The sequence below is a fragment of the Deinococcus roseus genome (genome assembly GCF_014646895.1).
Lineage (GTDB): Bacteria > Deinococcota > Deinococci > Deinococcales > Deinococcaceae > Deinococcus_C > Deinococcus_C roseus.
The window spans coordinates 57,114-109,839 of the sequence record NZ_BMOD01000017.1; the positions used below are offsets into that span (position 1 = coordinate 57,114).

Here is a 52,726-nt window from a genome sequence, read left to right on the forward strand (position 1 = left end):
CTGATACACCTGAGCTGCAGGTTGAACCACGGAAAACCGCTGAGGGCTTCCCTCCTCCACTGCAAAAGTCTTGCTGAGGCAGTTCCTGTCGTTGGCATATCCGGGGGTCCCCAGATTCCAGTTGCTCTGGGTGGTTGCCGTGGCCGCATTCACCACCGGCTCACCGTTGGCATTCATCGTTGCAGAAGCCACTTTCTGGTTGTACACATTCCACCCCAGCACAAAATCCTGACGGGTGTCCAGCCAGTTGTTCCAGGTCGTCAGATCTTCAAGGGCAATGGTGCTTGGACGGTTATAAGCAATGCCCTGTTGCATCAAAAAGCGATGGTCATTGGTCACGCTGTTGTTAAAACCACGCAGATTGAACTTGAAGTTTGGCAACGGGTTGGTGCTGGTCTGGTAAGTCTTCTGCCCATAGGGCTCATACACGATGTAACTCGGGGTGGTCACCTTCAGGGTGGCTTCCTGGTACGGCATGTCCACCTCCACCCAGTCGGTTTTGGTCTGCCCTGTGGCAGGATCCGTATAATCCGCCTCAATGATCTCCTTGCGGGTCTTCACCAAAGGGTCCAGGTAAAACTCCAGTTTCAGGCTCTGGCCTCCAGAAAAGCGCACCTGATTGCCATTGATGCTCGGATAATAAGTCTGTATGCCTGAATTGACGATATCAATTCCATTGTTGTCTTTGATGGCATTGCCATTTCCATCCAGCAACTTGAAGTTGTTGGCAATGCTCACCACCGGCAATGCGTATTGTTGGGCACTGCCAGCATAAATAGGCCCGTAACTTGCCCTGCTGTTCAGGGGCACCTGAGGGATGGGGTGCCTGGTGGAGGCCTCAATGCCAGAAACATTGAATCCAGGGTTGTAAACATACTGATAGATGATCGGACTGGGATAAACAAGGCCACCTGAGGAGTCGTATACGTAAGGACTGATGCTCATGTTGCCAGGGAGGGGCAGATCCGTGGTGAATGTGGAGTAGTTCAGTGGTGTGCTGTTGTCATTGAGATACACCCACTGTCTCCAGAGGGATCCTCCCAGGCCATAAGGGTGATTTCCTCCCAGAGCCACATTGTTGCACAGCGGAATGGCTCCCTGGCGGAGAATTTCAGTGGAGTGGGAGCTGCTTTCAGAAACAGGCGACGGTTTGGGGACAGCCAGCATCCCACAGCCAGTGAGCCCGAGTGCTCCAAAGAGCAGCAGGCTGCGTTTCAGGTTTTGCATAAATTGACCTCTTGTAAATAGGAATAGGGCTTACGGACGATACATTCGATATGTTTCAAACTTCATGGGGTGGTTTGGATTGTGTGATTCACCTCAAAATCCAGTATAGCAAAATTTCAGAACCCCCTCAGTGCAGGTTCTGGGGAATTTCTTCTTGCAGGAGTTGCAGGAACGTCCGGGCCATGTGCGGATCAAAGTGGCTGCCCGAGGTGCGTTCAATCTCCTCCACGGCTTCCTGATGGGTCCAGGCCCGTTTGTAAGGGCGCACATCGGTGAGGGCGTCGTACACGTCCACGAGGGCAAAGGCGCGTGCAGCCAGGGGGATGTCTTTGCCTGCCAGACCTCTGGGGTAGCCGCTGCCATCCCAGCGCTCATGGTGGTGCAAAACCACCTGCAGGGTGGAGGCAGGCAAACTGGGGATGTGGCACAAAAGTTCATGCCCGATGGTGGTGTGGCGTTTCATGGTGTCCCACTCCTGGGCGTCCAGCTTGCCAGGTTTGAGCAGGATGTGGTCTGGAATGGAAATTTTTCCGGTGTCGTGCAGGTAGGCCCCCCACCTGAGCGCGTCCATGTCGGCTTTCTGGAAGCCCAGACGTTGCCCCAGTCGCTCTGAGAGTTGCACCACCCGGTCTGTGTGGCCTTTGGTTTCGTAGTCGCGGAATTCCAGCATCAGGCCCATGGCCCTTAAGGTTTCCTCGCGGGATTCTTTCAGTTCGGAGAGGTGCACGCCCCTGTGCATGGCCTGCGTAACCTGCTCTGAGACCCCATGCAGGAGTTTCTGGATGTCTGCATTGACCACCACAAAATGCGGTGCGCCAAAAATCAGCACCCCCTGCACAGTGTCCCTGAACAGCACGGGAAGCAGGGCCAGAGAACCCCAGCCGTCCAGTCCCTGCAAGGGCACATCGGTGAACCAGGGATGATGCCGGTCTGCTGACTGTCCAAGCTGGTCCCGGCTGTGCAGATCGGCCAGCACCAGGGCCTGGGGCAGTTTCGAGAGGGCCTGCGGTCCGGCCCACAGGGGTTTGCTGACGCGGTCCAGCGGGATGTAAAACCCCTGCTGGTACTCGCTGAGGTCCAGGCACAAATTCAGCGCCTGTTCCACCAGTTGTTCCGGGGCCTGTTGCAGGGCGAAAGCTGCAGTCAGATCAATGAGCTGCTGGAATTTTTTCAGTTGCACCTGCATTTGTTGCTCGGCTTCTTTGCGGGTGGTGATGTCACGGGTCGTGATCAGCACCCCATCCACATCTTCATCTTCCAGACACAGGGTGCCCGAAGATTCCAGCCACACCCAGTGCCCCTCCTTGTGGCGAAAACGGTAGGTGGCAAAAATGGGCTGTCCGGGGTTGCAAAGGGCCTGCTGAAAACATTCTTTGAGGGGAACCTGGTCTTCCTGGTGGATGTCCATGAAACCGCTGAGGCCCATGCGTTCCTCGGGACGGTAACCCAGAATGCGTTTCATGGAGGCACTGGTGTATTGCACAATGCCATCCAGATCCAGCACCGAAACGATGTCGTGGCTGTGCTCGGTGAACTTGCGGTAACGGCGTTCCTGCCCGGCCAGCTTGTGGTGAAATCCTGCACGGTGCAAGGCATTTGCACAGCGGGCAGCCATGTCCCTCAGGAAGTGTTTTTCCAGATCGCTGAACGGAACATCGGTGTCAAAGCTCAGGGTGAGGGCACCCAGAGGCTGGCCTTCTTGAGGCATCACCAGCACGCATTTTCTGCCTGATCTGGAGGTTTTGATGTGCTGGATGTGGGGGTAGCGCACATGCCAGTCTTCTGCATGCAAGAACAGGTCGCACCCCTGCCGGATGGCTTCTCCCGCAGGGGTGAGGGCGTTCAGGGGAAAAATCCGCCAGGGTTTCTCCAACTGTTCCGGGTAGCCCACCGTTCCCAGCACCTCGACCTGACCTTTGCAGTGGTCTGCCATCATGACCCCTCCTGCCACTGCACCCATGGCCTCAATGCCCTGCAGCAAAATCACCTGCACCACCTCTTGCAGGTTGCTGGCCCCGGACAGGGCAACCGTGAACTGGTGCAGCTTCTGGGCCCTCTGTTCTGCCTGGATCCTGAGGGTGATGTCCCGCAGGCTTATTAGCAGGCCCTGCACCTGGGGGTCTTCTGCAAGGTTCACCAGGGTGCCCTCAAACCAGCGCCAGGATCCGCCTGTGGAAGACAGGCGCAACGGGGGAAGGGCAATGGGAACGCCCTTCAACTGGTTGAGCAGTCCAAAAGACCGCATCACCTGCAGGTCTTCCGGGTGCAGCCAGTGGTGCATTTGCAGCCCTTTTTCAGGGGCAAAACCAAAAGTCTGCTGGAAACTGGGGTTGTGATACAGCACATGGCCGGTCTGGTTCAGCACAACCACCACATCGGTCATGTGGTCCAGCAAGGTCCGGTGCACAGATAGGTGATTTGTTTGAGGTGCAGAATCAGACATGAGAAACCTCGGGGAAGGCGCAGGAGAGGGGTGCACCTTATGGTGTTCACCTTACCCTGAGGGTTCTCACGGTTTTCCTTGAGGGTTTTGTTAAAAAGTGGCTACATTCTGGGTGCAAACGTTTCTTGATGGAGATGTGTTTTCACAATTGATCCCAGGGCATGAAAACCCTTCAGGGCTGAGAACAACAGAACCCAGGACCTGCCTTGAAAACCAATGGCAAGACAAAAGGGCGAGCCTGCAGCCCGCCCCCCATGTCCAGTTTTGCCCCTGTTCTGTTTCAGATGCCTGTCTTTTGGGCGAGGCATGCCTCGCCCCTACAAAGGCAAGATCCCCTCACTTCAGCCCAGAAGTCGCCATCACCCCTTCAGAAACTTTGCGCTGGAACAGCAAATAGGCCACAACCGTGGGAAGTGCGGCCAGCACAGCGGTGGCCATGGTTTTGGAGTAGGCCACCCCGTAAGCGGCCTGCACCTGGGTGATGCCCACCGGAATGGTCATCTTGGCGGCAGAGTTGGTGACAATGAAAGGCCAGAAGAAGTTGTTCCAGGCCCCAATGAAGGTGATGATCACCAGTGCCCAGGTGATGCCCAGGTTGAGGGGCAAATAAATCTGGAACAGGATCCTGAATTCGCTGGCTCCATCCAGCCTTGCAGCTTCGGAGAGTTCTTTTGGCACCTGATCGAAGAACTGCTTGTAGATCACCACGGCAATGGGGGCAGCGAGTTGCGGCAGGATCACTCCGGCGTAGGTGTTGACCAGTCCCATCTTGTTGACCAGCATGAACAGCGGAATCAGGCTGGCCTGGAAGGGAATCATGAAGCCTGCCAGCACCAGCCAGTACAGCCAGGTCTTGCCCGGAAACTCAATCTGGGACAGTGCATACGCGAACATCAGGGCCAGCAGCACCACCAGGGCGGTGATGATCACGGAGGTCAGCAGGCTGTTGCCGTACCAGCTGAGGATCGGGCTGTTTTGCAGGATGTAGGTGTAGGCCTCCAGAGACCACTCTTTGGGAAAAAAGGTGGGTGGGAAGGCAATGGTTTCGGTGTCGGGTTTGAAGGAGGTGACCACCACCCAGTACAGCGGGAACACCCACACAATGGCAAACACCAATGTGAAAAGCGTGCCAGAGAAGCCCAGAATGGAGAATTGCTGGCGTTTCATTTTTTGCCTCCCAGCAGTTTGTTTTGCACCCATGAAGCCAGCAGGATGATCACCATGAACACCACCGCAATGGTGGAGGCATAACCGCCGTGGGTTTGCTGGAAACCCTCTTTGTAAAGTTGCATCAGGACCACCGTGGTGGATTCGAAAGGCCCCCCTCCGGTCAGCAGGTACACCTGATCGAAGATCTTGAACTGGGCAATCAGTTGCAACAAGAGGGCCAGCGAGGTCACGGGCCACACGGTGGGCCAGGTGACCGCCCAGAAAGCCTGCCAGGTGTTGGCTCCGTCCAGGCTTGCCGCTTCGTAGAGCTCTTTGGGCACATTCTGGATGGCAGCCAGAATCAACAGCATGTTGAAGCCTGCACTCCACCAGATGGTCACCAGGGCCACAAAAGGCATCGCCCAGGTGGGGTCTTCAAACCAGGAGGTGTTGGTTTTGAACAGGTAATTGAACACCCCGAAGCTGGGGTCCAGAATCCACACCCACACTGCGGTGACCACACTGACGGGCAGCACGTTGGGCAAAAAGAAAATCGAAAGCACCCAGCTTTTGAGGTGCCTGAGCCTCGCCACCATCAAGGCGAACATGAAACCCACCAGGGTGTTGGGAATCACGGTCAGCAGCATGAAATACAGGGTGTGCTTGACCGAATCCCAGAATCTGGGGTCTGAAAGCAGGGTGATGTAGTTCTTCAGGCCCACGTAGGGTCCCACCCCGGTGAGGTCTGCACTGGTGAAACTCAGTTGAATGGCCGACAGGGTCGGGTAAATCAGGAACAGCAGGTACACCGCTGCAAACGGCAAGACCAGCAGGTATGCAGTCCACCAGCTGGATCGGTTGGTTTTGCGTGGGGTTCTGGTGGGGGTGCTTGAGGTGCTTTGCAGGTTCATCAGGACATCTCCTTTCTGAAAAAATGCTCCCGGGATGGGAGAGAGAGACATCCCGGGAGCGAGGAGATCATTTGCTGAGGTCGGTGAGCTGCTGCTTGAACTTGTCGATGGCGGCCTCTGAGGTGAGCTGGCCGTTGAGAGCGGGGGTCAGGGAGTTGCCCAGCGCATCAAAGAAGGGACCTGCTGCACCGAAGATGGGGAGGGCAGGATCGGGCATCACGTCTTTGGCAGCTCTGGCGCTGTACTGGGCCACAGGCTGCAGGGACTTGTAGGCAGCGCTGTTCTGGGTGGGCAGGTATGCGGGGATGTGACCGCCGCCTGCCCAGTCCAGGCTGTTGTTGGCCACGAAGTCGATGAACTTGAGGGTGGCGTTCAGCTTGTCTTTGGTCATGGGCTTTTTGGCGTTGGCGGGAATGGCCAGCATGTGGGAATCCGCCCAGGTCTGCTGGTTCTGGCCCAGTTTGGGGAAGGGCACGATGCCATAATCAAAAGAAAGTTTGCCGCTCTTCTTGAGGTCCACAAAGGTGGGCACTTCCCAGTTGCCGTTGATCATGAAGCCCGCACGGCCTGCAGAGAACAGGGCAACCATGGCCGGGTAAGTGGCGTTTTTGCCGATCAGACCACCCTTGGTCCAGTCCACCATGGTGTTGAGGGCAGCCACACCTTTGGTGTCCATGTCTTTCAGGCTGAGCTTGCCGCCACTGACCAGTTTTCCGCCGGACTGCAGGAACAGGGTGTACCAGATGCGCCACACCGAGGAGGGATCCTGGCTGGAAGCGGTGGAAGCGGGAAGCATTCCGGTTTTGTCTTTGATGGCTTGCAGCGCGGCAGTGAAGCCTTCCAGGGTGTTGAGGCCTTTGGGCTGGCCTTTGCTGTCCAGCAGACCGGCTTTGGCCAGGATGTCCTTGTTGTAGTACAGCACCAGGGTGTGGGTGTCCAGGGGCAGGCCGTACACGTCGCTCTTGCCGGTGATGCTTTTGGCGAGGGCCGCCTGGTTTTTCACCAGGTTCTGCTGGAAGTCACTCAGTTTGATGCCAGCCTCGGCCATCTCTTCGGTGGTGATGGCACGGAAATCCCCGTTTTTGATGCCGGTGGTCATGCGGGACAGGTGGTAGGTGATCACGTCGGGGGTGTCGCCAGAAACCACAGAGGTGTGGATTTTGGTGTAGAAGGGCACGCCCCAGGGCAGGGTGGTGCGCTCGACCACGATGTCGCTCTGGCTCTTGTTGAATTTGTCCACAATTTGCTTCATGCGGTCACCGTCACCGCCTCCGAAGAAATCCCAGAACACCACTTTGGTGGGGGCTGCGCTGGCGGAAGCAAGGCTGAGGGACACAAGGGCGAGGGTGCGGTACAGGGGGGTTTTCATGGTTTTTACCTCATTGAGATGGGGGGATGGGTGGGGTTGGGAAAGGCCGAGGGCTGAGGGCCGAGAGCCGAGGGCAAAAAGCCGAGGGCAAAAAGCCGAGGGCAAAAAACTTTTGCAAATGCCACAGGAGTTTTTGCTGACTGCTGATGGCTGACCGCTGACGGCTCTCAAACGCTTTTCTGTTTGGCCCGCCAGAGGTGGTTGTAACCCAGGTCGTCGGGGTTGCGGTCCATTTCGGCCTGGTGGGCGTTCCTGATGCCTCTGGTGGCCTGGGCGATTTGCAGGGGGTCGCCTTTGAAGGTGCGGTCTTCAAAAAGCAGGCCGTTTTTCTCCTGGAAGGTGTCTGTCAGCTGGGTGTAACAGAAGCCAGAGAGGGGTTTGCAGTCGTGTACGGCGCGCAGCAGGCTGGTGTAGTGGCGGGTGAAGTTTTCGCTGCTGTCGGCGCGGCTGTATCCCCAGCCGTCGGTGGTTTTGGGTGCGAAGGCAATGCCGCCAAATTCGGTGAGCATGACGGGCAGGTTGTGGTCCAGCAGGGTCTTGTCCAGCAGCAGCACCCTTCCTCCGGGCCGCTCATGTTTCAGGGTGTCCAGAACGCGCTGTGCGTTGCCGTAACGTTCCCGGATCACTTCGGGGTCGCTGGTGTAGTCGTGCACGGCCAGAATGTCCGACACGGTGATTTCCCAGCCGTCGTTGCCAATCACAGGGCGGGTGGAATCCAGGCTGCGGGTCAGGTGGTACAGGGCAGACACCAGCTGTCTGGGTTTTTCAGAGAGGGTGAGGTCCGGAACCCCCCAGGATTCGTTGATGGGCACCCAGGCCACGATGCAGGGGTGTCCCCGGTCGCGTTTCAAGGCTTCCATCCATTCCTGGGTCAGCATTTGAATGCTGTGGTCCGAAAGGGCGTAGGCACTGGGCATTTCCTCCCACACCATCAGGCCCAGGCGGTCTGCCCAGTACAGGTAGCGGGCGCTTTCGATCTTCTGGTGTTTGCGCACCCCGTTGAACCCCAGGCGTTTGGTGAGCAGGATGTCCCGCCGCAGTTCGGTTTCGGTGGCGGTCATCAGGGATTCGGGCCAGTACCCCTGGTCCAGAACCAGCCTGAGGTTGCAGGCACGGTCATTGAGCAGGAAGCGGCCTTCTTCCAGTCGCACTTCACGCAGGGCGGTGTAGCTCTGCACGGTGTCTGTGGGCTGTCCAGCTTGCAAAACGGTCAGTTCCACATCAATGAGTTGGGGGTGCTCGGGGGACCAGGTGAGGTGGTTTCGCACATCGTCCCAGGAGCCGTCTGGCAGGGTGATGCGGCGTTGCAGGTGGTTTCCGAGCAGCAGGCAGGTGTCAGAGGCAATTTGACGTCCGTTGGCGTAAAAGTCGATTCTGAGCGAGGTGTTGTCTGTGGGGCCGTCGAGTTCTGCATCCAGCAGGATGGACCAGCTTTTCAGGTCCGGGGTGAACAGCAGATCACGGATGTGGGTTTGTGGGACGGTTTCCAGCCACACGGTCTGCCAGATTCCGGTGGTTCTGGGGTACCAGATGGCGTGCAGTTCGGTCAGCCATTCCTGCTTGCCCCTGGGCTGGTCCAGGCGGGTGGGGTGGTCAATGGCCTGCACTGCAATCTCAAAGGTCTCGCTGTTGTTCTGCAGGTGCAGGGTGATGTCCACGCTGAAGGGGGTGTGCCCGCCTTTGTGTTCGGTGGCAAAAATGCCGTTCACCCAGATGCGGGCCTGGTGGTCCACAGCGGCGAAGTGCAGGATGGTGCGTTCTGTGGCGGCTTTTTCGGGAACAGTGAAAGTCTGGCGGTACCACACGGCTTTGCAGTGGTCGGTGGCATGCAAACCGCTTTTCTGGCTTTCGGGGCAGTAGGGAACCAGAATTTCACGGTCAAAGTCCACCTGCGAAGGGTGGGTGTGTTGCTGCTCTGGGTCAAACGCAAACTGCCAGCTCCCGTTGAGGGATTGCCAGTCTGGGCGCTGAAGGAGGGGTCTGGGGTAGTCAAAATCCATAAAATGACCTCTTGCGAAGGAAAAAGGGCGGATCACTGCAGGGCGAATGTTGGGGTCTGGTCAATGGGGCTCCTGTGGAAACATGGGCACGCTGGAACACAGCCAGCCTGTGCACCGATTTCTTTTGTTTCTGATTTTTTCGAACTATAACATCCCTCGCAGAATATTTCAATAGTCTCCGAAAGTTTAACAAGCTGCGAAACCGTTTTCTGCACTTTCGGAATGCCTCAGGGTCAAAGAAAACCCTTTCCAGAAAAAGCTTCATACGGTATTTGATGCCTTTCTGAAGCCATTTCAGAAAGACTTCTGTTGCATCAAAACCCTCTTTTGCCCACTCAAAAACCCTGCCGAAAACCCCTAACCCCCCAATTTTGTCCTCAAATGGCCCCTTTTTGTTTCCATAAACATTGAAACACTCTCTTGACAGCCTCTGAAAAAGTGTGCTTAACTTGACGCAGCACCACCCATCCCATTTCCCTGCACCCATGGCCTGACAGGAATCCCGTTAGAGACGGGATTCTGCAAGCATGTCATGGTCTCAGGACAGGAGACTTATGCCCCGATTGACAGCTTTGAACCAGACCGTTCTTCTTGTGAGCACCACCCTCTTGCTGGGCGCATGCAACCAGCAAGCCCCTGCAGCCAGAACTGCAGTCACAGCCGTCCAGCCGTCCAAACAGGCCGTGGGCACCATCCTGTCCAGAGGCACCTCCTACACCCAGTTGCTGCGTCTGCAGAACCAGAGCAACACCAGCTTCAATGGACGCATTCAGCTGGCTTTTGAAGACCTTGCAGGCACAGGCATTCCCATCTATGAGAGCACCAACGACGGAGCCAGCTGGACCTACATCACCAACGTGCAGGACCAGAACCACCCCGGAGATCCCAGCTGGAAGCTGGAATGGCAACCCCACATTTACGAGTTGCAAAGAACCTCTGGAAACCTCGCCAAAGGCACCCTGCTGCTGGCCGCCAATGCTGTGAAATTCAACGCCAGTGGCGACCCCATCCAGTTCCAGCTGCAGCTTTACACCTCGGTGAACCAGGGCAGAACCTGGCAGTTTCGCAGCCAGTACGCCAACGGGGCCTCCCTTCCCAACGACCCCAACAACACCGGCGTGTGGGAGCCGCACCTCGTGCTGCTCGATGATGGGCGTCTGGTGGTCTTCTATTCCAGCGAGCAGTACAAGGCGCAGGGCTACAACCAGCTGCTCACCCGCAAGATCTCCAACGATGGGGGACTCACCTGGAGTGCAGAAAGCAACGTGGTGGGCATCGGGGGTGGCGCAGAACGACCCGGAATGGTCACGGTGGCCCGCATGGGGAATGGCCAGTACGCCCTGGCTTATGAAGATGTGGGCGGGCCACAATCCGGCAAAGTTTACGTGAAGTTCTCTGCAGACGGCCTCAACTGGGGTTCAGTGACAGACCGGGGCGTGGCCGTGCAAACCGCTGGAGGCACCTACGGACAGGCCACCCCGGTGATCCGCTGGTTCCCGGTGGGCGGCCCCAAAGGCACCCTGATTGTCTCCCAGCAGTACACCGTCAACGGCTCCAGTGGGGAAAGAAAGCTGTACTACAACGAGAATTACGGTCAGGGACCCTGGTGGGAAATGACTGCCCCCGTGCAGACCGATGGGGGCAACGACCACGTGGGCTGGACCTCCGGCATGCTGCTGAAAAACGACGGGCAAACCGTGCTGCACTTCGCCTCCTCTGCCCTGAACGGCAACATCAACGACAACCAGATCCGCTTCAACACCGCCCGCATCTACCCCAAACGCTACCAGGCCGAAAACGCCCAGCTCACCAACGCCGCAAAAGCCGATGAGGTGCTGGCCTGGAACCACTCCAAAGTGGGCATGATTGACTACGCAGACAGCGCAGTGACCTTCACGGTGAACGTGGAAACTGCGGGCACCTACCCCATGACGGTGCGCTTCAACAACACCTGGGGGGCCAGTTCCCACAACGTCTCGGTGAATGGTGCGGGCAGCTTCCCGGTCAATTACAGCAACGGGACCTACAACGACTGGCGGCTGACCACCGTGAACGTGAACCTCAACGCTGGGAGCAACACCATCAAGTTCATGAAAGGGGCCAACTTCACCGAACTGGATTACATCGAAATCCCGGTGCGCCTGAACGACAACCTGACCGGAGGCGGCAAGGACCAGTTCAACTTCCAGGGCACCTGGAGTTATGGCACAGCCTGCTCTGACTGCATGGGCAACGACGACCACTACACCAACACCGCAAATGCCAGCAGCACCGTCGGTTTCAACGGTTCACAGGTGAAGCTCTACGCTGCAAAAGCCCCACATCATGGCATCGCGGGAGTTTCCATCGACAACGGACCTGAAACCATGGTGGATTTCTATGCCTCTGCCAGACAGGGCAAGCAGATCGTGTACACCAGCCCGGTGCTGGCCCAGGGCAACCACACCATCAAAGTGCGGGCCACAGGCACCAGAAACGCCTCCGCCACTGACACATTCATCACTGTGGATGCCGTGGATGTCAGCAATTAAACAGCAATTCTTCAAGGCAGTGCGGGGGGTGACCTTCGCACTGCTGCTCTCCCCTGTTGCCTTTGCAGAAACCCCTGCAAACACTCCTCTGGGCAGTCCAGACCTGGGCAGCCAGATGTACCCCAGACTGATCCGTCTGGCCCACAGTGGCGAGAAAAACGGCACCCTGCTGGCGACCTTTGATTCCTGGGCACCGGACAGCGTGGCCCCGATTTTTCAGAGCACCGACGACGGCCAGACCTGGAACGAACTCAGCCGCTTTTCCCACCGGGATGGCTGCTGCAGCACCCTCTACGAGTTGCCTTCCTCTTTCGGAGACAACCCGGAAGGCACCCTGTTCTGGGCCACCTCCTACCAGAACATCATGGAATCGGGGATCGAGCTGTGGCGCAGCCTGGACCACGGCAAAAGCTGGAATTGCTACAGCATTCCTGTGCGTGGCAACACCGGCCTGTGGGAACCCGAATTCGCCGTGAACAGTGCAGGACAGCTGCAAATGTATTATTCCAGCGAGGAACACAAGGCAGACGGCTTCAACCAGAGCCTGGTGGTGCTGACATCAAAAGATGGCAAGACCTTCTCAGACGAGAAAACCGTGGTGGGCATGCCGGACTTCGTGCAACGCCCCGGAATGCCCATTGTCAGGCAGGGCAGCAGCGGCACCTTCTATCTGGTCTACGAGATTTGCGGCACGGGTTGTGATGTGTACTTCCGCACCTCGAAAGATGGCTCTGATTGGGGGAACCCAGAAGACCCAGGCACCCGCATTGTGTCAGACGGCAAGTTCTTCAGGCATGCACCCAATTTCACCGTTTCCAACACCGAGGCTGGAGACACCCTCTACATGATCGGGCAGACCTACCACAACCCGGACGGAACGCTGGCCAGCAACAACGGTCAGGTGCTTTTGATCGGTGAAAAGGGTGGGACAGGCAACTGGACCGAGCATCCTGCCCCGGTGCAAACCCCTGATCCCAAAGGGGATCTGGAGAACCCCTACGACTTCACCAACTATTCCAGCCCCCTGCTGCTCAGCCAGGACGGCAAAGCCCTGCTGGGACTGGGCATGAAACAACAGGCCATTGGGCTCTACAAGATGTTTTTTGGCCGCACCATGCTTTGAAAATCCAAACAGAACATCCAGAGGGAGAAGCGACCCTTTCCACCCTGGATGTTCTGTGGTCCTGACCTGGATTTCCTGCCAGACCCGTTCCTTTGTCCGCTTTTCCTCTCCCCCTGCAACCTTGAACTGGGCAGATTGCCTGCTTTCACCTGACCGGTCATCTGGTTTTCTGCAATCTGCACTTCAAAAGCGAGGTGCAGACGCAGGGGGCGGATGACCTGCTGGGTCCAGCGCGGGTGTCCTTGCTGTAAGGAAACTGGGGATTCCCTGAAGGCTTTTGGGAATGCTTTGCAAAACAGGTGGGCACCTCTCCACTGGCTTACTGCTGGGCGTTCAGTGGCCCGAGGGTCACCCGGAATCCGATCAGGCTTTGAGCTGCTTACACAGGCAGCATACCAGCACTTTCAGCAAACCCTTCATCTGAGTCAGCCTGCGGAATTTCTCTGACCCGACTTGCTTTTTCCTGCAGGCACAAACTGTGGGCGATCCTCAGCAGGATTTGCCTTGCGTCTTTCCCTTCCAGCTCACCTGCCTGTTGATGCACCTGAACGAAGGTGTCTTCCAGCAAAACATCTGCCTGTTTGCGGTCTTTCACCAGATGCAAAATCAATGCCAGCACCTGACTTGCATGGGCATCGAACAGGGGTTTCAGGACTTCCAGGTTTTTTCGGTTTGTCTGGGATGCTGACATCTTTTGCTCCAGGGACTGCTTTCGAGAGTTGCTGCATTGTTTCATTCTGAACTGAAGCCAGAACCTGTAAGACTTCTGACCAGAATCAAGTTCACACAGCCCCAGAGAAGCCCAATCCCTGAAAAACCCCATGTGACACCCTCACGGGTGCACAACAACCCCTGGATTCATCGTTTTCCTCTTTGTTGGCTGGACTGCAAAAACTTTGCAAGCCAGCAGCCAATCAAAAACCATGAACTTTCTAAAGGCAACTTTCTATCGTCTGGCACCTGTGTCAAATCAGTATTGTTGATTCTGATGCTTTAGAGCACCATTCAAATGAGTTTCTGGTGAGATCCCAAACCCTGCCTTTGAACGTTACAATAAAGACAGGACTGCGATCCGTTGTTTTGACGAGACCAGAACCTCCACCCTTCCATCCCCAGACCCATACATCACAGGCCGGGGATTGCACAACAGGAGAAGCATGAGGTTGTTTCGCATCACAGAAGACGGACAGGTCACTGTCGTTCGCGCCAAAGATCCCATCCAGGCCATTTCCCATTACGCCACAACGCATGGATGGCAGGTGCCAGAAGGCACCGTGCGGGTGCTGAAACCCGGTGTGTGGCAACTTTTTGGGGGCGAAATCGAAGTGCTGGAAGTGCAGGAACAGCCCGTTTCCTGAAACCCGTCACCTGAAACCCATCACTTGAGCTGGTAGTTTTTCTCGCCTTCCGGGAAAGTGTAGCGCAGGCGCATCACCAGATCCTGCGGGTAATTCCCGCATTTGTCTCCGAACAGATTGATGCCCCCCACGTTCTTGGCGTCTGCTTTGACCCCCAGACGCACCTTGATGTGGTTGTTCTGGTCGATGCCCAGATCGCTGAATTTCACGTCTGAGATGCGTGCACCATCCACAAAACTGCCTTCTTCGGTGATCCGGTAGATTTTCAGCAGGCCGTACATGGTCTGGTCTTCAGGCCACCAGGCGGGAGTGAGGTGACCGCGTTCGCCTCCAAAATCTGCTGGACTGGTCCAGGTGCCCACTTCTATGCCGTTGATCCACAGGGTGATGTCTGAAGGCCAGTCCAGGTTGTACTGGGGGGCTTCAGAGCACATCTCTGCCGAGAACTCCAGTTCGGTGGAGGTGGCTCCATAAGGCACGTTGTTGGGGAAGTTGTATTCCACAAAGCCCTGCTTGAACCACAACAGTTGCGCGAACATGTGTTCGGGTTCGTAGAAACTTCTGGGGTTGTCCAGCATGCCGATGAACTTGCTGTCCGAGGCCAGACCGCAGGTGGGTTTCACTTCAAAGTTGTGGTAGTTGCCGATGGGCATGGACACCGTGACCACGTCAGACTGCGAAGCCTCCACAGTGACTCCTGGCAGCCGCAGGGTCACTTCATCGAATTTCTTGGCCACCAGCTTCTGGTGTCCACGGGTGCCGGGCACATATTGGACCGTCAAAAGTCCAGCTTCCTCCAGAATTTTGATGTTGGTGCTGATGGTGCTGATGGGCATTTCCATGGCCTGGGCCAGATCGGAGACATTCATGGGGTTGTGGGAAAGCAGGCTGAGCATGAGAAGTCGGGTCTTGCTGCTGAGGGCCTGCGCCACCGGAATGGTGCTGTCTCCTTCCAGCAGGATCTTGCGGGGGCCAGAAATGGGCATGAAGAACTCCTTTGCTTTGAATCTTACCATGATTGTTGAAACACTGACAGACCCCAGCGATCCATATGGGGTTTATCGCTTTCTGGAAGCAGTTTTTAGAATGTTCGGGAAATGTTGAAGGTTTTCAGGAAATCCAGTTTAAAAACAGACCAAAACAAAAGGGCCGGACACTTCCGACCCCTCGTTCAAGAAACCATCCAGCCAGAATCAGCTTTCTTCGCGCATCTCAGACAGCACCTGATCTGCAGTCTGGGCATGAAACAAACTGCCCCCATGTTTGCGCAGGATGTGCTGGGCACGGGAAACCTGAATGCTGCTGTCTGCAGTGACCATCAGGAGCAAACACCCCGAAGCCAGTTCGCTGGCAAAGTAGGTGGCAGCATCTTCGCTGCACCCGGCTTCTTGCAAAGCAGACCGCAAGCCATGCTCATGTCCCAGCAGGCGCTTGCTGAACTTGTTGGTGACCAGGTACTCCCCAAAGGTGCGCACCTCTCCGGTGGTCACCCCCAGCCAGATGCTCTGGGAGGCGGTGGTGGGTGCAGCCTCCCCCTGAAAACCCAGGGCAGGTTGCTGGTGCACCATGAAAGACAGGGCATGTTCTGTGAAGCCAGCTTGCAACAGTTCCTGAACTGCATGTTCAACAGGACTGCAATCCTGAAAAACGCCAATCACGTTGGTCATGTGGGTGGTCTTCACCATAAACAAACTCCTTTCAATCCAGCACCATCATGCGCTTGCTTTGTGCTGGAGGTTCATTTTGTGAAGGCTCGCTGTGTCTGATCAGCAGCGGCTGGGCTTCTTCCACCAGATACAGAGGAAGCACTTTCCCGAAAGCCTGCACAGTGGCCACAGGCTGAAGGTCGCAGACCCACAGGTTCAGGGCCTGCAATCCCCTGCGGGTGCTGAGGTGCAGGGGAAGTTCTGAAAGGTTGGAATAATGGGGCAACATGTCAACTCCTGTGGGTGGACCCCGGATTTCAGGTCCAGCAAGAGGTGGGATCTGGTCAAAAGGGTCAAATCAGAAAAGACAATCAGGGTGAGAAGCAAAGGTGAAATTCGGAAAGTGGCGGGCAGAACGGATCGGGTTGCAGGCCCAGCACGTCCAACACAGGTGCAAAACAAAGGTGCAAATCAAAACAACCAGAATCCTCCTTCTGTGATCAAGGATAAACAGCGCCACTGAAAAACCCCTGAGGCACGCTGAATCCACTCTGACTCTGCTGAACTGGGCCTGATCTGTGTGGTGCATCCAACAATGCCATCCAGCAACCTGCAACCCTCGGCCATGAACCTGGAGATGAAATTTGAAAGGGGGTCTCGGGTATGCTGCTAGACAGGACATCACCCAGCAAAGGAGCGTTCATGGTCACACCCTACGAACAGCACTTCAAAACCCTCATCCACAAGGTGGAACAGGGCACGGGCAACCTGCTCCGATACCGCTCCTCGCAATACGATGGCAAGGGCGGGATTGGCCAGCAACGCGTTTACAGCGATTCCTTCCTGTTTCCCAGTTTTCGGCCTGTGTTGTTTCTGGATTTTTTCTCTGAAGTGCAGGCCCTGGAAGGCCTGAAATTCTGGGTGTGCCAGCCCCTGGACCCTGAAGAAACCCCTCCTGGGATGCTGCTGAGCCCCATCAGCGATGAAGCACTGCTGTACAACCAGTTTCTTTATGTTCCCCTGCTCAGGCAGGGAAAATTCGACCCGGATGGCTGGATGGATGTGCTGTCTCGAAACATTCCCCAGGACCCCCGCCAGCTGGTCCGACTGGAAAACAACGGGCGCAAGTTGTTCTTCATGAACGAGGAAGCCATGTTCCGCCATCTGGCCATGGAAAAATACGGGACCACCCTGCTGGGCAGCCCCAATTTCACTTCGGCCCTGCAGGTTGCGGCCCGCCAGATGCGCCACGAACTGTTGCAGTAAAACCAGAGCTTCCTGCTGGCAGAGGCCTTTCTCATGCCTCTGCCACAAGCCTCAACACCATCACCCCAGCAGACCTTGCAAGTCTTCTTCAGTGATGCGCAGGCCCTCACCGAGGGTGCCTTCCAGAATTCCGGAAGCCAGGGCGGCCTTGTGCCTCTGCAGCACCAGAATTTTCTCCTCAATGGTTCCGGTGGTGACCAGTTTGTACACAAAAACCGGTTTGTCCTGCCCGATGCGGTAAGCCCGGTCGGTGGCCTGGTTTTCGGCGGCGGGGTTCCACCAGGGGTCGTAATGGATCACCGTGTCTGCTGCTGTGAGGTTCAGACCCACCCCTCCAGCTTTCAGGCTGACCAGAAAGACCTTGACCTCGCCAGACTGGAAACGCTGCACCTGGGCCTGACGGTCCGTGGTGCTTCCCGTCAGCAAGGCGTATTCGATGTTCAAGTCTTTCAGGGCCTCTCCCAGCAAATCCAGCAAAGTGGTGAACTGCGAGAAGATCAACACCGTGCGGCCCTCCTCCAGCATTTCGGGCAGGGTTTCGGTGAGCCACTGCAGCTTGACCGAGGTTTTGATTTTTTTGGCTTCCTCCATGGACAGCAAACGCGGATCACAACAGGCCTGACGGAGCTTCAGCAGGGCGTCCAGCACATGAATCTGGCTGCGGGCCAGCCCCCGGTCCTCGATTTCCTCTTTCAGGCGTTCCTGCATGGCCACCCTGAGGGTTTCGTACACATCGCGTTGCCCACCTTCCAGATCCAGCTGCACAGTGATTTCGGTTTTTTCGGGGAGTTCGGGGGCCACCTGCTGCTTGGTGCGCCTGAGCATCAGGGGTTTGACCATGCGGGCCAGACGCAACTGGCGGCTGCGGTCATTTTCCTGCTCGATGGGTTGCCTGAACATGGTGCGGAAATCCGCCTCTCTGGGAAGGAGTCCGGGCATCAGGAACTGAAAGAGCGACCAGAGTTCTCCCAGGTGGTTCTCCATGGGCGTTCCGGTCAGGCACAACCGGTGCTTGCTGGACAGTTCCTTCAAGGCCTGACTGGACTGGCTGTGGTGGTTCTTGATGTACTGGGCCTCGTCCAGAATCACCATGTGGTACTTGTGGGCAGACAGCACCTCGATGTCCCGTTTTAAGAGGGCGTAACTGGTGAACACCACATCCGCTTCCGGGATCTGGTCAAAGTGTTTGTGGCGGGAAGGACCATGCAGCAAGAGGGTCTTCAGGGAAGGGGTGAATTTTGCAGCCTCGGAAATCCAGTTGGGCATCACCGAAGTGGGGGCCACAATCAGGGCAGGTTTTTTGAGGCGCTTCCCTTCCTTCTCAATCAAGAGGTGCGTGAGGGTCTGCAACGTTTTGCCCAGTCCCATGTCATCTGCCAGGATGCCATTGCAACCCGTCTTGCGCAGCATTTGCAGCCAGCCCACCCCTTCATGCTGGTACCGCCTCAGGGTGGCATTCAGGGAAGCGGGCAATTTGGGGCGTTTGCGGGCATGCATTTTCCCCAGGTTCTGGGCGAGTTCCAGCACCGCCTGCCCGCCCTGCCAGCGGATCTGCGGGTGGTCCTGCAAATCTTCCAGCAAACCTGCTGCCATGCGGGGCAAACGGAAATCCTGCTGTCTGGGAGAGTAAAACTCCATCAGGAGTTTCAGGATGGAACGCAGGCGGTGCATTTCCACCTGCACAAAAGTGTGGTGCCCGACCGCCAGATACTCGATCTGCTCGCCATCCTGCTCCAGCAGCATCTGCAGTTCTTCCTGGTGGTTTTGCATCCAGTTGACCAGCAGTGGCAAGAGGGAGACGTTTTCCCCATCCACCTGCACCCCCAGGTCCAGGGTGAACCAGCCTTCTTCTTCCTGAATGCTGGCGTCCAGGGAAGGTTGCACCACCCGGTAAGGGAAAGAAGCGTCCAGCACCACTTCCCAGCCCTGGTCTTTCAGGTCCGGGAAGACTTTTTTCAGCAGGTGCATCCACAAATGCTCTGGCACAAACTGACCGGGAGGTCCAAAGCGGTATTCCAGGGTGTCCTGGTTTGAATTTTTCAGCAGATGGAAACCCAGAGTGGTCATGGTTTTCATCACCTGCTGCTCGGCTTCGTTGTTGCGGTGCACCACCAGCAGACCCTGCTCAGTGGAGAACCTCAGGGAAGGGAGTGGGCGCTTGCGGCCCTGCACAAAAGGACCGGGCACCCGCTGGTCCAGGTAGGTGAGGGACAGGGAAACCGTGGGCACCGGGGCCTGCAGTCCAGCGATCACCCAGTCCTGGGCAGCCACCCGCAATCTGGGCACCAGCACCCCCTGCTGCTCATCGAAAGGCACCTCAGTGGGAAGCGGCAGGTGCGACCCAGACACATTGCGCAACGCCTGACGGGCCTTGGGCACCTGCTCGGGAGACACTGCGTGCATGGTCATGAAGAAAGTCAACTGGTGCGGCAAGACTTCTGTTTCCACCTGACCCATCTTCAGGGCCATGGTGTCGATGTACCACACAGTGTTCAGCACCATGATGCGGGCAGTGGGCCGGGTGGAGAACACCGGATGCTGCTTCCCGGCCTCATCGGTTTCCCAGCGGGCCTCTCCGATTCTGGGAGCGGCCTCCTGCAGCGGATGGTGCCAGCTTTCATTCAGGTAAAGTCGTTTTTCCGAGAGCAGTTCCTGCAGCAGGTCGTCGGTGAGTTCGGTGTGCCTCAGGCGGTGCTGGGCGCGGCTGTCCGAGACCTTCTGCAGCATGTCCTTTTCCCACACGGTGGGCAGGTAAGGGATCTTGTGGGGCACGTAGACCTTGAGGTCTTTGAGTGCCCCCCGGTTCACTGTGGCCACCAGGGGCACCAGACGCGGGAAAGTGCTTTGAGGGGCAGTCTTTCCCAGTTCCAGCGCAAAAACCAGTTGCTGCCTGCTGACCGGAACCGGAAGCGGCTCGGCAGGACGCTGGGCCTGACCCTGGGTGTGCAGAATGGAAGGTTTTCTGGGGGCTGAGAGGGTCAGGGTGCCCAGTTCCAGCACCTCGGCTTCTGGCTCGGCAGGTTCTGGCACTGGGGTGGGGGCCACCATTTCCTGCACCTCACGCCACAGGGCACCCCAGCTGCCCCGCTTGAGGAACTGCTCCACAGCATCCGGGCAACGCTGGTACAGCATTTGCAGCTTGATGCGGTGGGCTTCGTGCAAAGAGCGGTGCAGCGTCCAGTCTGAGGCAATGCGTTCCAGGTGCCTTTCATCGGCAGGGGTCAGCAAAGAGGCTCTGGGCTGGGCAGGTGCAGGAGGAGGGGTCATCCAGTGCAGCAAGAGGGCCGCCATGTGTTTGCAGGTGCGCTTCTTGCGGTCCCGGCGGCAGGTGCAGCTTGCAGCAAAGGCGTTCTCCTCCACGATGATCTTGACCCTGAACACCTCCACCACATCGCGGACTTTGCCGTCCAGCATGTGCTTCTGGTCAAAATACTGGCAGGAGACCACATCTCCCTGCTGCTGAAGGGCTTCTCCGTCTTGCCAGTCAGGCAGAGCAAAATACGTCTGGAACATCTCCCGACGCAAGGGTTGCCCGCTGGCAGGATTGGGGGGCAGGGTCATCTGGGTGTCCTTTCTGTCAGGTGCAACGTGTGCAGGGACAGGTGCAGGAAGCTGAAAAGCAGATCAATGGGTTCAGTGGGGTGGGGTCTCAAAGGCAATTCCCTGCTGCTGGATTCGGATGGTGCTCTTTGAGCCTGTGCAAGGTGCACCCATCGGGTCAGAATTCATTTGATGCGTTTTACACCACTGTCTGAAAGGTGCGGCCTGTGAAATCGGGGCCAGGACCATTCTGGGCAACGCGGGCCAACTTCAGGAATTCTGTTGGCATCCAGCATGGAATTCAGACAGACTCTACGGTACAGCAAATCCAGCAGGTTTACCAGAGCCAGCTGCCCGATTTAAAGGCAAGCGCAAAGTCCAGCCATGGAGATGTTGTAAAGCGGTCAGCGGTCAGCAATCAGCAAAAGAGGAGATCCAGCTTTGTGCCATTGGGCGAGGCGTGCCGTCTTGTGCTATACGAGGGACCGCTCCGTGGTCCCTCAGCCCGCTCGCCCCTACAGGTGTCTTTGAGATGGTTTCCATTGGGCGTAGCACGCTACGCCCCTACATCTGCCTTCTGCCTTCTGCCTTCTGCCTTCTGCCTTCTGCCTTCTGCCTTCTTCTTGCCCCTTAAAGCGTGCCTCGGTGACGGCACCATCGGCACTGGGGCGCTCGGCTCTCGGCCCTCGGCGTTTTGCCCTGATGTTAAAATACCCTCAATTCAAGATTCCCCTGATTCACAAGGAGGTTTTTCATGACTGAAATTCTGCTGATCACCGGAGGAGGTCGGGGCATCGGAGCAGCCACAGCCCGTCTGGCTGTGGAGCGTGGGTATGGGGTGTGCATCAGTTACCTGAGCAACCACATTGCTGCCCAGACCCTGGTGTCTGAATTGCAAAACCTGGGGGGCACTGCGCTGGCCCTGCAAGCCGATGTGGGCGTGGAATCCGAAGTGGTGCGGCTTTTTGAGCAGCTGGACGCTGAACTGGGACCGCTGACCGCACTGGTCAACAACGCCGGGATTCTGGAACAGCAGATGCGGTTGGACCAGATGGACGCCGCCCGCCTGCACCGGGTCTTCACCACCAACGTGGTGGGGTCTTTCCTGTGTGCCCGTGAGGCCGTGAAACGCATGTCCACAGTGCATGGGGGCAAAGGAGGGGCCATCGTGAACGTGTCCTCCACCGCCTCCAGGCTGGGTGCTCCGGGGGAATACGTGGATTACGCCGCTTCCAAAGGGGCCATTGATGCTTTCACGCTGGGACTGGCAAAAGAAGTCGCCACAGAGGGCATCCGGGTGAATGGGGTGCGCCCCGGGGTGATCTACACCGAAATTCATGCCAGTGGTGGCGAACCGGGGCGGGTGGACCGGGTGAAATCCGGGGTACCGATGCTGCGCGGCGGTGAGCCGGAGGAGGTGGCAAAGGCCATTTTGTGGTTGCTCTCAGCAGAAGCGTCTTACACCACGGGAACCCTGCTGGATGTGAGCGGAGGAAGGTAAAGAGTGGTCAGCTTTCAGCGGTCAGCAAAAGCGCAAAACAGCCTCAAATTCACATCCAGCAGGTCATGGGTTCATCACCCTGTCACCACCAGCGAGGGGTGAGCTGTCGGTACTGCTGGTAAGTGGGGCCATGGAGCCTGCCGAGGTGTTCTTCTTCCAGGCGCACCTGAATTTGCATCAGGAGTTCCCCAAAGATCACGGCAATCAGCACAGGGTAGGTGGGCAGGCAGAGGAAAAAGCCCAGCAAAGCCACCCGCATGCCCAGAAAGATGGGGTTTCTGGAACGGTGGTAGATGCCTTCTGTGACCAGCTCCGTGGAAACCTGGGTGTCAATGCCGATGCGCCAGGATTTGCCCAGATGCACCTGGGCGATGAGCACCAGCATCAGGCTTGAGAGCATCAGCACAACGCCCAGAATGCTCAGGGGCAGGTTCGAGGGGAACAGGCTTGCTGCCGATGCAGAACCTGGGAAAACCAGCAAAACCAGGTTGATCAGGAAGACCAGCAGAATCACGGCTTTGAAGGCACTGCTGACAAATCCGTAGGTGGAGTCGTCTTTTTGCAGCACCAGTGGGTTTTCTCCGTACCTGCGGTGGTTGACGTACACCCGCCACACGAAGGTGCCGAGGAAGAAAAGCATCCAGAAAGTGAACAGAAAAATGTGCATGGGTGGTCCTTTCCAGCCTTTGGAGCAGGCTGTTGATTTGATGGGATGATTATATATGAATATATGTTCATATATCAAGGTGTTTTGATCTTCCAGAACAAAAACCCCACCGGGAGGAGGTGGGGCAGGACCAACGTGCCGCGTCGGCCTGAATTTTCAGGGAGAGATGCAGGTGAGGGAAGTCAAATTTTGAGCCTGTTCAGCAGCACAGCATGCATGGCGTGGGACCAAAGCAAAGGATTGGCAGAGCTGCCCCACAGGTCATTCCACTCCTGCAATTTGGCCGGGTCGGTGCTGGACACCGCAACCTGTTCGGGCAGGTGGCCTTCTCTGGTGCGCTGGTTTTCGGACCACTGGAAGAACTTCTGGGCTTTCTCTGGATCTCCAGCCTCGGCAAAATACCAGCCCAGCCAGTCGGTGAGCAGCAGCCATGCTCCGGCCCCGTAGTAGGAGTCGCCATCGTAACGGATCACACCGCCATCCCGCACCAGGGTGTTTTCAATTTCCTGCACGGTGGCCTGCATGATGGGGTCATTTTCATCCAGCACCTTGAAAGGGGTGGAAACCCACAGCAGACTGGCATCCACGCCGTCCAGATGATTGCTTTTGACCAGACGGCCATTTTTAACGTGCTCTGTCAGAATGCGGGCTTTGATCTGGGCAGGAACTTCAGGGTTCACAGCCACAGACGGAAACCGGGAAATGCTGTTCAGCCCACCATAAATGGAAGCCAGGGTGGCGGTGTGCACGTGGTCGTGAAACTCCTCCCAGCAGTCCGAGCAGCCCATCTCCCAGAAGTGCTGCAAATAAGAAACCACCATCTGTACGCTGTCTCTGTAGACCTCTGGGAGATCGGTTTCACCAGAAAGCCTCAGGTGTTCAGAGAGTGCCCACAGCCACTGGCCATAACCATCGAGTTGAAAGTTGGGCCAGCCGTCCTGCTCCCATTCCCCGTTTTCTCCAAAGCGGGTGGGCAGCATGTCGGTGTAGGGGATCTGCTCTCCGGCATTTTTGCGCTGCAGCAAGGTTTCAAAGTGCTCTTTTAGAGGGGCAAGGGTCTGGGCCACCCACAGGTGAAAGGCCCGGCTGTGGGTCCTGAGGTCTGCGAGGTCCAGGCTGTAGGCCATGAAACTGCTGTCCCGCAGCCAGCAGAAGCGGTACTGGGAGAAGCGTTCGCAGGCCAGGAATGCCCCACTCCACTTCTGGTGGTGCCTCAGGACATCTGCATCCCGCAGGTTGAGGGTCAGGTTGGCGGTGAGGTTCAGGGTCATTTATCTGTCCTCCAGCACGATCATGGTCCAGACGTTCAGTTCGGGCACGGTGAAGGTCACGGTGCTTCCAGACTGGGTGAATTTGAGTTCGATGGGGCTACCATTGTGTTGATCAGGTGAAGCCACCCACACGCTTCCTACAGGTTTGCTGCGCTGGACCTGCACCTGGATGTTGTGCTGCACCTTGAGGTCTGGCTGGGCAAATTTCCAGATGGGGGCAGGGCTCTGCATCAGGTTGATCAGGTGAAACACCTGCCCATTGCCCAGGTTGCGCCCCAGGCCCCAGATCTTGCGGGAAGGGTAATCCCCGACGCTGAAAGGATGTGAGGTGACTTTGATCTCCTCCAGGGTCTTGTTGGGTGTTCCACTGTACAGCACGTCCTGATAGCGCACGGTGAAATCGTAATAGCGTTTCAGCCAGTTTTTGAGGTCCTGAGAAGGATTCTCGTATTTGGGAAAGTACGGGTCGCCTAAGAGTCCCACATCTTCCCCGAGTTCCAGGTGGCTTCCGCCGGAAGCTGCAATCACGCTGTCCAGCAAACGGGTGGCGGCGTCTGCTTTTGCGGTCAGGTAGGCAGCCAGCACCACAGGCTTGCCTCTGGACAGTTCCTGGTTGTGGTAGATGATGTCCCGCAGGCTGGGGTAATCGTTGTGGGGGGGCCACACCTCCACATAAGTCATGTCCACACCGGAGGGGGTCACGGTGTCGTTGGGCCAGTCGTTGACCAGATTGAAAATCACGGTCTCGCGGCCTTTGAAGCCAGAGGCCACTTTTTTGGCGTCCTGCAAAAAGCCTGGAATCACCGGAGCCAGATCCACCTCGTTGCCCTGCTGGTCGTAAGCGATCTTGGGATCTCCGTACTGGTCGATGTGCAGGCCATCAAAAGGCTCGGTTTCCAGAATGCGGCGGTACTCGGACAGGATGTGGTCCCGCCAGCCCTGATTTGCCGGGTTCATGGTGGTGAGGAAGTTGTCCATGAAGTACCACATGGTCCCGTCTGCTTTGTAAAAAGTCTGGTCGGGGTGGGCATCTCCGTAAGCCACGCTTGCCCCGTAAATGGTGGTGTAGGGCATGGCGGCCATCCCGTACTGGTGCGCCTCGTCGATGCGCTGCCGCACGGTGTGCATGGAGAGGGTGCGGTTGAGGGGATCGATGAACACATCTGTTGGCGGAAAGTGATTGTCGTGGCGGTACATCCAGTCGTAGAACTGCAGGGCGTTCACATGGTAGGCCGCGAGGCTTTGCACCCTGGAGGTGTCCTGTTCATCTGCAGGCCCGAAATCCGACAGGAAGCCATACCGGGGCCGTTCGGTCCACACCTCATGCACGTCGAAGGCTGTTTCGATGCGGGCCCACACCCGATCAGATTCCTCGTCGGTGACCTCGATGCTGGCCCCGTAACCGGTGGGGGTGGCAGGTGGAGTCCAGGTGATCTGGTTGGTTCCGGTGCCACTGGCATCCAGCGGAAAACTCTGGGTGTAGACCTCCTTGCGCAGGTGGGTGATGGAGAGCTTGGCAAACAGCGGTCTGGGGCGCTCTGCAGCACTGTAGGAAAGGGTCAGGGTGACGGCCTCTCCGGGTCTGTACATGGCCCGGTCCGGGGTCAGGGAAAGCTGCAGGGCAGAGGCAGAGGATCCAAGCAGGCCAGCGGTGATCAGGATGGTGGTTTTTGCGTTCATGTTTTGACGCCTCCTTCGTTGACGGTCTTGATGAAAAGGTTCTGGAAGCCCACATACGCCACCACCACCGGAACCATGGCGATCAGGGATGCGGCGAAAATCAGGCCCCACTGGGCGGTGTGCTGGCCCTGGAAGAGCCGGATGGCGATGGGCAGGGTGCGCAGGTTCTCGTCGTTGATGAACGTCAGGGCCAGGGTGAATTCATCCCAGGAGCCCAGGAAAGCGAAAATGGCACTGGTTCCCAGGGCGGGCATGGCAAGCGGCAAAGCAATCCGGGTAAACACCTGCCAGCGGCTGGCTCCGTCCATCTGTGCGGCCTCCTCGATTTCACCGGGGATGCTCTGGAAAAAGCCCCTCAAGAGGAAGGTGTGAAAGGGAACGCTGCCTGCCACGTAAAAAACCACCAGACCCATCAGGGAGTTGAGCAGGTGCAGCTTTTTGGCGATCAGGAACTGCGGGATGATGTAGAGCATCCCCGGAATCATCATGAACAGCAGATACGTCCAGAAAAACACGTTCTTGAGCGGGAAGTTGAGTCTGGCAAAAGCATATGCACCAGTGGCGGCAATGGCCACCGTGCCGATGGTGGTCATGCTGGCCGTGAACATGCTGTTCAGGAAGTAATGCCCAAAATTGTTGCTCTGCCAGGCGTTCACAAAGTTGGCAAAAGTGGGTTCTTTGGGAATGAACTGGGGCGGGTACTCAAAGACAAACACGGTGCCTTTAAAGGCAGTGGAGAGGGTGTAAATCATGGGCAGGCTCATGCAGATGGCCAGCACAACCAGCAGCACATACATCAGAATGCGGGACACCCTGCGGGTGGTTTTGGGATTTCTGGGAGGGGTCATGGCCCGGGTCATCAGGCACCTTCCTTGAAGAACCGCTGCTGGATCAGGCTGATGGAAACCACCAGCACCGCCAGACTGAACGCAATGGCCGAACCATACCCGAAGTCCAGGTACTTGAACGCCTGGGTGAACATGTAAGACAGGAACACCTCGGTCTGGTTGTTGGGGCCGCCTCCGGTCATGATGTAGAACTGGATGAAGCTCTGAAACGCCCCGATGGTCAGCATGATGGTGATGAACAGCGTGGTGGGTTTCAGCATCGGGAAAACAATAAACCAGCTGACCTGCCAGGGACTTGCACCGTCCACCTCTGCGGCCTCGGTGACGCTGCTGGAAATGCCCTGCATGGCGGCGTGGTAAATCACCATCACCCAGCCTGCACCTTTCCAGATGCCCAGAATGCAGATGGCAACCAGGGCTGTGGCCGGGTCGGTCAGCCAGGCTTTCGGTTCAGCCATGATGTGCAAGAAATCCACCAGGATGAAATTGACCAGCCCTTCGCTGTTGAACAGGAAAATGAAGATCAGGCTCACCACCACCCAGGAGGAAATCACCGGGAAGTAGTACACCAGCCGGAAAAACTTCATGAAAGGCAGCTTCTGGTTCACCAGCACCGCCAGCACAAAGCCAATGGCAATCTGCCCGATGATGGTGGCCAGGGCGTAAACCGCCGTGTTGCGCAGCGCAATCAGGATGATGGGGTCCGAAAAAATGCGGAGGTAATTCTGCAACCCCACCCACTCGGATTCCCCCAGGATGGCCCACTTGTGAAAGGAAATCCAGAACGCGTACACGGCAGGGTAAATGTTGAAGATCGAAAACCACAAAAAGCCGGGGAGCACCAGCAAGAGGGCAAAAAGTGCATCTCCCCTCCGGCCCTGTCTTCTTTTCTGGACCTGCATTGCTCGGGCGGTCGTCATAAAAACACCTCTTGAAAGGCCGGGAGATGTGGACCTCCCGGCCTCAAAAACTCACTTGAGGACAGCGTCCACTTTCTGGGCGGCTTCATCCAGCGCGGCCTGCACGGTTTTCTTGCCAGAGAAGATCTCCTGGAACTGGCCCTGGATCAGGTCTTCCATCTTGGTGTAGGCAGGGTGGGGTGGGCGGGCTTTGGCCTTGCTGAGTTGCTTCAGGTAGACCCCGTAGTAAGGGTGGCCTTTGATGTAAGGGTCGTTGACCAGGGATTTCAGGACGGGAATCTGTCCGGTGGTGGCCATGGTGATCTGGGCGTCCTTGGAGAGCAGATACCGCAGGAATTTCCAGGCGGCAGCTTTGTTTTTGCTGCTCTTGAACAGCACAATGTTCTCGCCACCCACCACGCTGACACTGCCACCTGCACCACTGGGGAAGGGGCTGTGCGTGACACTGAGTTTGGGGTACTGGGCCTGCAGACTGGGGAAAGCCCAGGGGCCATCCTGACTGCCCGCGTATTTGCCTGCCCCCATGCCTTCCCAGGACCCCAGACCGGACCCGGCAATGGAAGGGGAAATCAGGCCCGCTTTGTACCAATCCACCAGGGTCTGCACGGCAGCCACGGTTTTGGGGCTGTTGAGGTACCCGGTGGCCTTTGTGACTTTGGGATCGGTGATCTCGCCGCCGTTGCTCCAGATCCAGGGCAGCAGGAACCAGTTGTAGGGGCCAGGGACAGCAAAGCCGTACTGGGTGATTTTGTTGCCGTCTTTCTTCTGCAGTTTCTCCAGGGTGGTCTTGAACTGCGCCATGGTGGTGGGGGGCTTGCTGATTCCGGCAGCCTTGAGCATCTCTGGGTTCCAGATCAGGACCTGGGTGTTGGTGTCGAGGGGCACCCCGTAATACCCGCCGTCGTAAACGTTGGTGGACAGCGGTCCGGGGAACACCTGCGACTTCAGGCCCTTGAAGCCGGGCATGTCGTCCACTTTTTCCAGTGCCCCGAGTTGCGCAAATTCAGGGGTCCAGATGATGTCAATGCGGGCCAGATCAGGGCCGGTCTCCCCTGCCACACTGGTCAGCATTTTCTGGCGGAATTCGGTGTAGGGGATTTGCTGGGCCACCACATCAATGTCGGGGTTTTTCTTCTCAAAGTCGGGAATGATTTTGCTGGTGAGGATCTTGTTCTCTGTGCTGTCGGTGTTGTAGGTGTGCCAGAAGGTCACGGTGGTCTTGGCGGAGGCCACGCCAGCAAGGAGGAGAGAGCCGAGGATCAGGGTGCGTACAGGTGCATTCATGGGTGTTTCCTTTCTCTGGCACGGTGTGCCATGGGGGCAAAAGTTCGGGTCAAATCAGCGCTCAAGCCAGACGGTGGTCCAGTACTTGAGGATCGGCACATTGAACTGCACAAAGTTGCCGTCCTTGTCTGAGCCTTTCTGGTAAGTCAGTTCATGGGCCACGCCACGGTCAAAGTCCGGGGAGGCAAAAAACAGCTTCTTGCTGTCTGCGAGGGAACCGGAGTAATACAGCTTGGTGCTGGTGTTGTTGATCTGGTTGGGTTCTTCGTATTCCGCAGTTTTGTCGCGCCATTTGCTGGAGAAGTTCTTGCTGAGGTTGATCAGGTGCAGCACGTCCAGACCTGCTTTTTCTTTGCGCAGGGTCCACACTTTGCCTTTTGATCCGGTGGTGCTGGAGGGCACACTGCCCAGATCGGTTTTTGCGGTGCTGGTCTTTGTGCCGTCCATCAGCAGGTTTTCATAGGCGGTCTGAAAGTTGTAGTAAGTCAGCATGGCCCGCTTGAGTTCTGCAGACATCTGCAGTTTCTTGTTGGGGAAATACTCGGTGCAGAGCATGTTGTCTCCATCTCCGAGTTCCAGGTGGGTGGCCCCAGAGGCAAAGATGGTGGCATCTGCCAGCAGCACGGAATGCAGGTTGAAGGTGTCCGTCTGGCCATCGGGGGTGCTGTTGCACAGGTCGCGGTTCATGTAGGCCGGGAAGACAATGGCCTTGTCTGTGAGGGCACGGATCCGGTCCACGGTGGCATTGATGTCAACGTAATCGTCGGTGCTGCTGTCGTCCCAGAGTTCCGAATAAATCACGTCCAGATTGGGGTTCCCGGCGATCTCCTCCAGGCCATAGTTGCCGACGGTGTTGAAGACGATGTGTTTGTCCAGCGCCGTTTTGGCATTGTCGATGAAGCCAGAGAAGGTGCTTTTCAGGTCGATGGGTTGGCCATCCCAGGTCCACAGGCTTCCGCGTCCTCCCAGGGTGTCCATGTGCCAGCCATCAAAACCCAGGTGGTCAAAGGCTTTCTTTTCTTCTGCGTAGATGTATTTCTGCCAGTCCGGGTTGGCGGGGTTGAACTGGTAGAGCTTTTCGGTGGCCCACCCTGAAGGCAGGGGATGGTGATCCTGATCTGCAGGGGTGGTGGGATGGTCGTTCTTGAAGGCACCCCAGGCCAGTTGTGCTCCAGATCCGTCAGACCAGTAGTTGTCAAAGCCGCCCGCAATCAGGTTGTAGTTCATGGCCAGCATGTTGTAGTCATGCGCAGCAGAAATGAAGGTGCTGACCGTGCCCCGGTCCACCGTCCGGTTGGCGATTTCCTTCCAGGTGCTGTCGGGAGAGTAAGGACGGTGGTGCTGCCACTGCCAGTCGTAAAACTGAATGGCGTTGATGTGGTGGTTTTTCATGCGCCAGATTTTGTTCCAGGCGTCAAATCCCGTGCCGTAGTCGCTGACGTAACCATACCGGGGAAATTTTGTCCAGTCGCTGGAGACATCCACGGCCACCACATCGTTTTCAATCAGGGTGTCTTTGTCGTCCAGGATGCGCAGTTCCAGCTGGTATCCGGTGTAATCCTGATCCTTGGGGGTGACCCACTTGAAGGACACGGTGCCAGACGCCCCTTCTGCCAGGGTCAGTTCTTCTTCGCGGTCCTCTGCCGCTTTTTTGCCCAGGTGGGTGATCCTGAGCACCACCTTGCCATTGATGGCCTTGCCACTCTGGTTGTTGAGGTCGGCCCAGAGTTGCACCTCGTCACCGGGGTTGTAAATGGCCTTGTTGGTGTTGATCAGGGTGAACACCTTTAAAGGGGCGTTGGTGCTGAGGATGGGCAGGGGTGCAGGTGGAGTGGGCGTGGTCTGGCTGCAGGCAGGCAAGGTCAGACCGAGCAGAAGTGCGGCCTGGGCGAAAGTCACGGGTTTGCGAATGGGCATGCGGTCTCCTCTGAAAGACAATGGGAAGGCTTGCCACCTTCCTGTGTGGAACGTGGTGAATGGGATGCAGCAATCAGCAACCGTTGCAGTGTGAGGGCTGCACAGTGGGGAACAGGCATGCAGCCTTCAGGACCACATACTTTATTCGCTTGCTGAATTAAGATGATGCTAGCACTCCCTTTGAAAGCTTGCAAGTGCCTTTTGGGCCATCCTGAGCTTCACATCCCCTCAAACGAAACCCCGATATTCAGGATTTTCCCTTGCAGCAAGCTACTTTCACCCTCTGAATTTGTCCTGCAACGGGCTTGCAAATCTTGTGGGCAGAAAGCCGCCAGCAAAACCCTCAACCGGAAAATCCCTGATCTTGACAGCATTCCAGCACTCCTTTAGACTCAGGACAGACCTTAAATCACATCCTGAAGAAAGTAGAACCATGCGCAGCCAGAAAGCCAATGCCAACACCGTCCGGTCCGTCAACCGCACCCTGCTTCTCAACCTGCTGAGGCGGGAAGGTTCCCTGTCCCGTGTGCAGCTCAAGGACCTCACCGGACTGAGCGGGGCCGCCATCACCGGCGTGGTGGCCGAACTGATCGGGGAGGGCGTGGTGATGGAAACCACGCCCCTGCCTTCCAGTGGTGGAAGACCTCCGGTGCTCCTGACCATCAATTACAAATCCCGTGCAGCCATCGGGGTGAAGCTGATGGAAAGGGAACTGACCGCTGTGCTGACCGACGCCGGAGCCAACATCGAGGCCTCAGTGGTGCTGCCCCTGTCTGCCTACGACCCGCAAACGGTGGTGGACCACATCGCGCAGGTGGTGGAGGTGCTGCTGCAGAAAACCGGGCGACCCCGCTCAGAGCTGCTGGGGGTGGGCATCGGCATGGCGGGCCTGATTGACCATGAAACCGGAACCTGCATCAACTCTCCGTATCTGAAATGGAACCATGTCCCCATTGCCCGCATGGTGGAAGAGCAGCTTTCCCTGCAAGCCATCATCGACAACGATGTGAATGCTTTTGCTGCAGCAGAGCGCCTTTTTGGCGAGGCCATCAACTGCAACCACTTCTTCGTGGTCACAGTGGGACGCGGGATTGGTTCCGGGCTGGTGCTTTCTGGTCAGACCTACCGGGGCTTTTCTGGGACGGCGGGTGAATTCGGGCATGTCACCACCGAACCCGGAGGCCGCATCTGTGAGTGTGGCAAACGGGGATGCCTGGAAGCCTACGCCTCGGACGTGTCTTTGCTGGCCCGCTACCGGGAATTGAAACCCGAAGTGCAGTCCCTGGAAGGTATGGTTGAGGCTTTTCATGAGGGCGAACCCATTGCCATGGCCCTGATCGAGGACGCTGGAAAACGCATCGGGGTGGCCCTGGCCAATGTGGTGAATTTGCTGAACCCGCAACTCATCGTGATTGGCGGAGAAGGCATCCGGCTGCCAGGGCGCTATTTTGAGCAGATGGAACAGCACCTGAGGCTCAACGTTTATCCGGGTCTGAACGTGGACCTCGACATCCGCACCGAACACTGGGGAGACGAGGGTTGGGCCAGAGGAGCGGCCAGTCTGGTGCTGCAGAGCACTTTTGATTTCAGCCTGGGCCATTCCTGAGACCCTACTCCAAAACCGTTTTGCCGTGCTGGACTGCTTTTGAACAGTCCAGCTCTTGTTGGTACAACCTGCGAAAAAACTTTATTCATGTTCTGTATTAACTCTGGACCAGGTTCAAAAATCCCACTGCAAAGCTGTGATGGTCAGGGGTTTGGCAGGTTTGAATGGAGCTGGATTGTATGCAGGCTGTCCGAATGTGCTTGTCATCTGCCAGATCTGGTGCTAGCATCACATTAGTTCAGACACAAAATAAAGTATTGGATGGGTACCCCTGGAGGCTTTGCATGGCTTTCAGATGAAACAGGCCCATCACAGGAGCCCCATGAAAAAGACACCCCTGCTGTCCCTGCTCACGTTTTTGCTGGCTTTGCCCGCCTGCAACCAGATTTCTCCCCTGCCTGTTGCTGGAACCATTCAGAAAGAAGCTGCTGGCCCCCTGATCAAGCTGATCAACACCAACAAGGCCCGTTACCTGCCCGGAGAAACCGTCACCCTGTATGTGGATCTCACCAACACCACCTCCAGCACTTTCAGTGGGTCGGTCAGCCTGTATTTCCGCAGCCTGGGACGCAGTGCAGGCGCAGATCAGGCCCAGAACATCAGCAACCTTGCCCCTGGAGCCAGCACCACCCTGACCTTCACCTGGACCCCGCCCAGCACCGACTTCAAAGGGTACCTGGTGGAAAGCTGGGTGAGGAATGCTGCAGGCAACATCCTGGACAACGGTTCGGTGGCGGTGGATGTCTCCAGCAACTGGACAAAATTTCCCCGTTATGGTTACGTCAGCGAGTTTGGCAGCGGCCTGGACGCTGGAAACCTGATGTGGCGCATGAAGAATTACCACATCAACGCCGTGCAGTTCTATGACTGGCAATGGCAGCACCACCGCCCTTACTCTGCAAATTCCAGCTGGAAAGAGATGGCCAATCGGGATGTGCTGGGCAGCACCGTCACTGCCCTGATCGACAGTGGACACAGTTTCAACATGCTGGCCATGAATTACAACCTGATTGGCGGCGGCTACGACAACTACTGGAGCGATGGCTCCGGGGCGCAGGTGGGCTGGGGCCTTTTTAAAAATGACCACGCCAGCACTCCAGCAGATCAGGACCTGCATCCCCTGCCTGCAGGATGGGCCACCCAGAAGCTCTACCAGTTCAACCCTGCCAACACCAACTGGCAAACCTACATTTTCAATGAAGAGAAGAAAGTTTTCAACAATTTCGCTTTTGACGGCTGGCACATTGATTCTCTGGGAGACCGGGGACCGCTGTGGACCTGGGACCACCAACCCGTGGACCTCAAATCCACCTTTGTGCCCTTCATCAACGCAGCAAAAACAAATTTGCAGAAACGCATGGTCTTCAACAACGTGGCGACTTATGGTCTGGATGACACCGCCCTCAGCGCCAGTGTGGATGTGGTCTACACCGAACTGTGGGACGACAGTTTCTCCGACGATTATGCAGACTTCAACACCATTGCGGACCGCATCCGGGCAAAAACCAGCAAGGGCATTGTGTTTCCGGCCTACATGAACCGGGATTACTGCAACAGCACCCCGGACGGCACCACCAGATTCTTCAACACCCCTTCCATCTTGCTGACCAATGCAGCGATCTTTGCCTCGGGGGCCACCCACCTGGAACTGGGCGACGGAGAGAACCTGCTTTGCACCGAGTACTTCCCCAACAAGAAACTGCAGATGAGCAGCGAATTGAAAAACGCCCAGCTGGATTTCTACACCTTCCAGACCGCTTATGAAAACCTGCTGATGGACGGTGCGCAGACCTCCACCCTCAGAACCGATGTCACGGGTGTGCCTTCCAGCACCACGGGCGCAGCGGGAGCAGTGTGGAAACTCCGCAAACAGAAAACCGGATTTGACATCCTGCACCTGATCAACTTCAAGAACAACCTCTCCAGCAAGTGGCGTGACAACACCGCCAGTTACCCGGTGCCCACCGTGCTGAACAACCTTCCCATCAAAATGTATTACTCGGGTTCGCTGGCCAGTGGAAAAACGCTGTGGGTGGCCTCTCCAGACCGCGACCACGGCAAGGCATACAATGTGTCTTACACCCAGGGCGCAGACAGCGGCGGAAAATACGTGTCCTTCACGGTGCCCAGCCTGAAATACTGGACCATGGCCTATCTGGAGCGCTGAGTGCTGCACAAGAATCCCGCTGCCTGAAAGTCTGGGCAGCGGGATTCTTGTCAAAAAAGAGGAACGGCAGAGGAAAAACTCACCAGCGGGTGTAGTAAAGGCTGGTGTAACGTGCCGTGGCGGTGGGGTTGTTGGAAGGATAAGCGCCCATGAAAGACTGAATGCCAGAAGAGTTGTCTCCACGCCAGTAATTCATGTAGATGTAAGTCAGGTCTGTGGGGAAGTGCGCAGAGGCCACATTGAGTGTGCCGTTGTAGGTGTTGTTGCGGTACACGTGCACGGTGTAGCCGTTTTCTGCGTAATTGAAAGACTCTGCAGGGGGAGTGCCCTTGTTCATGGTGAAAATCACGTTGCTGCCATACTTCCACTGCACCGAGGCGGTGTCCCAGTTGAACAGGGCATTGGTGTAGTTGCTGGAGGTGACAATTCCGGTTCCCACATCAATGAAACCTTCGTAGATGTATTTGTCACTGGTAGAGGTGGCCTGATAGATCACCGCCACGTGGTAGCGGGCCTTGCTGGTGGTGGTGGCTCCGGGCCAGTTGGGGATGTACTCGATGTCGATTTCCTGCCAGGCTCCGCCCCCAGTGTCCCAGCGCTTGAAGGTGAAAATGCTGGCCAGCGTCCCGGAAACGTTGTCCAGGTTGAAGGTGCCCCCGATGGTGGATCTGGGCTGGGCCAGACGTTGCTTGGTTTTCAGTTCGGCACAGCGGGTTCCGGTGGTGTTGAGCTGCAAGTTCAGTTTGACACTGGCCTGGGCGTTCACATCCGGGAAGGCATTGGCCGGTTTGAAAGTGCAACCAAAAGGGGCTCCGTTGTTGTTGTCAATGGCCTGCCAGAGGTCGGCATTGTACCCCCAGTAAGAGAAATCATCCACAAAACTGCCACCCCCCCAGGCCTGGCCAGCACCGGGAGTGCCACTGTCGGCTTGCTTCTGAATGGTGCTGGAGGAGGGATTGGAGGTCTGGCTGCAGGCAACAAGGAACAAGAGTGAAGACAGGATCAGGGACTTTTTCATGGGAACTCCTTTCAAAACACAGGCAAAACACAGGCAGACCTGTCCTGTTGAGGACTTCAACAGGACATCAGAGAAAAGGATGGTGCAACAGGACAGGCTGCACATCGACCTGCTGAAGGGGGTCAACAGGCCATCTCACAGGGCAGAAGACCAGAGGGCTGGATGCAAGAAGGTGGTTTGTTTTGGCTGTGAACACACCTTATACCAAGAAAAGCTTTTCCGCAAGAGGTGTTTTTCATTTCATGGCTTCGAGACCATTTAGCAATACCGAAAAGGACAAAAAATCCATTTCACACGCATTAAAAGTTGAATAGACATTTTTCCTCCTTTCATTCCAGCAAGAATCTGGCCTTCACACCCTGTCTTGATCGCTAAAATGCAAGAAAAGGTTTTCAGAAAATTCAACAAAAATTGCAGGTGATTTTCACCTTTCTGCACACTGTTTCTGTCTTTTCAGGATTTTGCGTTTCAAAGCACGGTGGTTTCCACCAGAGCAGCCTTCAGGGTCCAGAACCACACAGCAGGCTCCAGGCATCTGCCATCAGGTCTGCCATGCCCTGCACACCCATCTGCTGCACCAGGGCAGGCACGTCTGGACCACTCTGGTTTTCCAGCAGCCACAAAGCACCCTCCACACAATCCAGCGCTTCTGTGCGGTGTAACTGCAGGATGTTCAGGTCTGCCTCCGACAGCTGGGCAGGCAGAGGGGAAAGCCTCAGGGCCAGAGCAGGAGACAGCGGCAACAGGTGCTGGTGGGCACGGTGCAGGGCCTGCAACAGGTGTTTGTGGTCTGTCGGGGTGCTGCCCAGTTGCAACAGCAGGTGGGTTTCCTGCAACTGGTAGCACAGGGCATCTTTGCGGTCTTCCCCCAGCTGTGTCGTCATGGTTCCATGCTAAACCCTGGGCCTTACAGTTCACTGACATTCTGGTGTGCCCAAAAAAGGCCTGACAGACGGCAAAGAAGCAGGCCAGCGGAATGCAAATCCGCTGGCCTGCGAAAAATCACTTGCTGAACTGCAGCCAGTTCACATTGAATGCGGTGCTCTGCGGAAAGACCACGTAAAGTTTCTTCACCCCTGCCCCCACCTGTGCGGGAACGGTGACGGTTTGCCAGTTCTGCCAGCCTCCGGTGCCAGGCACTTTGGCCGTGGCAATCACCGGGCCATCCAGACTGCCTTCATGAATTTCGATGGTGCCGCCCTGGTTGGCACTGGCCACCCGCACGCTCAGGGAAGTGGCTCCGCCCTCTGCAAAATCCACCTCATCGAACACGAGATGATCTCCATTGTCAATCCAGCCAACATCCTGACCGAGCCCCTCATCGGTGCAACCTTCTTTCTGCACCCCTTTCATGCTGCTGTAGCTTTCGGCCTCGATGCGTTTGAAGGCATTTCTGGGTGGGAATTTGGGGGCAGGCGGCGCAGGATTTTCGCTGCCCATGCCACTCCACTTGTAGGTCGCCAGCGCACCTGCAGGCAACGTGGCGTAAAAGCTGGATCCGTATTCCTTGACCTTGAAGGTGATGGGGTCTGAACCGTTGTTCAACACAATCAGGGCTTTGCTGCCATCCGGGTTTTTGAAGGCCACCGTTTGCAAATCGGTGGGCTCTGCCAGATTGTAGGTGGCAGAATCAATGCGGTAAGCGCCCTGACGGACGGCCTTGCCGTAATGCCCGAACACGTAGTAGTCCACATAGGGTTTCACTTCTCCAGTGTCCTGATCAATGGAAATCAGGCCTGCACAGGTTCCGCATCCGCCCGCGTGGGGATTGCCGCTGGGATCAAGGGCAAGGCCCCACATCACCACGGTCTTGGCCCAGTTGCGGGGTGCCCCGATGATCAGGTTGCTGGCCACCCACTTGATGTTGTCGGCAAAGCCGGGACGCCAGGTGCCCCCGGAGCACTCTGTAAAGTAGGTGCCCAGGTCCGGGTAGGTGTCATGAATCTGGTTCTGGGCTTTGACATCTCCGCCGTAACAGTGCCACGCGGTTCCGGCAATGAACGGTCTGGCCTTTGCATCGCTTAAAGCCTGGATGGGGTAGTCATACTCGTCCCAGTTGTGGTCCCACACCAGGATCCTGGTGTCGATGTTGTTCTTCTGAAACAGTGGCCCGATATGGTCCCGGATGATCTCGGCCTGCTCACGGGGTTCGATGCGCATGCCAGGGTAATTGTCGGGTTCGTAGTGGGGTTCGTTCTGCAGGGTGATGGCATCAATGGCAATGCCGTGTTGCCCGTAAGCCTGAATGAACTTCAGGAAGTAGCTGGCGTAGGCCTCCCGGAATTCGGACTTCAGGCTGCCCTTGATCAGGCTGTCGGTGGTTTTCATCCAGCCAGGAGGGCTCCATGGGGAAGCCATGAATTTCAGGTCTCTGTTGATGGCCTGCGCTTCTTTGATGGTCGGAATGATGTATTCCTCATCGTGCGCAATCGAGAATTTCTTCAGCTCCGGGTCGGTCTCGCCTTTGGCCAGATCGTCGTAGCTGTAGTGGTTCAGGGCCAGATCGCTCGATCCAATGGGAATGCGGGTGTAATCCAGTCCGATGCCTTTTTCAGCATCAAAGAGCATTTCCAGTGCGGCTTTGCGCTGCTGTGCACTGAGTTTTTTCTGCAAGAGCCAGGTGCTGGAGTCGGTGAAGGCAGCCCCCACCCCTTCCATCTGCTGGTAAGTGCGCCCTTCATCTATGGTGATGGTGGGGTACATTTCCCCACCGTCCTGAGCAAAACTGAGCGCACTTTCCGCAGAGAGCAGTTTGCTCTGGTCCGGGGTGGTCAGCCATTCCTGCACAGGACTGGCCAGAGGGGCATTTTGCAGGGCAAGGCTGCTGCCCAGCAGCAGGCAGGTCAAAACAAGGGTGGCAGATCTGGGGGTCATGGAAACTCCTGAAGCAGGACAGGGCAGCAGGGGTTCTGCAGCAACCTGTTCTGCACATGATGGATTTTTCTGGAAACGTTTGCATTGATTATAGGAAAAATTTTCTCGCTTTGCAAGCCAGGAAAACAAAGTCTGCACAAGCGCCATTCCATTTGAGAGAAATCACTTCCAGGTAATCCTTTTATGGGCATGAATCGCAACGTCTTCCCATGACACCTCAACCAACACATAGGCAAATCACTGAAAACGATTTTATTGAACTTCAATCCGCACTCCACTCTGCGGTGTCATGGGATCACGCTGTTCACTAAACAAATCTTCTCCATGCCTCTCTTTCGAACCCTGAGTTCACGGCCATGGGTTCTTCGTTTTCAGAAAGCATATCGCGTTCTGAGCACATAAATTCCGCCTTTAAACCCAAAGGGAAGGCAGCCTACTCCTGTAGATCTGACACGGTTTTCTTGAAACACTTCCGAAACGGAATTGACAGTTTGCTAAACAGATGCTATGGTCAAAACACCTTTGCTGTGCCATGTTCAACCCGTCCAGACGGGTGCTTTCTGCTGGTGGCCTGCTGTTGCAGGTCACGGCAATCTTCCCGTCTGCCCTTTCCACCTTTGCTTTGACATCCCCCGGAGGATTCATGCACCTGACGCGCACCACCCCGCTGGTTCTGGTTCTCACTGCAGCCCTGCTGGCCTGCAATGCCCAGGTTCCCCCTGCCCCCAAAGCCCCACCCACGGCCCGCAACGACAACGCCAGAATGACCGCCGAAATGGGGGGCACCCTTGTGCTGGACGTGCTTTCCAACGACACCCCCAGCAGCGGCAATACCCTGGACGCAAGCACCCTGGACCTTGATCCGCAAACGGCAGGGCAGCAAAACACCTTCAGCACCGCAGCAGGCACCTTCAAGCTGGAGGCAGGCAAAATCACCTTCACCGCCCAGACTGCAGAAGATGCCACCTCCACTGCGCATTACACCGTGCAGGATTCAGGAAAAGCCACCTCCTCAGCAGCTTCCATCACCGTGACCCTGACCAAAGCCGCTCCCGTCACCTCTGCCCTGTTCTCTTTTGAAACCGGTACGGACGGATGGAAACCCATCAAGCCCGAAAGCGGCAGTGTGGAGCAGACCGCCGACTTCCACACCGATGGCACAAAAGGCCTGCTGATCCACTCGGTCAGCACAGACGGAGACTGGTTCAGCGTGGTGAAGGACCTCTCTCTGGAAGGCAAAACCACCCTGACTTTTGACCTGAAAACCGGCGCTGCAGGCACCTCCTACAATGTGGCCCTGCAAACCGGAGCAGGCTGGAAATGGTGTCAGGGGTCAGACTGGACCTGGGTGGATGCTGGAAAAACCGTCACGGCCAGCATCGACCTTTCAAAAGTGTCCTGCGATGGGACCGCTCCTGACCTGAGCGCCGTGCACGCCATCAATGTGTTTTTCAGCAAAGGTGACTTTTACATCGATAAGGTGGACGCGAAATGACCCTGAAACCCCTTCCCCGTTTTGCTGGACTGTTGGCCCTGATGGCCCTCTCGGCCTGCAACACCCTGCCCCCTCCTCTCACCGTGGTGAATCTGGTGGATGCCCATGCCGATGACCGCACCCGTTCTCTCTTTGATCACCTGAATGCCATCCGGGGCAAAGGTGTGATTTTCGGGCACCAGCATGCCACCACCGAGGGCGTGTCCATCACGACCCATGACGGCAGCGAATCCGAAGTCAAAAATGCCGTGGGTGATTTTCCGGGCATGTTCGGGTGGGACACCCTCAGCCTGGAAGGGTTTGAGAAACCCGGGGTGTACGGAGGCTCTGCAGAACAGAAAAAACAGAGCCGCGACAACCTGATCTCTGTGATGAAGAAAGCCTACGCAGCAGGCGGGGTGCTGACCCTCAGTTCCCACATGCCCAACTTCGTGACCGGGGGGAACTTCTACGACACCAAAGGCAGTGTGCTCTCACACATCCTACCCGGAGGCGACAAACACGCCCAGTACACCGCATTTCTGGACATGATTGCTGACTTTGCAGTGAAGCTAAAAGACGACAGCGGCAAGGCCATTCCGGTGATTTTCCGGCCTTTCCACGAGCAGAACGGCGGCTGGTTCTGGTGGGGCGCTCCTTACCGCACTGCGGAGCAATACCAGGAAATTTACCGTTTCACCGTGGAGTACCTGCGGGATGTCAAAAACGTGCACAACTTCCTGTATGCCTTCTCTCCGGGCAGTCCTTTCAACAGCACAGAAAGCACCTTCCTGGAAACCTACCCCGGAGACGACTATGTGGACATTCTGGGCTTTGACACCTACTACGACAGCAAAACCCAGGGCTGGTTTCAGGGCGCAGTGCAGGACGCAAAACTGATTTCAAAGCTGGCCGACCAGAAAGGCAAAGTGTCCGCCTTCACCGAGTTTGGCCACTCGGGCCTGAAAAGCACAGGAACCCAGGACCTGAACTTCTTCACCAAATTGCTGGCCGCCCTGCAATCGGACCGGGATGCAAGCCGCATGGCCTACATGCTGACCTGGGCCAACTTCAGTTCAGATGCACTTTTTGTGCCTTACAAGAACGCGCCTGGACTGGGGGACCATGAACTGCTGCCAGACTTCACAGAGTATTACAAAGACCCCTACACCCTGTTCAGCAAAGAGGTGGGCAAGTCGGACGCTTACACCCGCAAGGTGAACACCGCAGCAGAGCAGCCTTTCATGCATGTGGTTTCTCCCACCGGCCAACAGATCCTGTCCAGCAAGGTCAAAACCACCCTGCGGGTGAAGGTGTTGAACCAGCAGGTGCAAAAAGTCACTTATCTGGTGGGCAGTGATCCCACCGAACACGAGATGACCCTTGATGCCACTTCTGCACTGGGCTATTACACCGCAGAATGGCAACCCGATGCTGCACTGGACGAAACCGCCACCACCCTGACCGTGAAGGTGTACGCGGCTGGCGGCAAGGTGATGCAGCAAAATGTCACCCTCTACATTGGCGATGCGGCAGGCGAAACCAGCCCCCTCACCGTGGATTCCTTTGACCGGTACAAGGGCAGCAACTCCCTGCTGGACGCAGCTTACAGCCCTGCAGGAGACCTCAACACCATCACACTGGACGGTGCGCACAAAGGCGAGGGCAATTATGGCCTGAAATTCCAGTACACCCTGGCCGGGCAGGGCTACACCGGAGAGGTCAAGAACCTGGCCGGAGCAGACTGGTCTGCGGCCAGCAAACTCAGGTTGTGGCTGCAGCCAGACGGCAGCAACAACAAACTGGTCTTGCAGGTGAATGCCAGTGGCATCTCTTTTGAAGCCTATCCATCACTGGCAGGCACTGTGGCTGGATGGCTGGAGATTCCCTTCAACAGCTTCACAGTGGCCCCCTGGGACACCAGCAATGCAGGCAAAACCCTCGGTGGAGACCTCCTGAAAGACATTCGCGCTTTTGGCATCTACATCAACCGAAACGAGGGCAACCCTGCTTCTGGCACCCTGTACCTGGACGAGATCAAAGCCCAGCCCTGAAGCAAAAAGCAAGGCTAAGGCCTCTCAAAGGACCGGTTGCAACCGGTCCTTTTCAGTTCGGGGCCGCATCAAATGCAGGGAGCACCTGCCACCAGGTCGATCCACAGGCAGAAAATGAAAGCCCTTACAAAACCTGAAGGCCATCAAAGCTGCAGCTTCATTCCGGCAACCCGCAGAACCTGCTCCAGTTCAGGCAACTGCACCGTGGGCACCAGCAACACAAAACCCTGAATGATGTTCCCGGAAAGCTGCAACACATACATCTGGTGGGATTTGCGTTCTGCCGCCATCTGGGTGATGCAGTCCAGCAATTCCTCCTCGTCCTGGGCTTCAGGATCACAGCCAAACACCTCATGGGCCACACGCAGGAGTTCGGGCCTGGAAAAACTCTGAAAGCGGGGACCAAACGGCTGGAACAGATCTGAAAGCTGGCAGCACCTGCGGGCCACTTCCGGGGGAACATCGTAAACATGGTGGGTGGGCAGGACGTGCATGGTTCGGTTCTCCAATCCTGAAACAGGGGCGTTGATCTGATCATGCACCCCAGGATGTCACCAGAAACCTGCAGCCAACCATGAAAAAGTGTTAATGAAGGCCATTTACAGCTTCGACGATGTGTTTGAAGAAATCCACATCCAGCAATGCCAGCGACAGTTCTGTGCCCTGCTGGGCCTGCAACACTTTCTGCTCACAGATCTGAAAGAACGCCCGACGGTTGCACAGACCGGTCAGGGGGTTTTCATGGGCCTGCCGTTCAAATTCCCGGCCCTGCTGTTCCAGCTTCTGGTAGAGCTGCAGGCGTTCCATCCCCAGCGAGGCCAGTTGCCGGTTGGCCTGCTCCAGTTCCCGTGTGAGGGTCTGGGCCAGCAGGGGCATGAAAGTCTTCTGCTGTTCTTGCAGTTCACAGTTTACAGCCACCCGCAAACCTCTTCCAGCACCGATGGGCCCGTGTCCATGGGCCAAAACGTCAATATGGCAGTACACTGTTATTCAAGGTTTCACATTCCCTGCTTTCACTCCCGGAGGGGTTCCTGGCATGTCCTCTTCTCAAAACGTTCCCGCACTCTCCAGCCAGGTGCTTCACCGCATGCTGCACGAGAGTTCCGATGCCATCTTGCTGATGACCTACCCGATGGGGGATCCCCATCCGACCATCACGTACATCAACCGCACCCTGCTTTTGCGCACCGGGTTTTTTCTGGATGAATTGCTGGGGGAAAGCCCTGAAGTGCTGCTGCACGCCTCGGTTCGGCAAGACCATTTCCTGCGCCTGATGCACCGCATGCAGCAAGGCAAAAACACCCGTGACACCGTGAAAGGCACCACCCGCGACGGTCAGGTGCTGTGGACCGAACTCACCATCTCGCTGCTGGAGGGAGACATGTGGCTGATGGTGGCCCGGGACGTCACCCAGCAGGTGCAGTACCAGCAGGAATCCCTGCAGCGTGCCCACCAGCTTGAACAGATGCTGCACCATGCCGGAAGTGTGCTGCAGATCATCTCCAGAACAGGAGACAGGGTCTACACCTCGCCTTCCTGCATGCACCTGTTCGGGTACACCGCAGAGGAAATGCAGGACCTGGATTACAGCAAACTGGTGCACCCCGAAGACCTTGCACTCGTTCTGGAAGCAAGGCTGCAGCTCTTTCAACAGGATGAGGGACCTTCTGAACCCATGGAGTACCGCATCATCACCCGCGCCAGAGAAGAACGCTGGGTGTCTTCGGTGGTGCGCCGGGTGGAACTGGGACCCGAAGACTGGGAGTTTCACCTCACCACCATGGACATCACCGACCGCAAATGGGCCGAACTCCGGCTGCACCAGCAGCTGGAACGTTACCGCGCCCTGCTGGACCTGACCTACCAGCTGGAAACCGTGACCGAGCCGGATGTTCTGTCGGTCAGCACCCTTGAATTTTTGCTGCCCCTCACCGAGTTTCAGTGCGGCTCGTTTGTGCGGGTGTCAGAAGAGGGGCTGTCTCTGATTCGCACCCTGGGAAAAGGCGAAGAGGAATTCCGCACCCTGGTGCAGCAGGTGATGGACAGCATGACCGCCCAGGAGGTGCCCGGAAACCTGCCTGCCCTGAGCCCTGTGTTTTTCAGCAACCGCAACGAACACCACCTGCAAACCCCTCTCGGAGAGCAGTTTCCATCTGTGGCCATCTTGCCCATCGTGGCAGGACAGACCCTGTGTGGAGTGATGTTCATGGGAAGCCGCGTTCCCCAGCCCATCAGCGATTCCACCCGCAGGCTGTGCACGGCCGTCACCGAACGGGTCAGCCTGGGATACCACCGCCTGCTGGACCTGGAACGCCTGAAAGAAGCCCGGGAGGAAACCCTGAGGGCCATGGGGCTGGTGCTGGAATACCGGGACTTTGAAACCAAAGGCCACACCGACCGGGTGGTGCAACTCTCAGAACGTCTGGGGCAAGCGGTCAAGCTGGACCAGCAGCAACTGGACGCCCTGCGTTTCGGGGCCTACCTGCACGATGTGGGCAAGGTGGCCATCCCGGATCAGGTGCTGCTGAAACCTGAACGCCTGAATTCCCAGGACTGGGGCTTCATCCAGCAGCATCCCGGTGTGGGCTATGACCTGCTGCACCACATCCCCACCCTGCCCACAGAGGCACTGGAAGTGGTTTTATACCACCAGGAACGCTGGAATGGCAGCGGTTACCCCAAAAGCCTCAAAGGGCAGGACATTCCCCTGCTGGCCCGCCTTTTCGCAGTGGTGGATGTGTACGACGCCCTGGTCAGCGAACGGCCCTACAAACCCGCCTGGAGCCATCAGGAGGCTGTCCATCAGCTCAGGGAAGAAGCAGGCACCCTGCTGGACCCAGATTTGGTGGAGGCTTTCTTGAAGATGTTGAACAGCGAGCAAAAGCATTGAGGCGTGCCACGCGTCTTGTGTCTGGAGCGCAAAACACCAGCATTCTGGTCTTGAATGGTTTCCGAGGGGCGCAGCGTGCTGCGCCCCTACAATTGTGGTAACAAATTTCTGCCTTCTGCGTCTTGCCCTCGGCATCCTTGCCTTCTGCCTCAATGCGGTGTGATGGCCGGAGCAGGCAACTTCACCACCACGGTGGTGCCCTTTCCCAGATCACTTTCCAGATGGATTTCCCCACCATGTTCCTGCACAATCCAGCGGGCAATGGGGAGGCCCAGTCCGGTCCCACCGGGATCCTTGCCCAGTGCGGAGTGGTCTGCCCGGAAATACCGTTCAAACACGCGGTGCAAATCTTTTTCGGCGATGCCAATTCCGGTGTCGGTCACATGCAGCAGCACCCACCGGTCATGGTCTTGCAGGTCCACGGTGACTTTGCCTCCGTCCGGGGTGTATTTGAGGGCGTTGCCCACCAGAATCACCAGCAGTTGCTTCAGGCGGTCTGGATCTCCCTCCACCACGCATTCTGGCACATCTCCCAGCTGCAGTTCACGCTGGCCCCTGATGGATTCAAAGTCCCTGAGGGTGTCTTGCACCAGCTGGTCCAGCCGCACCTCGTCCTGCACCATCAGCATGCCGCTGCCAGAACGGGCAAGGTGCAACAGATCCTGAACCAGACGTCCCAGGCGGGCAGCTTCCCGGTGACAGTCCTGGATGATCTCCCGTTTTTCTTCTTCCGGGATGTCTGCGTAACGCAGCAGCACCTCCAAATTGCCCTGAATGCCTGCAATGGGTGTTTTGATTTCATGCGAAGCGTCCGACACAAAACGCCTGTGGCCTTCCAGCAGGTGTTGCAGGCGTTTCTCACTGGCTTCCAGTTCCAGTTCGGTTTGTTTGCGACGGGTGATGTCCAGGCCCACCGTGAGGCTTTCCAGGGCCTGCCCCTGGTCATCCCAGGTGAACACCGTGGAGCGCCCGAACAACCAGCGCCAGTGTCCATCTTTGTGTTTCAGGCGGTATTCGTCTTCAATGCTCTCTCCAGGCTGCAGGTTTTTGATCCTTTCGGTCACCCCCATGATTCTGGGCAAATCTTCCGGGGGAACCAGGGTGAATTGCTGCTCAGGGGTCATGGCCTGAAATTCTTCTGGCGTGAACCCCAGCACCAGGGTGGTGTAGAGGTTGCGGAACACCACCTCTCCGGTCTGGATGTTGCGGATCTGGATGGTGGCTGGAACTTCATCGGTGAGTTGCTGCAGGAACCGTTGCTGGGTCAGCGCACGCTGTTCGGCTTTTTTCTGCTCGGTGATGTTCAGGGAGGCGTTTCCCACCCCCAGCCAGCGGCCATCTGCGGCCTTGACTGGAAAGTGAAAAGAGCGCCACCACTCGCCTGCAGCGGTCAGGTATTCTCTGGGGGCCAGGGCTTTCCCGGTCCGGTGCACCTCCTCGATCACCTGGCGGAAGATCTCGGTGTACTGGGGAGAGACCTCCTGAACGGTTTTGCCCAGGTAATGTTCACGGGTGGTGTGGGAGGCCCGTTCCTGGTGGCTGTTCATCATGATGATTTCACCCGAGAGGTCCATCACATTGATGGCCATGGGGAGGTGTTCCAGAATGGCTGCAAGGTGATCTGCAGAACTCTCCAGAGGTTTGACCCGGCCCAGCCAGCCTGTCACCTCTCCAGCATGCCTGAGGGGATGCACCTTCAATTCGTACCACAGGTGCTGTTGTGTGCGGCCCCTGGCCCTAAAAGCTGTCTTGAACGGTTGATCCCCCTGAAAATGCTGGGACAGAAAAAGGGCAATCCGATCCTGGTCTTCGGGGTGCAGCATGTCTTCCAGCTCTGCAGGATCTCCAGGGTGCGCAGGAAACATTTGCAAAAACAGCTGGTTGTTGATGAATTCCGTGCCTTCACGGTTGGCCAGCCAGGCCGGTTCATCCAGTGCATCGAGCATCTGGCAGGCCATGGGGTCCACCCGCTGGAGGGGGCCAGAAGTCATGATGCTCCCTGCAATGCCCTGTTCATGCGTTCAGTGTACCCAATGATGCTGTCACCGAACTGTCATCCTGAATGCTTGCTTCACGCTGGCCTTCCCAGCTGGAACTGAAACAGGTTTTTCAGGAACCCTCACCCTCATGCTCCAAAAGCCTGTGCTGCAAGGCACCATGGGCTTCCCGGACCAGGACTTGCTGCCCTTCACGTCCTCCCCATTCCTCCAGGTTGTGCAGTTCATCCAGCCACATCAGCGGTTGTGTTGCGGCCGCCTCAAGGGCAGTCTGCACCTGTTCCACCAACCTTTCTGGAATCCAGGCCAGCAGCACACCTTCGCTGGCTTTTTCACCAGGCAAATAAGCAAACCAGGTGTCCCATGGGGGCATGTAAATTTCATCGATGAACCCCTTTGAAGCCGGGACCCCTTCTCCCATGTAGGTGTCGGTTTCTTCTCCCACACAGAGGATGCGGCCTCTGAGGGTGGGTTCTCCCGCAGCGTTCAAGAGGGTTCTGCGTTTCTTAAGCAGGGTTTCAATTTCAGGGGCATTCAAAACAAGGTATCCCCAATCTTCTGGGTAATTCTGGGGCCTCAGCACAGCCGACCGCAGGCAGTTCTGCAGGGAAACCGAGTAGGTCATGGAGCGGTGATTGTCCAGCGGAATCACCCTCACTTCTGGTTCTTCTGCCTGATTCAGGGTGTGGTCCAGCAGGTGCTGTTCACACCAGAGACGGGTTTCCTGCAAGGCCTGCCAGTGCTGCTCCCAGAGCAGGGTCATGAATTCCACTTCCCACTGCTGAACACCTGCACAAACCTTGAAAACCGGTGTTTCTGTCCTGCTGTTTCGTTTTTCATGCTTGCTCCTTTTTCCTGGGGTTCCAGGCCGCACATCAGGTGTTTGAGGGCTGCATCTGGTGTTGCAGGGTGCGCAGGGTGACCAGCATCCACAACAGCACCAGAACCCCCACCAGCGCAGTTGCCATGTGCCTCAGCAGGGTCAGGTGGGTCACATCTGCAAGGGCAAAGGTGGCCGCGCTGAACACCCCCACCGGAAAGGTCAGTCCCCACCAGCCCAGGTTGAACGGCAGCCCGGTTTTCAGGTAACGGCAGGTGGTGAGCAGGGCCAGCACCAACCACCAGCATGCAAAACCCCACAGCACCAGTCCTCCCACCAGTCCGATGCCCTGCAGCACCGGGGTGAGGGATGGCAAATTCTGGGCTGCCAGCACGGGTCCAGCAGCCCCTCCCAGTTGCAGCAAGGCCAGGGCAGCGGTGGCCAGTGGCCCAATCGGCAAGAACATGCTGAGGGCCATTTCACGCCCAGGCAACTGGTGCTGGGTAAGTCGCAACACCAGCACGGTCAGCAGCATCAGGGCCAGCGGCACCGAGAAAGCCCACAGCACATAACTGGTGCACAACATTCCCCAGGCGTGCTGGGAGAGGTGCGGGATCAACAGCCCGGCACTGGCTGCAGTGACTTCCGGGGCCACCACCGGCAAGAGCCACAGGGCGGTCATTTCTTTCAGGGGATGCTGGCTGCGGGTGAACATGCGGTAAGGCACCAGCGTGCAGGTGATCAGGGCCAGCACAGCGTCCAGCATCCACAGATGCTGAGCAAAGGGCACCACCCTGCTGCCCCACAAAGGCAGCCCGTATTCCAGCAGGCCATTGATCACGGTGGCAAGGCCCATGGGGACAGCGCCCAGAAAAAGGCTCTGGGTGGGGTGGTCGAGCACCTGTCGGGTTTCTGTGGGGTACAGCAGGGCCTTGAGCCCGAACAGCACACTGAACCCGCAGAACAGCAGGGCATTCAGCATCCACAGCAGTTCACCGGTTTTGAACGCCGCTTCCCAGGGAAGCTTCCCCATCATCAGGGCGAGAATCCCGGTGCCCATGGTGATGGCATAAAGGTTGGGGGAAAAGTGCTGCACCAGAGGCAGGTGAAAGCTGGGATGAACGGTACGGTGCTGCATGGGTCTCAGCATAAAAGCCCTAAGATATCAAGGTCAAATCGAATTTTTGTCTGTTTTATTCAAATTTTTGATATCATGCGGGCATGCAGGTCAATCCTGAGCACCTCCTCACCTTTCTGGTGGTCGCAGAGCACGGCAGCCTCACCGCCGCTGGTGAACAGTTGCACCTCAGTCAGCCCGCCATTTCCAGCCAGCTGAAACAACTGACCACCGTGGTTGGAGAACCCCTGTTCCAGCGGCACCGCCACGGGGTCACCCTCACCAACACAGGACAGGGGCTTCTTGAACACGCCAGAACCGTGCAACGTGCCCTGCAAGGGACCCGTACTTACCTGCAAGACCTGCAGGGGTTGCAAACCGGAAATTTGCGGGTGGCGGCCAGCCTGACCATTGCAGCCACCTTGTTGCCTGGCATGCTGGCCCACTACCACCAGCAGCATCCGGGGGTGAAATTGCAGGTCCGGCAGGGCAACACCCGTGAAGTGCTGAATTTTCTGCTGAACAGCACCAGCGAACTGGCCCTGATTGAAGGCCCTCCTCCCCTGTTGCCCACAGATGTGCACTCTTTTGTGTTCCATCAGGACCATCTGGTGCTGGTGGCCAGCCCACAGCATCCCCTGGCCCATGAGCAGGTGCAAACCTCAGACCTGCAGCATCTTCCGGTGATCTGGCGGGAAGCAGGATCCGGCACCCGTGAAGTGGCAGAGCGTGCCCTGCAACAGGCAGGCCTTCAGGTGCAAACCGTGCTGGAACTCGCAGGCACCGAAGCCGTCAAAGAAGCGGTGCTGCAAAACCTGGGGGTGGCTTTCCTCTCTGAACGCTCGGTGCAGCGGGAAGTGCAAACCGGTCTGCTGGTGCAGCTTCCCGTTCCCCTGCAAGGCCTGCAGCGGGAATTCCGGGTGGTGGGTGGGCCTCCTGCCACCCAGTCCAGAGCCGTGCAGGCTTTTCTGACCCTGCTGCAGGACACCCCCTCATAACACCGTGATGTGGTTCCTCTGTTGCCGTTTGGACTGGTAAAGCCCCTGATCGGCCTGATGCACCAGTTGCAGCGCATCTTCACCCGGACGGGGCACCTGGGACTTGACCCCCATGCTGAGGGTGATGTGCTCAGACACCTCTGAAGCAGGATGGGAAAGCTTGAGGGCCGCCACGGTGGCCTGAATGCGCTCGGCGACCCGTCTGGCTCCCTCTGCCGTGGTTTCTGGAAGCACCACCACGAACTCCTCGCCGCCATAACGGGCCACCATGTCGCCCGGACGGTAAGCCGCCTGGAAAAGCGCCTGGGCAATGGACCTCAGGCACTGGTCCCCGGCCAGATGGCCGCAGGCATCGTTGTACTTCTTGAAGAAATCCACATCGCACATGATCAGGGCAAGGCTCTGGCCTGAACGCTGGTGCTCTTTCCACGTGCGCTGCAGGTAATCGTCGAACGCCGTGCGGTTGTACACGCGGGTGAGGCCATCCATCAAGAGGGATTTGCGAAGCTCCCGGTTGGCCTCTTCCAGCTGGCAGGTGCGCTCCTGCACCAGATGTTCGAGTTCTTCTGAGTGACGGATCAGCTCCTGGGTCCTGACCATGTGGTGGATGCTGCGGGTCACCAGGTAACGGAGCAGCTCTTCATCGCCACCCCAGTCCGGGGGTTCCACCATCATGAAGCAACCATAATGCTCGTCATTGACGTAAATCGGGTGCACCTGCCAGTTGAGGGAAGCTCCATCCCGCAAGAGCACACCTGGCAACAAATCACAGGCTTCCAGCACCTCGCCTTCCTGACCCACCCCTCCGCTGCTGAGTTGCACCTTCACCCGGTTGCCCGGCTGCCGTCCAAACTGGTCGTAGAGGGCCAGCATGAAGTGCTGGAGTCCAATGGAAGGCAGGCTGTGCTTGAGTTCAGAAAGCAGGCCTTCCAGGGTGTCATGTGCCCCCATGGAGGTGCCCACATGGGACAGGTGCCGCACCTGGCGCAATTGCCCCACCGTCTGGCGGGTTTCCAGCCGCACGATGCGTTCAGACACCAGCTGGCTGGCCTGCAACCCCAGTTTCAGGGCTTTCTGCTGCTGGTCTGCAGGCAGACAGGCACTGGTTTCACTCCAGCCAAGCAGCAGGTTCTGAAAGCGCTCCAGCTGAACTGCACTGTCCACCGTTTGCAAAGTCTGCTTCCAGAAAGGCAAAAACGCATTCTGGATTCCATTTAATTGCTGCAGAAAAGCAGCAAAAAGTTCACCCTGAGGATCCAGCTCCTGCAGGTCTTCCAGTGGGATTTCGGGCAAGGTCCGGTTGCCACAGGATTCCCGGATGACCAGCCGGGAAGGCACCTGCACATCTGCTCCGGGAAGGCCCTGCATCATGTCCAGCAGAAGCCGGGCGGCCACCCTGCCCATCTCTGCAACAGGTTGCCTGACGGTGGTGAGGGGAGAAGGTGCAGACTGCCCACTCTCCACATCATCAAAACCCACCACCGCCACATCCTGCGGAACCTGCAGGCCATGTTCCTGCAGCACCCCCATCACCGCGACAGCCATGTCATCATTGGCGCACACCACGCAATCAAAATCCCGCTGTCCATCCTTCAAAAACTGCAGCATGGCATGCCTTGCTGTGGGAGGGTAAAAATCCCCATTCAGACAGTGGTCTTCCCTGAAAACCACACCGTGGTCCTGCAAAACTGCCCGGAAGATGTTTTCCCGTTCACTGGAATCCGGGTTGCCTTCCACGCCCTGCATGAACACGAATTTGCGGTGTCCCTGCAGCACAATCAGGTGCTCCATCAGGTCCTGCATCCCCCTGGAATTGCTGGCCTGCACCGTGACCACTCCGGGCAATGCCCGTCCAAAGCCCACCACCGGAAGGTGCCTGAACGGCTGCAAAAACGCCCGCAGTTCTTCATCGGTGCTGTGGTTCCCCAGGGTGGAGGTGAGCACAAAAACCCCCTGGTGCCCCTGGGGTTGCACCATCTGGTAGATGTGGTTGCTGGTGGCATACACAGGATGGGGATGGTGCAGTTCCCGGCCCACATAGGTGGTGGTGCTGACCCCTGCAGCATGCAAAGTCTCTTGCAGGGTTTTCAGGACGGTTTTCTGAAAAGGACCAATCCAGTCTGTCAGGATGGCAACGTTGGGATGCTGGTGGTCCATGGGGCTCCTCCGAAAACGGGGTGGAATTCCAGCCTGTTATACTGCGTACAACCTGTCAGAAACCTTTTCTGCTCTGCAACCCTGTTCAGGTGGTTTTGAGGTCCAGCCACCAGCCCATGCTGGCTTCAGACCACCAGACTTGCAGGTAAGGCTCTGCATCCCGCAGGGTGGCCGCCACCAGCCCAGCAGGTGCAATGGGGTAAACCTCATCGTCGGGCCACATCATGGGCCAGGGGTTCATCACCAGGGCCACATCGGGACCGCTCCACCAGGGCCAGGGCTCGTACCCCACCAGGGTGTTGTAGGTGTCTTCCAGATCTGCAGGAAGTTGCCAGTCATCCATGCGAGACAGTCCAAGGCCACGCAGCCAGCGTTCCACTTCTGTGGATCCATAAAGGCAAATGGCCTGAAGGGGAGGCACACTTTCTTTCAACTGGGCATACAGCGGCTCTGCGCCTTTGACCCGATGCGCTTTTGGCAGCACAGAAAACCCCCCGGTTCCCTCCCGGTTCTGGTGACGGTACACCGTCAGGCCCTGAGAGGGCACTGGAACAGCCTGTGCAGTCAGGACAAACACAGGTTCTGCAGTCTGGTGGTGTTTGAAAGGGCCAGCCTGCACAAATTCACCACCCCAGTGGCCCACAATCCCGGAAGGGGTTTCGGTGGTGGTGAGGAGCAAAGCATCTCTGGTCAGCCGCCGGGCTTCTTGCTGCAACAGGTCTTCTGCATTCATCTCTTCCAGTTTATCCAGGAAAAGGGAAGCGAAATCCCGAGAAAACCCCCAAAATAGCGACACCTTTGTGTGGTTTGGCCTTTCAGGGTAGGGATACCTTTGTGTGGTTTGGCAGATCTTCTGCATGGGAAAACCCTGGTACAGCCTTGCATGCCTTTCAGTAAAACCTG

General features: G+C 57.1%; 39 protein-coding genes (1 of these 39 running past the window's edge). 11 read left to right on the forward strand and 28 right to left on the reverse strand.

The window, feature by feature from the left end; genetic code table 11:
• The 6 genes from IEY52_RS18275 to IEY52_RS18300 all read right to left on the reverse strand — a co-directional run.
• Window positions 1-1,227, reverse strand: partial view of a PA14 domain-containing protein gene (locus IEY52_RS18275; protein WP_189005110.1) — the beginning only. It extends 1,620 nt beyond the left edge of the window; 1,227 of the gene's 2,847 nt are visible here — the first part of the coding sequence; the start codon lies at window positions 1,225-1,227; its stop codon lies beyond the left edge, outside the window.
• A 127-nt stretch (window positions 1,228-1,354) separates the two neighbouring features.
• Window positions 1,355-3,634: a PAS domain S-box protein gene (locus IEY52_RS18280; protein WP_189005112.1), complete on the reverse strand. Its 2,280-nt coding sequence runs from the start codon at window positions 3,632-3,634 to the stop codon at window positions 1,355-1,357.
• 372 nt (window positions 3,635-4,006) lie between these two features.
• On the reverse strand, window positions 4,007-4,837 hold the full coding sequence (locus tag IEY52_RS18285) for a carbohydrate ABC transporter permease (protein ID WP_189005114.1): 831 nt from the start codon (window positions 4,835-4,837) through the stop codon (window positions 4,007-4,009).
• Window positions 4,834-5,730, reverse strand: a complete 897-nt coding sequence (locus tag IEY52_RS18290) for a carbohydrate ABC transporter permease (protein WP_189005116.1) — start codon at window positions 5,728-5,730, stop codon at window positions 4,834-4,836. Before IEY52_RS18290 ends, IEY52_RS18285 begins: the two co-directional genes overlap by 4 nt.
• A gap of 67 nt (window positions 5,731-5,797) precedes the next feature.
• Entirely contained in the window at window positions 5,798-7,099 is a 1,302-nt protein-coding gene (locus IEY52_RS18295) for an extracellular solute-binding protein (protein ID WP_189005118.1), read from the reverse strand.
• 167 nt (window positions 7,100-7,266) lie between these two features.
• Entirely contained in the window at window positions 7,267-9,099 is a 1,833-nt protein-coding gene (locus tag IEY52_RS18300) for a glycoside hydrolase family 2 protein (RefSeq protein WP_189005119.1), read from the reverse strand.
• A gap of 554 nt (window positions 9,100-9,653) precedes the next feature.
• Here IEY52_RS18300 and IEY52_RS18305 point away from each other — a divergent pair.
• Window positions 9,654-11,630 carry a CBM35 domain-containing protein gene (locus IEY52_RS18305; RefSeq protein WP_189005120.1) on the forward strand — a complete coding sequence of 659 codons (1,977 nt, stop codon included), beginning with the start codon at window positions 9,654-9,656 and terminating at the stop codon, window positions 11,628-11,630.
• Window positions 11,617-12,753 (forward strand): exo-alpha-sialidase, encoded by a 1,137-nt coding sequence (locus IEY52_RS18310; protein ID WP_189005121.1) that lies wholly within the window; start codon window positions 11,617-11,619, stop codon window positions 12,751-12,753. The genes IEY52_RS18305 and IEY52_RS18310 overlap by 14 nt, the downstream gene beginning before the upstream one ends.
• A gap of 379 nt (window positions 12,754-13,132) precedes the next feature.
• On the opposite strand, the gene IEY52_RS18315 is transcribed toward IEY52_RS18310, so the two are convergent.
• A complete protein-coding gene (locus tag IEY52_RS18315) occupies window positions 13,133-13,444 on the reverse strand; it encodes an RNA polymerase sigma factor (RefSeq protein WP_189005122.1) in 312 nt (103 codons plus the stop codon).
• Window positions 13,445-13,910: 466 nt separating this feature from the next.
• On the opposite strand from IEY52_RS18315, the gene IEY52_RS18320 reads away from it, so the two are divergent.
• Window positions 13,911-14,111 (forward strand): hypothetical protein, encoded by a 201-nt coding sequence (locus IEY52_RS18320; RefSeq protein WP_189005123.1) that lies wholly within the window; start codon window positions 13,911-13,913, stop codon window positions 14,109-14,111.
• 20 nt (window positions 14,112-14,131) lie between these two features.
• Here IEY52_RS18320 and IEY52_RS18325 read toward each other — a convergent pair whose 3' ends face one another.
• The 3 genes from IEY52_RS18325 to IEY52_RS18335 form a co-directional block, all read right to left on the reverse strand.
• Window positions 14,132-15,097 carry an ArsR/SmtB family transcription factor gene (locus tag IEY52_RS18325; RefSeq protein ID WP_189005124.1) on the reverse strand — a complete coding sequence of 322 codons (966 nt, stop codon included), beginning with the start codon at window positions 15,095-15,097 and terminating at the stop codon, window positions 14,132-14,134.
• Window positions 15,098-15,304: 207 nt separating this feature from the next.
• Window positions 15,305-15,796: a hypothetical protein gene (locus IEY52_RS18330; RefSeq protein WP_189005126.1), complete on the reverse strand. Its 492-nt coding sequence runs from the start codon at window positions 15,794-15,796 to the stop codon at window positions 15,305-15,307.
• A gap of 13 nt (window positions 15,797-15,809) precedes the next feature.
• Window positions 15,810-16,046: a hypothetical protein gene (locus IEY52_RS18335; protein WP_189005128.1), complete on the reverse strand. Its 237-nt coding sequence runs from the start codon at window positions 16,044-16,046 to the stop codon at window positions 15,810-15,812.
• Between the two features lie 413 nt (window positions 16,047-16,459).
• Here IEY52_RS18335 and IEY52_RS18340 point away from each other — a divergent pair, with 413 nt between their 5' ends.
• A complete protein-coding gene (locus IEY52_RS18340; RefSeq protein WP_189005129.1) occupies window positions 16,460-17,023 on the forward strand; it encodes a hypothetical protein in 564 nt (187 codons plus the stop codon).
• 60 nt (window positions 17,024-17,083) lie between these two features.
• Here IEY52_RS18340 and IEY52_RS18345 read toward each other — a convergent pair whose 3' ends face one another.
• A complete protein-coding gene (locus tag IEY52_RS18345) occupies window positions 17,084-20,584 on the reverse strand; it encodes a DEAD/DEAH box helicase (RefSeq protein WP_189005131.1) in 3,501 nt (1,166 codons plus the stop codon).
• 733 nt (window positions 20,585-21,317) lie between these two features.
• Here IEY52_RS18345 and IEY52_RS18350 point away from each other — a divergent pair.
• Window positions 21,318-22,064, forward strand: a complete 747-nt coding sequence (locus tag IEY52_RS18350) for an SDR family oxidoreductase (RefSeq protein ID WP_189005133.1) — start codon at window positions 21,318-21,320, stop codon at window positions 22,062-22,064.
• An 82-nt stretch (window positions 22,065-22,146) separates the two neighbouring features.
• Here IEY52_RS18350 and IEY52_RS18355 read toward each other — a convergent pair whose 3' ends face one another.
• From IEY52_RS18355 to IEY52_RS18385, 7 genes are all read right to left on the reverse strand, one after another.
• Window positions 22,147-22,731 carry a methyltransferase family protein gene (locus IEY52_RS18355; RefSeq protein WP_189005135.1) on the reverse strand — a complete coding sequence of 195 codons (585 nt, stop codon included), beginning with the start codon at window positions 22,729-22,731 and terminating at the stop codon, window positions 22,147-22,149.
• A gap of 182 nt (window positions 22,732-22,913) precedes the next feature.
• Window positions 22,914-24,002 (reverse strand): glycoside hydrolase family 15 protein, encoded by a 1,089-nt coding sequence (locus tag IEY52_RS18360; RefSeq protein ID WP_189005137.1) that lies wholly within the window; start codon window positions 24,000-24,002, stop codon window positions 22,914-22,916.
• Window positions 24,003-25,682, reverse strand: coding sequence for a glycoside hydrolase family 66 protein (locus IEY52_RS18365; protein ID WP_189005139.1), 1,680 nt, complete (start codon window positions 25,680-25,682; stop codon window positions 24,003-24,005).
• Window positions 25,679-26,542, reverse strand: coding sequence for a carbohydrate ABC transporter permease (locus IEY52_RS18370; RefSeq protein WP_229684865.1), 864 nt, complete (start codon window positions 26,540-26,542; stop codon window positions 25,679-25,681). Before IEY52_RS18370 ends, IEY52_RS18365 begins: the two co-directional genes overlap by 4 nt.
• Complete coding sequence (locus IEY52_RS18375; RefSeq protein WP_189005141.1) at window positions 26,542-27,450, reverse strand: carbohydrate ABC transporter permease; 909 nt, start codon at window positions 27,448-27,450, stop codon at window positions 26,542-26,544. Before IEY52_RS18375 ends, IEY52_RS18370 begins: the two co-directional genes overlap by 1 nt.
• A 51-nt stretch (window positions 27,451-27,501) precedes the next feature.
• Window positions 27,502-28,734 carry an extracellular solute-binding protein gene (locus IEY52_RS18380; protein WP_189005143.1) on the reverse strand — a complete coding sequence of 411 codons (1,233 nt, stop codon included), beginning with the start codon at window positions 28,732-28,734 and terminating at the stop codon, window positions 27,502-27,504.
• Window positions 28,735-28,788: 54 nt separating this feature from the next.
• Complete coding sequence (locus tag IEY52_RS18385; RefSeq protein ID WP_189005145.1) at window positions 28,789-30,651, reverse strand: glycoside hydrolase family 66 protein; 1,863 nt, start codon at window positions 30,649-30,651, stop codon at window positions 28,789-28,791.
• A gap of 433 nt (window positions 30,652-31,084) precedes the next feature.
• On the opposite strand from IEY52_RS18385, the gene IEY52_RS18390 reads away from it, so the two are divergent.
• Together IEY52_RS18390 and IEY52_RS18395 are read left to right on the forward strand one after the other, a co-directional pair.
• Entirely contained in the window at window positions 31,085-32,257 is a 1,173-nt protein-coding gene (locus tag IEY52_RS18390; RefSeq protein WP_189005147.1) for an ROK family protein, read from the forward strand.
• 322 nt (window positions 32,258-32,579) lie between these two features.
• A complete protein-coding gene (locus IEY52_RS18395; RefSeq protein WP_189005149.1) occupies window positions 32,580-34,424 on the forward strand; it encodes a glycoside hydrolase family 66 protein in 1,845 nt (614 codons plus the stop codon).
• 79 nt (window positions 34,425-34,503) lie between these two features.
• Here IEY52_RS18395 and IEY52_RS18400 read toward each other — a convergent pair whose 3' ends face one another.
• From IEY52_RS18400 to IEY52_RS18410, 3 genes are all read right to left on the reverse strand, one after another.
• Window positions 34,504-35,442 carry a LamG domain-containing protein gene (locus IEY52_RS18400; RefSeq protein WP_189005151.1) on the reverse strand — a complete coding sequence of 313 codons (939 nt, stop codon included), beginning with the start codon at window positions 35,440-35,442 and terminating at the stop codon, window positions 34,504-34,506.
• 500 nt (window positions 35,443-35,942) lie between these two features.
• The gene (locus IEY52_RS18405) at window positions 35,943-36,326 is read right to left on the reverse strand and encodes a hypothetical protein (RefSeq protein WP_189005153.1); all 384 of its coding nucleotides are present in this window, start codon (window positions 36,324-36,326) and stop codon (window positions 35,943-35,945) included.
• Between the two features lie 118 nt (window positions 36,327-36,444).
• On the reverse strand, window positions 36,445-38,316 hold the full coding sequence (locus IEY52_RS18410) for a carbohydrate-binding protein (RefSeq protein ID WP_189005155.1): 1,872 nt from the start codon (window positions 38,314-38,316) through the stop codon (window positions 36,445-36,447).
• A gap of 532 nt (window positions 38,317-38,848) precedes the next feature.
• Between IEY52_RS18410 and IEY52_RS18415 the strand changes: the two genes are divergently transcribed.
• On the forward strand, window positions 38,849-39,811 hold the full coding sequence (locus IEY52_RS18415; protein WP_189005157.1) for an Ig-like domain-containing protein: 963 nt from the start codon (window positions 38,849-38,851) through the stop codon (window positions 39,809-39,811).
• Window positions 39,808-41,844 (forward strand): glycosyl hydrolase, encoded by a 2,037-nt coding sequence (locus IEY52_RS18420; protein ID WP_189005159.1) that lies wholly within the window; start codon window positions 39,808-39,810, stop codon window positions 41,842-41,844. Before IEY52_RS18415 ends, IEY52_RS18420 begins: the two co-directional genes overlap by 4 nt.
• A gap of 143 nt (window positions 41,845-41,987) precedes the next feature.
• Here the strand turns inward: IEY52_RS18420 and IEY52_RS18425 are convergent, their stop codons facing one another.
• Both IEY52_RS18425 and IEY52_RS18430 read right to left on the reverse strand, forming a co-directional pair.
• Complete coding sequence (locus IEY52_RS18425) at window positions 41,988-42,338, reverse strand: hypothetical protein (RefSeq protein ID WP_189005161.1); 351 nt, start codon at window positions 42,336-42,338, stop codon at window positions 41,988-41,990.
• Between the two features lie 91 nt (window positions 42,339-42,429).
• A complete protein-coding gene (locus IEY52_RS18430; RefSeq protein ID WP_189005168.1) occupies window positions 42,430-42,762 on the reverse strand; it encodes a GGDEF domain-containing protein in 333 nt (110 codons plus the stop codon).
• 118 nt (window positions 42,763-42,880) lie between these two features.
• On the opposite strand from IEY52_RS18430, the gene IEY52_RS18435 reads away from it, so the two are divergent.
• Window positions 42,881-44,734, forward strand: a complete 1,854-nt coding sequence (locus IEY52_RS18435) for an HD domain-containing phosphohydrolase (RefSeq protein WP_189005170.1) — start codon at window positions 42,881-42,883, stop codon at window positions 44,732-44,734.
• A 149-nt stretch (window positions 44,735-44,883) separates the two neighbouring features.
• Here IEY52_RS18435 and IEY52_RS18440 read toward each other — a convergent pair whose 3' ends face one another.
• The 3 genes from IEY52_RS18440 to IEY52_RS18450 all read right to left on the reverse strand — a co-directional run bounded on the left by IEY52_RS18440 (window position 44,884) and on the right by IEY52_RS18450 (window position 48,689).
• On the reverse strand, window positions 44,884-46,725 hold the full coding sequence (locus tag IEY52_RS18440; protein WP_189005179.1) for a PAS domain-containing sensor histidine kinase: 1,842 nt from the start codon (window positions 46,723-46,725) through the stop codon (window positions 44,884-44,886).
• Between the two features lie 118 nt (window positions 46,726-46,843).
• Window positions 46,844-47,494 (reverse strand): hypothetical protein, encoded by a 651-nt coding sequence (locus IEY52_RS18445; protein ID WP_189005181.1) that lies wholly within the window; start codon window positions 47,492-47,494, stop codon window positions 46,844-46,846.
• 112 nt (window positions 47,495-47,606) lie between these two features.
• Window positions 47,607-48,689 (reverse strand): TDT family transporter, encoded by a 1,083-nt coding sequence (locus tag IEY52_RS18450; RefSeq protein WP_189005183.1) that lies wholly within the window; start codon window positions 48,687-48,689, stop codon window positions 47,607-47,609.
• Window positions 48,690-48,772: 83 nt separating this feature from the next.
• Between IEY52_RS18450 and IEY52_RS18455 the strand changes: the two genes are divergently transcribed.
• A complete protein-coding gene (locus IEY52_RS18455) occupies window positions 48,773-49,666 on the forward strand; it encodes a LysR substrate-binding domain-containing protein (protein WP_189005185.1) in 894 nt (297 codons plus the stop codon).
• Here the strand turns inward: IEY52_RS18455 and IEY52_RS18460 are convergent.
• A complete protein-coding gene (locus IEY52_RS18460; protein WP_189005195.1) occupies window positions 49,661-51,823 on the reverse strand; it encodes a diguanylate cyclase domain-containing protein in 2,163 nt (720 codons plus the stop codon). The genes IEY52_RS18455 and IEY52_RS18460 overlap by 6 nt on opposite strands.
• An 85-nt stretch (window positions 51,824-51,908) precedes the next feature.
• Window positions 51,909-52,556, reverse strand: a complete 648-nt coding sequence (locus IEY52_RS18465; RefSeq protein ID WP_189005197.1) for a hypothetical protein — start codon at window positions 52,554-52,556, stop codon at window positions 51,909-51,911.
• Window positions 52,557-52,726 lie beyond the last annotated feature (170 nt).

Coding starts and splice junctions, on each gene's coding strand:
- IEY52_RS18320 (WP_189005123.1), top strand. CDS start 13,911: ATGAGGTTGTTTCGCATCACAGAAGACGGACAGGTCACTGTCGTTCGC.
- IEY52_RS18355 (WP_189005135.1), bottom strand. CDS start 22,731: ATGCACATTTTTCTGTTCACTTTCTGGATGCTTTTCTTCCTCGGCACC.
- IEY52_RS18415 (WP_189005157.1), top strand. CDS start 38,849: ATGTTCAACCCGTCCAGACGGGTGCTTTCTGCTGGTGGCCTGCTGTTG.
- IEY52_RS18410 (WP_189005155.1), bottom strand. CDS start 38,316: ATGACCCCCAGATCTGCCACCCTTGTTTTGACCTGCCTGCTGCTGGGC.
- IEY52_RS18445 (WP_189005181.1), bottom strand. CDS start 47,494: ATGACCCTGCTCTGGGAGCAGCACTGGCAGGCCTTGCAGGAAACCCGT.
- IEY52_RS18345 (WP_189005131.1), bottom strand. CDS start 20,584: ATGACCCTGCCCCCCAATCCTGCCAGCGGGCAACCCTTGCGTCGGGAG.
- IEY52_RS18285 (WP_189005114.1), bottom strand. CDS start 4,837: ATGAAACGCCAGCAATTCTCCATTCTGGGCTTCTCTGGCACGCTTTTC.
- IEY52_RS18400 (WP_189005151.1), bottom strand. CDS start 35,442: ATGAAAAAGTCCCTGATCCTGTCTTCACTCTTGTTCCTTGTTGCCTGC.
- IEY52_RS18395 (WP_189005149.1), top strand. CDS start 32,580: ATGAAAAAGACACCCCTGCTGTCCCTGCTCACGTTTTTGCTGGCTTTG.
- IEY52_RS18300 (WP_189005119.1), bottom strand. CDS start 9,099: ATGGATTTTGACTACCCCAGACCCCTCCTTCAGCGCCCAGACTGGCAA.
- IEY52_RS18375 (WP_189005141.1), bottom strand. CDS start 27,450: ATGACGACCGCCCGAGCAATGCAGGTCCAGAAAAGAAGACAGGGCCGG.
- IEY52_RS18360 (WP_189005137.1), bottom strand. CDS start 24,002: ATGACCCTGAACCTCACCGCCAACCTGACCCTCAACCTGCGGGATGCA.
- IEY52_RS18340 (WP_189005129.1), top strand. CDS start 16,460: ATGGTCACACCCTACGAACAGCACTTCAAAACCCTCATCCACAAGGTG.
- IEY52_RS18455 (WP_189005185.1), top strand. CDS start 48,773: ATGCAGGTCAATCCTGAGCACCTCCTCACCTTTCTGGTGGTCGCAGAG.
- IEY52_RS18315 (WP_189005122.1), bottom strand. CDS start 13,444: ATGTCAGCATCCCAGACAAACCGAAAAAACCTGGAAGTCCTGAAACCC.
- IEY52_RS18420 (WP_189005159.1), top strand. CDS start 39,808: ATGACCCTGAAACCCCTTCCCCGTTTTGCTGGACTGTTGGCCCTGATG.
- IEY52_RS18310 (WP_189005121.1), top strand. CDS start 11,617: ATGTCAGCAATTAAACAGCAATTCTTCAAGGCAGTGCGGGGGGTGACC.
- IEY52_RS18465 (WP_189005197.1), bottom strand. CDS start 52,556: ATGAATGCAGAAGACCTGTTGCAGCAAGAAGCCCGGCGGCTGACCAGA.
- IEY52_RS18365 (WP_189005139.1), bottom strand. CDS start 25,682: ATGAACGCAAAAACCACCATCCTGATCACCGCTGGCCTGCTTGGATCC.
- IEY52_RS18405 (WP_189005153.1), bottom strand. CDS start 36,326: ATGACGACACAGCTGGGGGAAGACCGCAAAGATGCCCTGTGCTACCAG.
- IEY52_RS18390 (WP_189005147.1), top strand. CDS start 31,085: ATGCGCAGCCAGAAAGCCAATGCCAACACCGTCCGGTCCGTCAACCGC.
- IEY52_RS18450 (WP_189005183.1), bottom strand. CDS start 48,689: ATGCAGCACCGTACCGTTCATCCCAGCTTTCACCTGCCTCTGGTGCAG.
- IEY52_RS18335 (WP_189005128.1), bottom strand. CDS start 16,046: ATGTTGCCCCATTATTCCAACCTTTCAGAACTTCCCCTGCACCTCAGC.
- IEY52_RS18440 (WP_189005179.1), bottom strand. CDS start 46,725: ATGACTTCTGGCCCCCTCCAGCGGGTGGACCCCATGGCCTGCCAGATG.
- IEY52_RS18295 (WP_189005118.1), bottom strand. CDS start 7,099: ATGAAAACCCCCCTGTACCGCACCCTCGCCCTTGTGTCCCTCAGCCTT.
- IEY52_RS18425 (WP_189005161.1), bottom strand. CDS start 42,338: ATGCACGTCCTGCCCACCCACCATGTTTACGATGTTCCCCCGGAAGTG.
- IEY52_RS18460 (WP_189005195.1), bottom strand. CDS start 51,823: ATGGACCACCAGCATCCCAACGTTGCCATCCTGACAGACTGGATTGGT.
- IEY52_RS18370 (WP_229684865.1), bottom strand. CDS start 26,542: ATGACCCGGGCCATGACCCCTCCCAGAAATCCCAAAACCACCCGCAGG.
- IEY52_RS18325 (WP_189005124.1), bottom strand. CDS start 15,097: ATGCCCATTTCTGGCCCCCGCAAGATCCTGCTGGAAGGAGACAGCACC.
- IEY52_RS18330 (WP_189005126.1), bottom strand. CDS start 15,796: ATGGTGAAGACCACCCACATGACCAACGTGATTGGCGTTTTTCAGGAT.
- IEY52_RS18305 (WP_189005120.1), top strand. CDS start 9,654: ATGCCCCGATTGACAGCTTTGAACCAGACCGTTCTTCTTGTGAGCACC.
- IEY52_RS18350 (WP_189005133.1), top strand. CDS start 21,318: ATGACTGAAATTCTGCTGATCACCGGAGGAGGTCGGGGCATCGGAGCA.
- IEY52_RS18380 (WP_189005143.1), bottom strand. CDS start 28,734: ATGAATGCACCTGTACGCACCCTGATCCTCGGCTCTCTCCTCCTTGCT.
- IEY52_RS18385 (WP_189005145.1), bottom strand. CDS start 30,651: ATGCCCATTCGCAAACCCGTGACTTTCGCCCAGGCCGCACTTCTGCTC.
- IEY52_RS18435 (WP_189005170.1), top strand. CDS start 42,881: ATGTCCTCTTCTCAAAACGTTCCCGCACTCTCCAGCCAGGTGCTTCAC.
- IEY52_RS18290 (WP_189005116.1), bottom strand. CDS start 5,730: ATGAACCTGCAAAGCACCTCAAGCACCCCCACCAGAACCCCACGCAAA.